This is a genomic window from Streptomyces pseudovenezuelae (genome assembly GCF_029892565.1).
Lineage (GTDB): Bacteria > Actinomycetota > Actinomycetes > Streptomycetales > Streptomycetaceae > Streptomyces > Streptomyces pseudovenezuelae_A.
In genome coordinates this window covers 114351-170264 of record NZ_JARXVH010000017.1, presented here as the reverse complement: position 1 = coordinate 170264, position 55914 = coordinate 114351, and the positions used below count along the sequence as shown (strand labels likewise).

56 protein-coding genes (1 of these 56 cut by a window edge) are annotated in these 55914 nt (G+C 71.4%); 28 read left to right on the top strand and 28 right to left on the bottom strand.

The features are described 5' to 3' along the window. Together M2283_RS39740 and M2283_RS39735 are read left to right on the top strand one after the other, a co-directional pair. Positions 1–1383 carry the 3' portion of an LCP family protein gene (locus M2283_RS39740; RefSeq protein WP_280881430.1) on the top strand. It extends 162 nt beyond the left edge of the window, so only the last 1383 of its 1545 coding nucleotides appear in the window; its start codon lies beyond the left edge, outside the window; its stop codon occupies positions 1381–1383. A 25-nt stretch (positions 1384–1408) separates the two neighbouring features. Then, positions 1409–2347, top strand: a complete 939-nt coding sequence (locus M2283_RS39735; protein WP_280881394.1) for a squalene/phytoene synthase family protein — start codon at positions 1409–1411, stop codon at positions 2345–2347. A 140-nt stretch (positions 2348–2487) separates the two neighbouring features. On the opposite strand, the gene M2283_RS39730 is transcribed toward M2283_RS39735, so the two are convergent. Further along, positions 2488–3531: a glycosyltransferase family 2 protein gene (locus M2283_RS39730; protein WP_280881393.1), complete on the bottom strand. Its 1044-nt coding sequence runs from the start codon at positions 3529–3531 to the stop codon at positions 2488–2490. Positions 3532–3779: 248 nt separating this feature from the next. Between M2283_RS39730 and M2283_RS39725 the strand changes: the two genes are divergently transcribed. Continuing rightward, positions 3780–5141, top strand: coding sequence for an LCP family protein (locus tag M2283_RS39725; RefSeq protein WP_280881429.1), 1362 nt, complete (start codon positions 3780–3782; stop codon positions 5139–5141). A gap of 13 nt (positions 5142–5154) precedes the next feature. Here the strand turns inward: M2283_RS39725 and M2283_RS39720 are convergent, their stop codons facing one another. Continuing rightward, entirely contained in the window at positions 5155–5787 is a 633-nt protein-coding gene (locus tag M2283_RS39720) for an HAD family hydrolase (protein WP_280881392.1), read from the bottom strand. Beyond that, entirely contained in the window at positions 5780–7093 is a 1314-nt protein-coding gene (locus M2283_RS39715) for an LCP family protein (RefSeq protein ID WP_280881391.1), read from the bottom strand. The genes M2283_RS39720 and M2283_RS39715 overlap by 8 nt, the downstream gene beginning before the upstream one ends. A 119-nt stretch (positions 7094–7212) precedes the next feature. Between M2283_RS39715 and M2283_RS39710 the strand changes: the two genes are divergently transcribed. Further along, on the top strand, positions 7213–7788 hold the full coding sequence (locus tag M2283_RS39710) for an acyl-CoA thioesterase (RefSeq protein ID WP_280881390.1): 576 nt from the start codon (positions 7213–7215) through the stop codon (positions 7786–7788). 92 nt (positions 7789–7880) lie between these two features. Here the strand turns inward: M2283_RS39710 and M2283_RS39705 are convergent, their stop codons facing one another. Beyond that, entirely contained in the window at positions 7881–9038 is a 1158-nt protein-coding gene (locus M2283_RS39705) for an acyl-CoA dehydrogenase family protein (protein WP_280881389.1), read from the bottom strand. A gap of 201 nt (positions 9039–9239) precedes the next feature. Between M2283_RS39705 and M2283_RS39700 the strand changes: the two genes are divergently transcribed. Then, complete coding sequence (locus M2283_RS39700) at positions 9240–10583, top strand: UDP-glucose dehydrogenase family protein (protein ID WP_280881388.1); 1344 nt, start codon at positions 9240–9242, stop codon at positions 10581–10583. Positions 10584–10742: 159 nt separating this feature from the next. Here the strand turns inward: M2283_RS39700 and M2283_RS39695 are convergent, their stop codons facing one another. Then, the gene (locus M2283_RS39695; protein WP_280881387.1) at positions 10743–11246 is read right to left on the bottom strand and encodes a CGNR zinc finger domain-containing protein; all 504 of its coding nucleotides are present in this window, start codon (positions 11244–11246) and stop codon (positions 10743–10745) included. A gap of 83 nt (positions 11247–11329) precedes the next feature. Here M2283_RS39695 and M2283_RS39690 point away from each other — a divergent pair, with 83 nt between their 5' ends. Both M2283_RS39690 and M2283_RS39685 read left to right on the top strand, forming a co-directional pair. After that, positions 11330–11689 (top strand): VOC family protein, encoded by a 360-nt coding sequence (locus M2283_RS39690; RefSeq protein WP_280881386.1) that lies wholly within the window; start codon positions 11330–11332, stop codon positions 11687–11689. Positions 11690–11736: 47 nt separating this feature from the next. Then, positions 11737–12144 (top strand): VOC family protein, encoded by a 408-nt coding sequence (locus M2283_RS39685; protein WP_280881385.1) that lies wholly within the window; start codon positions 11737–11739, stop codon positions 12142–12144. On the opposite strand, the gene M2283_RS39680 is transcribed toward M2283_RS39685, so the two are convergent. From M2283_RS39680 to M2283_RS39670, 3 genes are all read right to left on the bottom strand, one after another. Further along, positions 12141–13259, bottom strand: coding sequence for a dipeptidase (locus M2283_RS39680; RefSeq protein WP_280881384.1), 1119 nt, complete (start codon positions 13257–13259; stop codon positions 12141–12143). The genes M2283_RS39685 and M2283_RS39680 overlap by 4 nt on opposite strands. 102 nt (positions 13260–13361) lie before the next feature. Then, positions 13362–13640: a MerR family transcriptional regulator gene (locus M2283_RS39675; RefSeq protein WP_280881383.1), complete on the bottom strand. Its 279-nt coding sequence runs from the start codon at positions 13638–13640 to the stop codon at positions 13362–13364. After that, positions 13627–13881, bottom strand: coding sequence for a hypothetical protein (locus tag M2283_RS39670; RefSeq protein ID WP_280881382.1), 255 nt, complete (start codon positions 13879–13881; stop codon positions 13627–13629). The genes M2283_RS39675 and M2283_RS39670 overlap by 14 nt, the downstream gene beginning before the upstream one ends. A gap of 23 nt (positions 13882–13904) precedes the next feature. On the opposite strand from M2283_RS39670, the gene M2283_RS39665 reads away from it, so the two are divergent. Continuing rightward, positions 13905–14810 (top strand): NAD-dependent epimerase/dehydratase family protein, encoded by a 906-nt coding sequence (locus M2283_RS39665; protein WP_280881381.1) that lies wholly within the window; start codon positions 13905–13907, stop codon positions 14808–14810. Between the two features lie 67 nt (positions 14811–14877). On the opposite strand, the gene M2283_RS39660 is transcribed toward M2283_RS39665, so the two are convergent. The 3 genes from M2283_RS39660 to M2283_RS39650 are packed head-to-tail and all read right to left on the bottom strand — an operon-like array spanning position 14878 to position 17758. Next, positions 14878–16056: a dipeptidase gene (locus M2283_RS39660; protein WP_280881380.1), complete on the bottom strand. Its 1179-nt coding sequence runs from the start codon at positions 16054–16056 to the stop codon at positions 14878–14880. A 5-nt stretch (positions 16057–16061) separates the two neighbouring features. After that, positions 16062–16601 carry a 5-(carboxyamino)imidazole ribonucleotide mutase gene (gene purE / locus M2283_RS39655; protein ID WP_280881379.1) on the bottom strand — a complete coding sequence of 180 codons (540 nt, stop codon included), beginning with the start codon at positions 16599–16601 and terminating at the stop codon, positions 16062–16064. After that, entirely contained in the window at positions 16598–17758 is a 1161-nt protein-coding gene (locus M2283_RS39650; protein WP_432423189.1) for a 5-(carboxyamino)imidazole ribonucleotide synthase, read from the bottom strand. The genes purE and M2283_RS39650 overlap by 4 nt, the downstream gene beginning before the upstream one ends. A 208-nt stretch (positions 17759–17966) precedes the next feature. On the opposite strand from M2283_RS39650, the gene M2283_RS39645 reads away from it, so the two are divergent. Continuing rightward, positions 17967–18476 (top strand): GtrA family protein, encoded by a 510-nt coding sequence (locus M2283_RS39645; protein ID WP_280881377.1) that lies wholly within the window; start codon positions 17967–17969, stop codon positions 18474–18476. Between the two features lie 43 nt (positions 18477–18519). Here M2283_RS39645 and M2283_RS39640 read toward each other — a convergent pair whose 3' ends face one another. Together M2283_RS39640 and M2283_RS39635 are read right to left on the bottom strand one after the other, a co-directional pair. Next, the gene (locus M2283_RS39640) at positions 18520–19797 is read right to left on the bottom strand and encodes an ATP-binding protein (protein ID WP_280881376.1); all 1278 of its coding nucleotides are present in this window, start codon (positions 19795–19797) and stop codon (positions 18520–18522) included. Between the two features lie 138 nt (positions 19798–19935). After that, entirely contained in the window at positions 19936–20613 is a 678-nt protein-coding gene (locus M2283_RS39635; protein ID WP_280881375.1) for a response regulator transcription factor, read from the bottom strand. 330 nt (positions 20614–20943) lie between these two features. On the opposite strand from M2283_RS39635, the gene M2283_RS39630 reads away from it, so the two are divergent. Further along, a complete protein-coding gene (locus M2283_RS39630) occupies positions 20944–22440 on the top strand; it encodes an oligopeptide:H+ symporter (protein WP_280881374.1) in 1497 nt (498 codons plus the stop codon). A 68-nt stretch (positions 22441–22508) separates the two neighbouring features. Here the strand turns inward: M2283_RS39630 and M2283_RS39625 are convergent, their stop codons facing one another. The 6 genes from M2283_RS39625 to M2283_RS39600 all read right to left on the bottom strand — a co-directional run bounded on the left by M2283_RS39625 (position 22509) and on the right by M2283_RS39600 (position 27785). Beyond that, the gene (locus M2283_RS39625; RefSeq protein WP_280881373.1) at positions 22509–23726 is read right to left on the bottom strand and encodes a hypothetical protein; all 1218 of its coding nucleotides are present in this window, start codon (positions 23724–23726) and stop codon (positions 22509–22511) included. An 86-nt stretch (positions 23727–23812) separates the two neighbouring features. Then, positions 23813–24934: a hypothetical protein gene (locus M2283_RS39620; protein ID WP_280881372.1), complete on the bottom strand. Its 1122-nt coding sequence runs from the start codon at positions 24932–24934 to the stop codon at positions 23813–23815. Then, positions 24931–25749 (bottom strand): hypothetical protein, encoded by an 819-nt coding sequence (locus tag M2283_RS39615; RefSeq protein ID WP_280881371.1) that lies wholly within the window; start codon positions 25747–25749, stop codon positions 24931–24933. Before M2283_RS39615 ends, M2283_RS39620 begins: the two co-directional genes overlap by 4 nt. Positions 25750–25782: 33 nt before the next feature. Continuing rightward, positions 25783–26484 (bottom strand): LPXTG cell wall anchor domain-containing protein, encoded by a 702-nt coding sequence (locus tag M2283_RS39610; protein ID WP_280881370.1) that lies wholly within the window; start codon positions 26482–26484, stop codon positions 25783–25785. Between the two features lie 151 nt (positions 26485–26635). After that, a complete protein-coding gene (locus M2283_RS39605; protein WP_280881369.1) occupies positions 26636–27190 on the bottom strand; it encodes an ATP-binding protein in 555 nt (184 codons plus the stop codon). A 217-nt stretch (positions 27191–27407) separates the two neighbouring features. After that, on the bottom strand, positions 27408–27785 hold the full coding sequence (locus M2283_RS39600) for an STAS domain-containing protein (protein WP_280881368.1): 378 nt from the start codon (positions 27783–27785) through the stop codon (positions 27408–27410). Positions 27786–28020: 235 nt separating this feature from the next. Here M2283_RS39600 and M2283_RS39595 point away from each other — a divergent pair, with 235 nt between their 5' ends. Continuing rightward, positions 28021–28938: an RNA polymerase sigma factor SigF gene (locus tag M2283_RS39595; protein WP_280881367.1), complete on the top strand. Its 918-nt coding sequence runs from the start codon at positions 28021–28023 to the stop codon at positions 28936–28938. Positions 28939–29180: 242 nt separating this feature from the next. Beyond that, positions 29181–30668, top strand: coding sequence for an RICIN domain-containing protein (locus M2283_RS39590; RefSeq protein ID WP_280881428.1), 1488 nt, complete (start codon positions 29181–29183; stop codon positions 30666–30668). A 42-nt stretch (positions 30669–30710) separates the two neighbouring features. Here the strand turns inward: M2283_RS39590 and hutI are convergent, their stop codons facing one another. From hutI to hutU, 4 genes are all read right to left on the bottom strand, one after another. Then, on the bottom strand, positions 30711–31898 hold the full coding sequence (hutI, locus tag M2283_RS39585) for an imidazolonepropionase (protein WP_280881366.1): 1188 nt from the start codon (positions 31896–31898) through the stop codon (positions 30711–30713). A 50-nt stretch (positions 31899–31948) separates the two neighbouring features. Next, a complete protein-coding gene (locus tag M2283_RS39580) occupies positions 31949–33304 on the bottom strand; it encodes a formimidoylglutamate deiminase (RefSeq protein WP_280881365.1) in 1356 nt (451 codons plus the stop codon). After that, positions 33301–34503 carry an allantoate amidohydrolase gene (locus M2283_RS39575; protein ID WP_280881427.1) on the bottom strand — a complete coding sequence of 401 codons (1203 nt, stop codon included), beginning with the start codon at positions 34501–34503 and terminating at the stop codon, positions 33301–33303. The genes M2283_RS39580 and M2283_RS39575 overlap by 4 nt, the downstream gene beginning before the upstream one ends. Before the next feature lie 107 nt (positions 34504–34610). Continuing rightward, entirely contained in the window at positions 34611–36275 is a 1665-nt protein-coding gene (gene hutU, locus M2283_RS39570) for a urocanate hydratase (protein WP_280881364.1), read from the bottom strand. Positions 36276–36404: 129 nt separating this feature from the next. Between hutU and M2283_RS39565 the strand changes: the two genes are divergently transcribed. The 5 genes from M2283_RS39565 to M2283_RS39545 all read left to right on the top strand — a co-directional run bounded on the left by M2283_RS39565 (position 36405) and on the right by M2283_RS39545 (position 40201). Then, positions 36405–37874 (top strand): diaminopimelate decarboxylase, encoded by a 1470-nt coding sequence (locus M2283_RS39565; RefSeq protein ID WP_280881363.1) that lies wholly within the window; start codon positions 36405–36407, stop codon positions 37872–37874. 169 nt (positions 37875–38043) lie between these two features. Beyond that, the gene (locus M2283_RS39560) at positions 38044–38451 is read left to right on the top strand and encodes a hypothetical protein (RefSeq protein ID WP_280881362.1); all 408 of its coding nucleotides are present in this window, start codon (positions 38044–38046) and stop codon (positions 38449–38451) included. Further along, entirely contained in the window at positions 38448–39290 is an 843-nt protein-coding gene (locus M2283_RS39555) for a transcriptional regulator (RefSeq protein ID WP_280881361.1), read from the top strand. The genes M2283_RS39560 and M2283_RS39555 overlap by 4 nt, the downstream gene beginning before the upstream one ends. A gap of 13 nt (positions 39291–39303) precedes the next feature. Continuing rightward, the gene (locus tag M2283_RS39550) at positions 39304–39804 is read left to right on the top strand and encodes a roadblock/LC7 domain-containing protein (protein ID WP_280881360.1); all 501 of its coding nucleotides are present in this window, start codon (positions 39304–39306) and stop codon (positions 39802–39804) included. Positions 39805–39826: 22 nt separating this feature from the next. Continuing rightward, on the top strand, positions 39827–40201 hold the full coding sequence (locus M2283_RS39545; protein WP_280881359.1) for a hypothetical protein: 375 nt from the start codon (positions 39827–39829) through the stop codon (positions 40199–40201). A gap of 39 nt (positions 40202–40240) precedes the next feature. Here M2283_RS39545 and M2283_RS39540 read toward each other — a convergent pair whose 3' ends face one another. The 3 genes from M2283_RS39540 to M2283_RS39530 all read right to left on the bottom strand — a co-directional run bounded on the left by M2283_RS39540 (position 40241) and on the right by M2283_RS39530 (position 43382). Then, entirely contained in the window at positions 40241–40834 is a 594-nt protein-coding gene (locus M2283_RS39540) for a hypothetical protein (protein WP_280881358.1), read from the bottom strand. A 104-nt stretch (positions 40835–40938) separates the two neighbouring features. Beyond that, positions 40939–41802 carry a MurR/RpiR family transcriptional regulator gene (locus M2283_RS39535; RefSeq protein ID WP_280881357.1) on the bottom strand — a complete coding sequence of 288 codons (864 nt, stop codon included), beginning with the start codon at positions 41800–41802 and terminating at the stop codon, positions 40939–40941. Then, on the bottom strand, positions 41799–43382 hold the full coding sequence (locus tag M2283_RS39530; RefSeq protein ID WP_280881356.1) for an aromatic amino acid ammonia-lyase: 1584 nt from the start codon (positions 43380–43382) through the stop codon (positions 41799–41801). Before M2283_RS39530 ends, M2283_RS39535 begins: the two co-directional genes overlap by 4 nt. 141 nt (positions 43383–43523) lie before the next feature. Between M2283_RS39530 and M2283_RS39525 the strand changes: the two genes are divergently transcribed. From M2283_RS39525 to M2283_RS39495, 7 genes are all read left to right on the top strand, one after another. Further along, complete coding sequence (locus tag M2283_RS39525; RefSeq protein WP_280881355.1) at positions 43524–44597, top strand: ABC transporter ATP-binding protein; 1074 nt, start codon at positions 43524–43526, stop codon at positions 44595–44597. Next, complete coding sequence (locus tag M2283_RS39520; protein WP_280881354.1) at positions 44594–45235, top strand: ABC transporter permease; 642 nt, start codon at positions 44594–44596, stop codon at positions 45233–45235. Before M2283_RS39525 ends, M2283_RS39520 begins: the two co-directional genes overlap by 4 nt. Then, on the top strand, positions 45235–45897 hold the full coding sequence (locus M2283_RS39515; RefSeq protein WP_280881353.1) for an ABC transporter permease: 663 nt from the start codon (positions 45235–45237) through the stop codon (positions 45895–45897). The genes M2283_RS39520 and M2283_RS39515 overlap by 1 nt, the downstream gene beginning before the upstream one ends. Before the next feature lie 13 nt (positions 45898–45910). Next, positions 45911–46846, top strand: a complete 936-nt coding sequence (locus tag M2283_RS39510) for an ABC transporter substrate-binding protein (RefSeq protein ID WP_280881352.1) — start codon at positions 45911–45913, stop codon at positions 46844–46846. Between the two features lie 116 nt (positions 46847–46962). Continuing rightward, on the top strand, positions 46963–47625 hold the full coding sequence (locus M2283_RS39505; protein ID WP_280881351.1) for a carbonic anhydrase: 663 nt from the start codon (positions 46963–46965) through the stop codon (positions 47623–47625). Positions 47626–47660: 35 nt separating this feature from the next. Further along, positions 47661–49262 carry a SulP family inorganic anion transporter gene (locus M2283_RS39500; protein WP_280881350.1) on the top strand — a complete coding sequence of 534 codons (1602 nt, stop codon included), beginning with the start codon at positions 47661–47663 and terminating at the stop codon, positions 49260–49262. A gap of 32 nt (positions 49263–49294) precedes the next feature. Further along, positions 49295–49720 (top strand): hypothetical protein, encoded by a 426-nt coding sequence (locus M2283_RS39495; RefSeq protein WP_280881426.1) that lies wholly within the window; start codon positions 49295–49297, stop codon positions 49718–49720. Between the two features lie 486 nt (positions 49721–50206). Here the strand turns inward: M2283_RS39495 and M2283_RS39490 are convergent, their stop codons facing one another. After that, a complete protein-coding gene (locus M2283_RS39490; protein ID WP_280881349.1) occupies positions 50207–51595 on the bottom strand; it encodes a cystathionine beta-synthase in 1389 nt (462 codons plus the stop codon). A gap of 161 nt (positions 51596–51756) precedes the next feature. Between M2283_RS39490 and M2283_RS39485 the strand changes: the two genes are divergently transcribed. From M2283_RS39485 to M2283_RS39475, 3 genes are all read left to right on the top strand, one after another. Next, positions 51757–52797, top strand: a complete 1041-nt coding sequence (locus M2283_RS39485; protein WP_280881348.1) for an SGNH/GDSL hydrolase family protein — start codon at positions 51757–51759, stop codon at positions 52795–52797. A 135-nt stretch (positions 52798–52932) separates the two neighbouring features. Beyond that, the gene (locus M2283_RS39480; RefSeq protein WP_280881347.1) at positions 52933–54153 is read left to right on the top strand and encodes an acetyl-CoA C-acetyltransferase; all 1221 of its coding nucleotides are present in this window, start codon (positions 52933–52935) and stop codon (positions 54151–54153) included. Positions 54154–54433: 280 nt separating this feature from the next. After that, on the top strand, positions 54434–55237 hold the full coding sequence (locus M2283_RS39475) for a hypothetical protein (RefSeq protein ID WP_280881425.1): 804 nt from the start codon (positions 54434–54436) through the stop codon (positions 55235–55237). Positions 55238–55251: 14 nt separating this feature from the next. On the opposite strand, the gene M2283_RS39470 is transcribed toward M2283_RS39475, so the two are convergent. Continuing rightward, entirely contained in the window at positions 55252–55563 is a 312-nt protein-coding gene (locus M2283_RS39470) for a hypothetical protein (protein WP_280881346.1), read from the bottom strand. 101 nt (positions 55564–55664) lie between these two features. Between M2283_RS39470 and M2283_RS39465 the strand changes: the two genes are divergently transcribed. Continuing rightward, positions 55665–55895 carry a DUF4287 domain-containing protein gene (locus M2283_RS39465; protein WP_280881345.1) on the top strand — a complete coding sequence of 77 codons (231 nt, stop codon included), beginning with the start codon at positions 55665–55667 and terminating at the stop codon, positions 55893–55895. Positions 55896–55914: the final 19 nt, after the last annotated feature.

Genomic DNA, 55914 nt, shown 5'->3' with positions numbered 1-55914 from the left:
AACATCGAGAAGGACGCCCTCAACATCGGCGACTCCAAGGACCGGGCGGCCGAGTCGAAGGCGAACGCGGCCGGGCAGACGCCGCTGAACATCCTGCTGATCGGCTCGGACGCGCGGGACTCGGCGGAGAACCAGAAGCTCGGCGGCGCCAAGGACACGTACAACACCGCCCCGCGCGCGGACGTCCAGATGCTGCTGCACGTCTCCGCCGACCGCACGAACATGTCGGTCGTCAGCATGCCCCGCGACACCCTGGTCGACATCCCCGAGTGCACGGACCCCGACACCGGCAAGGTGTACCCGGCGAGCACCTCGGCGATGACCAACACCACCCTGGAACGCGGTGGCCCGGGCTGCGCGGTGGCCACCTGGGAGAAGCTGACCGACATCCACATCGACCACTTCATGATGGTCGACTTCTCCGGCGTGGTCTCCATGGCGGACGCCATCGGCGGCGTCCCGGTCTGCGTCGACGCCAACATCTACTCCCACACCTCCTCGGGCCACGGCTCGGGCCTGAAGCTGGAGAAGGGGACCACGTCCATCAAGGGCGAGCAGGCCCTCCAATGGCTGCGTACGCGCTACGGGTTCGAGGACGGCAGCGACATCGCGCGCACCAAGGCCCAGCACATGTACATGAACTCGATGGTCCGCCGGCTGCGCGCCAACACCACCCTGAGCAACCCCGGCAAGCTGCGCAAGCTGGCCGAGACGGCCACGAAGGCGCTGACGGTGGACGACGGGCTCGGCACGGTGGCGAAGCTCTACGACGTGTCCACGGAGCTGAAGAAGGTGCCCACCGCGCGCATCACGATGACGACGATGCCGTGGGTGTACTCCGCCGACGGCAACCGGGTGCTGCCCAAGGCCACCGACGCGGAGAAGCTGTGGCGGCTGGTCCGCGAGGACATCGCGCTGGACGGCAAGGACAAGAAGAAGACCAGCACGGCGACCAGGACGACCGACAAGGCAGCGGCAGACGACGAGATCGCTGTGACGGTGCAGAACGGGACCAGGTCCGACGGGGAGTCGGCGGTGACCGGGCGGGCCGGCGCGGTCGCCCAACTCCTCGTCGGCAAGGGCTTCGACAAGGCGGTCGCGGACTCCTCGGCACTGCTCAGCCAGGCCGAGACGGTCGTCCGCTACCCGTCGGCCGATCTCCAGGCCGACGCCCAGCGGGTCGCCAAGTCGCTCGGGATTCCGGTGAGTTCGGTGAAGAGGTCCACGGCCGTTTCCGGTGTCACACTGGTGGTCGGCGTGGACTGGCGCTCGGGGGCGAAGTACACCGCCGAGGACGACACCACACCGGCCTCGGCGAGCGCTCTCAACGGCGCGGACAGCAAGGCCTGTATGCATGTCGACCCGGACTACACCTGGTCCTAATCAAACGCAGCTCGACGGGAGAGTCGTGATCCGTTGGTCCACCGCCCTGACTCAGGCGGGAATCACCGATCCGCGTCTGCGCAGAACCTACGACGCCCAGCGCACGCTGGTCCGCCGGTTCGCGCTGCACGAGTACGTCGCGACCCGGCTCCTGCTGCCGGCGCGCCTTCATCCGCCGGTGGTCGCCGCGGTGTCCTACATGCACGCGACCGACGAGCTGATCGACACCGGTGCCGTGCGCGACCGCCATACGGCCCTGCGCGCCTGGGAGGCCGAGACCACAGCGGCCCTCGACGGCGACGAACTACCCGAGAACGGCACCTTCTTGGCGCTCCGGGACGCCGTCCACCATCACCCGTACCTGGCCGCGCGGGTGCGGGCCTTCCTCGACGGCGCGCCCGTGGAGGCCAGTTGGACCGGCTTCGAGACGGAGGCCGACTTCCAGGCGTACGTGGACAGTTACGCGCTGCCCGCCCTGATGCTCACCGCGTCGCTGATCGCGCCCGATCCCGACGTCGGGGCGGACGAGCCGTTCGTCGCCGGGTGCCGGGCCCTGATCGAAGGAATGCAGCGCACCGATTTCCTGGCCGACCTCTCCGAGGACGCGGGCTGCGGCCGGATCGGCATACCCCGGGACGAACTGGCCCTGCACGGGCTGAAGTTCGGGGATCTGCTGAGCAAGTCGCAGGAGTGCGTGCCCGCGTTGGACGGCCTGATCCAGGCGCAGGCCGACCGTGCCGAGGCCGCGCTCGCGGAGGGCCGGGGGCTGCCCGAGCTCGTCGCGCCCGAGTACCGCCCGTTCCTCGACGCCCTGATCGCCGTCCAGGACCTCCGCCTCGCCGCCGTACGCCGCGCGGGAGGCGAGCTGCTGCACCGCGCGGCGGGACCGTCGCCGACCGCCTCGCTGCGGGTGCTGTCCCGGCAGTACCGCCGCGCACGGGCCGAACGGCGCGCGCGGCGATAGCGGCCGACGCGGCGGTAGCTCACCACCGGGCGGCTGACACGGCGCCGGCCCCACGGCAGGCAGCCGACACGGCGGCGGCCCACCGACAAGCAACCGGTCCGCGGTGACAGCGTGCCGGGTCGATCGCTGCCCGGCACCGCTCAGCTCGCGGTGAGCACCGCCGGGCGGCGGGACGCGATGACCTTCCTGGCCAGTGACTTGGGGCTGGTCAGGAAGCCCCAGCCCCAGCACATGTGCATGGTGGCGAGGGCGACGGGGATCTGCAGGCGTGCCTTCAGCGGCAGGCCCTTGCCCGCCGGGAGCGAGCCCAGCGCGATCGCCGCGAGATAGCCGGCGGGGACCACGAGGCCCCAGGGCGTCAGGGCCGCGCCGACCACGATGCCGGCCGCGATGGCGAGCAGGGCCGTCGGCGGGGCGAGGTAGCGCAGGTTGATGGAGCCCTCGTGGAAGCGGGCGACGACGTGCCGCCAGCGGCCGTAGTCCTTGTACTGCTTGGCCAGCGCCCTCACGGTCGGCCTCGGGCGGTACGACACCTTCAGCTCCGGCGAGAACCAGATCAGGCCCCCCGCCTCGCGGATGCGGAAGTTCAGCTCCCAGTCCTGGGCGCGGATGAACTCCTCGTTGTAGCCGCCCTGTTGCTCCAGCGCCTCGCGCCGGAACACCCCGAGGTAGACCGTCTCGGCCTCCCCGGCGGCGCCGCCCGTGTGGAAGACGGCGTTGCCCACGCCGATCTTCGACGTCATCGCGGCGGCGACGGCGTGCTCCCAGTCGTTCTCGCCCTCGGCGTGCATGATGCCGCCGACGTTCTGCGCGCCGGTCTCCTCCAGGAGCCGTACGGCGGTGGCGATGTAGTTCGGCGAGAGCATGCCGTGGCCGTCGACGCGGACGACGATCGGATGGCGGGAGGCCTTGATCGCGGCGTTGAGGGCCGCGGGGGTGCGGCCGGTCGGGTTCGGGACGGTGTGTACGCGCTTGTTTGCGGAGGACGCGGTCTCTGCCACGAGCTCGGCCGCGATCTCGTCCGTACGGTCCGACGAGGGACCGATGGCGATCACGACCTCCATCTCGCCGTCGTACTCCTGCGCGAGGATCGCTTGGACGGCTCCGCGCAGATGCCGCTCCTCGTCGAGGACGGGCATGATCACAGATACGGCGGGGAGTCGCACGTCGGAATTGGCGTTCATCGGTGCTCACGTTACCGCGAACGGGGGACACGTTCGCGCCCCACCGGGGCGGCGGACCGGGCCACAGATCGTATGGACCTACGGTGCTCACGGATCCCACGTACGGCCGTCGCCCGGAGGTGTCCCCCTTGCCCACGCCGCCACGGTCCGCCGCCCCCGCCCGCCCCAAGCGCCGCCCCCAGCCGCCCCGAGCGCCACAGGGGCGCTCGCCCAGGCCCCCCGTACGGCGCAAGAAGCCGCGCTGGGCCATGCGGGCGGTGACGACACTGTCCGTCGTCGTCCTCGCCTCGGCCGGCATCGGGCACGCGGTGGTCACCAGCCTGGACGCGGACATCGCCCGCGTCGACCCCTTCAAGGACATGAAGAACCGCCCGCGCGCGGGCCACGGCATGAACGTCCTGCTGGTCGGCACGGACGGCCGCGACAAGATCAGCGAGAAGGAGCGGCGCCGCTACCGCCTGGGCGGCGCGCCCTGCCACTGCACCGACACGATCATGATCGTGCACATCTCCGAGGACCGGGAGCGGGCCAGCGTGGTCAGCCTGCCGCGCGACTCGTACGCCATGACGCCCCCGCACGTCGACGAGACCACCGGACACCACCACAGGGGCCACCCCATCAAGCTCAACGCGGCCTACGCGGAGGGCGGCCCGAACCTCACCGTGCGCACCGTCGAGGACATGACCCATGTGAAGGTCGACCACTATCTGGAGGTCGACTTCACCAGCTTCATGAAGACGGTGGACGTGCTCGGCGGGGTGAAGGTCTGCACGGCCGCCCCCCTCAAGGACACCTACACCGGCCTGAACCTCCCGGCCGGCAGCCACACCCTGATGGGCGGCCAGGCCCTCCAGTACGTCCGCGCCCGGCACGTCGACGGCGCCTCCGACCTCAGCCGGATGAAGCGTCAGCAGCGCTTCCTGGCGGCTCTCATCGACCGGGCCACGTCCTCCGGGATCCTGCTCAACCCGATGAAGTTCCGCGACGTGACCCGGGCCGTGCTCGGCTCGGTCCGCGCGGACAAGGGCTTCGGCACCGACGAACTGCTCGACCTCGGCCGGGCGATGCGCGACTTCTCCCCCTCCTCCTCGGAGTTCACGACGGTCCCCATCGGCCGGATGGGATACGCCGTCAAGGGCGTCGGCTCGACCCTGAAGTGGGACACCGCCAAGGCGGGCCGCCTCTTCCGCGCCCTGAACGACGACAAGCCGCTCACCGCGCACCGGCCGGTCAGCAAGGCGGTCCGGGTGGATGTGGCCCCGCAGCAGATCCGGGTCCAGGTCGAGAACGGGACGCCCACGGCGGGCCTCGGCAAGCGCGTGGACTCGGCGCTGGCCGGCACGGGCTTCCGTACCACCCGGGCGCCGGCGAACGCGGCCGACCGGACCGTGAAGCGCACGGTGGTGGCCTACGACCCCCGCTGGGACCGCTCGGCGAAGTCGCTGGCCGCCGCGCTGCCGGGCAGCGAGCTACGGCCGGTCAAGGGCCTGGGGCCGACGCTGAAGGTGATCGCGGGCGCGGACTTCCGTCAGGTGCGCAAGGTGCGCGCGGACGATCCGTACCAGGGCGAGTCCGGGGTGGTGACGGGCGACCAGGTGGTGTGCCCGTGACCGGCCCCGGTGATCACCTGAACAGGGGCTCCAACGCCCGCTCCAGGTCCGCCGGTTCGCGGAAGTGGACGGTGTGCATGCCGAGGGCGGCGGCCGCGGTCACGTTCTCCTCGCCGTCGTCGACGAAGAGACAGCGGTCGGGGCCGACGCCGGCCAGGTCGGCGGCGAGACGGTAGATGCGCGGGTCGGGCTTGGCCAGGCCCACCCGCGCGCTGTTGACGACGTGGTCGGCGAGGTCGCTCAGGCCCATCGAGTCCAGGTCGGACTCCAGCTCCAGGGCCGCGTTGGAGACCAGGACCAGCGGGACCCGGACGCGGGCCCGGCGCAGCAGGCCCACCACCTCGTCGTCCGCGTGGAAGGGCGACTCGAGCAGGGCGCGGGCCAGGTCGAACGCCGTGTGCGGCTCGGGCACCAGATCGGCGAGGTCCGCCGCGATCGCCTCCGCCCACTCCTGCGAGGTGATCTCACCCAGCAGCAACGGCAGATACGCGTCCAGCGCGAACGCCACCTTCTTGGTGGTGCCCTCGGCGATCCCGGCCACCCGCTCCAGCGCCTCCAGGCGCCCGGAGTCGAAGGACCGGATCACGTTGTCCACATCGCACAGAACCGCCCCGAAGGGCGGTCTGCCGTTGCCGGTGTCAGTCACTCGACACCGTGACCTTCTGGTCGTTGTTCAACTCGTTCACCAGCGTCTTGACCTTCGCCTTGTCCCAGAGGAGGTTGCCGCCGCTGGAACCCGAGATCGGCATGTTCATGGAAGTGCCGTCGCCGCCGCTGACGCCCTTCATCGCGAAGAACATGGACGCCAGGTCCCACAGGCTCATGTCCTTGTCGACGCTCAGCGAGTCAAGGCCCGCGCCGAGGGTCGGGTAGAGCTTGAAGGGGTTGAGGATCGTCGACGGGGTCGCCACCTGGTGGGCCAGGGCGGACAGGAACTTCTGCTGGTTCTTGGTGCGCTGCAGGTCCGAGGCGGCGAAGGCGTGCCGGGTACGGACGAAGGCCAGGGCCTGCTCGCCGTTCAGCTTCTGCTTGCCGGCCTTGAAGTCGGCGCCCGAGTACTTGTCCTTGAAGGCCTGGTCGATGTCGATGGTCACGCCGCCGACCGAGTCCACGATGTTCGCGAAACCGGCGAAGCCGATCTCGACGTAGTGGTCGATGTGCAGACCCATGTTGAACTCGACGGCGCGTACCAGCAGGGTCGGGCCGTCCTCGGCGTAGGCCGCGTTCAGCTTGGTGTGCCGACCGGTGGCCGCGTAGGTCTTGCCGGAGGTCGAGCCCTTGTACGACGGGATCTCGACGTCCGAGTCGCGCGGCAGCGAGATCAGGGTGTCGCCGCTGTCGCCGACGTGCAGGATCATCATCGAGTCGGTGCGCTTGCCCTCGGCCGAGCCGGTGTGCAGGTCCTTCTTCTGCGCGTCGGACAGGCCGGCGCGGCTGTCGGAGCCGACGATCAGGTAGTTCGTGCCGTCGCCCGCCTCGGGACGGTCGATGACCTTGGACAGGTCGACGTCACGGTTGAGCTTGGAGTCGGCCCAGAAGTAGGTCGCGACCGACGTCACCACCAGCACGGTGACCAGCGTGATCGCCATCCACTTGATGCGGCGCCGCCAGTTCGGCCGGGGTCGCCCCTCGCCCTGGTAGCCGTCGCCGCCGTGGCCCCCGCCGCCCGGCGAACCGTAGACCTGGCCGGTGTTGTAGCCGTCACCGGCCGCGCCCTGGCCGTAGCCGGCGTACCCCTGGCCGTCGTCGTACCCCTGACCGCCGTATCCCTGCTGCTGCGGAACTCCGTTGCCGTAGGGCGGTGCGGACGGGCCGGAGCCCCCGTACGCGCCCGAGGCGGGCCGACGAACCTGCCGCATGACGCGTGCAGGGTCGGGCTGTGCGCTGCCGCTGCCTCGTCCGTACCCGCCGCCGCGGTTGTTGTCGGACCATTCCTCGGGCCAATCGTTCATGGGGCCCAGTGTGCAGGGCGCGGCCATGTCCTTTACAAGGGTCGTCGGAAAATCAGGGCACTGCTGTTGCCAACCCGACACAAAGTCCCCGGATGTCACCGCGGCATAAGGTGGAGGCCATGACAGATCAGGCCCTCGCAGCGGAGTCGGACAGCCGGGACACCCCGGATACCCCGGACATCCCCGGCAAGCCCACGTCGGCGTCCCGGACCACGCTGAGCCACATCATGACCAACAGCGACACCAACCTGTTGGGCACCGTGCACGGCGGCGTGATCATGAAGCTGGTCGACGACGCGGCGGGCGCCGTGGCCGGCCGGCACAGCGGCGGGCCCGCGGTCACCGCGTCCATGGACGAGATGGCGTTCCTGGAGCCGGTCCGCGTCGGCGACCTGGTCCATGTGAAGGCGCAGGTCAACTGGACCGGCCGGACCTCCATGGAGGTCGGCGTGCGGGTCCTGGCCGAGCGCTGGAACGAGTCGACCCCGGCCACCCAGGTCGGCTCGGCCTACCTGGTCTTCGCGGCCGTGGACGCGGACGGCAAGCCGCGTCCGGTGCCGCAGGTGATCCCGGAGACCGAGCGCGACGAGCGGCGCAACCAGGAGGCCCAGATCCGCCGCACGCACCGCCTGGCACGCCGGCGGGCGATCATGGAGCTGCGGGAGAAGCGGGCGGCGGAGGGCCTGGCCGACTGACGACTGCCCACCGGCCCCCGAAGCGACTTCGGGGGCCGGTGGGTCTGTTACAGAACGGTCAGTTACGGACTTTTCTGTTACAGAAAGGGCTGTTACGGAAGGTTCCGCGCCATGACGATGCGCTGGACCTGGTTGGTGCCCTCGTAGATCTGCGTGATCTTCGCGTCGCGCATCATGCGCTCCACCGGGTAGTCCCGCGTGTACCCGTACCCGCCGAGCAGCTGGACCGCGTCCGTCGTGACCTCCATCGCCGCGTCCGACGCGAAGCACTTCGCGGCGGCGCCCAGGTAGGTCAGGTCGGCGTCACCGCGCTGCGAGGCGGCGGCGGCCTGGTAGGTGAGGGCGCGGGCGGCCGAGATCTTCATCGCCATGTCGGCGAGCATGAACTGGATGCCCTGGAAGTCGGCGATCGCCTTGCCGAACTGCTTGCGCTCCTGGACATAGCCCTTGGCGTAGTCGAGGGCACCCTGGGCGATGCCGAGGGCCTGGGCCGCGATGGTGATGCGGGTGTGGTCCAGGGTCTTCATCGCCGTCGCGAAGCCCGTGCCCTCCTCGCCGATCATGCGGTCGGCGGGGATGCGGACGTTGTCGAGGTAGACCTCGCGGGTCGGGGAGCCCTTGATGCCGAGCTTCTTCTCGGGGGCGCCGAAGGAGACGCCCTCGTCGGACTTCTCCACGACGAAGGCCGAGATGCCCTTCGAGCGCTTCTCGGGGTCCGTCACGGCCATCACCGTGTAGTACTCGCTGACGCCCGCGTTGGTGATCCAGCGCTTGACGCCGTTGAGGACGTAGTGGTCGCCGTCGCGGACCGCCTTCGTCTTCATGCCGGCCGCGTCGGAACCGGCGTCCGGCTCGGACAGGGCGTAGGAGAACATGCCGTCGCCCTTGGCGAGCGGGGTCATGTACTTCTTCTTCAGGTCCTCGGAGCCGGAGAGGATCACCGGCAGCGAGCCGAGCTTGTTCACCGCGGGGATCAGCGAGGAGGACGCGCAGACGCGGGCCACCTCCTCGATCACGATGACCGTGGCGAGCGCGTCGGCTCCCCCGCCGCCGTACTCCTCGGGGACGTGCACCGCGTGCAGGTCGTTCGCCACGAGGGCGTCGTGCGCCTCCTGCGGGAAGCGGGCCTCCTCGTCCACCGCGGCGGCGTACGGCGCGATCTTCGCCTCGGCCAGTGAACGGATCGCGTCGCGGAGCATGTCGTGCTCCTCGGACGGGCGGTACAGGTCGAAATCAGCCGATCCGGCCAAGGTCTCTCACGCTCCAAGGACGCTTCTGACGCACTGTGGTGACGGCGCTAATTACCGTTAAGTAACTCAAATTTTAGGGGCCCGCCCACGGGAGTGATACGTGAGCTTGGCGACAGAGGGAAAGGTGCCCGTGGAAGGCCCTTTCCACGCCCCGGTTATGCTCGGGCACCGCAGCAGCAGCCGTACCCCTCGGGAGCCCCCATGAGCCTCAAGATCACCGTGATCGGCACCGGCTATCTCGGCGCCACACACGCCGCGGCCATGGCCGAGCTCGGTTTCGAGGTGCTGGGGCTGGACGTCGTGCCCGAGAAGATCGAGATGCTCAAGCGGGGCGAGGTCCCGATGTACGAGCCGGGTCTCGAAGAGCTGCTGCGCAAGCACGTCGCCGGCATCGAGGGATCCAGCGGGCGGCTGCGCTTCACCATGGACTTCGCGGAGGTGGCGGCCTTCGGTGACGTGCACTTCGTGTGCGTGAACACCCCGCAGCGGCACGGCGAGTACGCCGCCGACATGTCGTACGTCGATGCCGCGATCGCCTCTCTCGCCCCGCACCTCACAGGACCCGCCCTGGTCGTCGGCAAGTCGACCGTGCCCGTCGGCTCGGCCGACCGGCTCGCCGCCTACCTCGCCGCGAACGCACCGGCGGGCGCGGACGCCGAGCTGGCCTGGAACCCCGAGTTCCTGCGCGAGGGATACGCCGTCCAGGACACCCTGCACCCCGACCGGATCGTGGTCGGCGTGCGCAGCGAGCGGGCGGAGAAGCTGCTGCGCGAGGTGTACGCGACGCCGGTCTCCGACGCGACGCCGTTCGTGGTCACCGACTTCCCCACCGCCGAGCTGGTGAAGACCTCCGCGAACTCCTTCCTCGCCACCAAGATCTCCTTCATCAACGCGATGGCGGAGGTCTGCGAGGCCGCCGACGGCGATGTCGCCAAGCTCGCCGAGGCGATCGGCTACGACGACCGGATCGGGAAGAAGTTCCTGCGGGCCGGCATCGGCTTCGGCGGCGGCTGTCTGCCCAAGGACATCCGGGCGTTCATGGCCCGGGCCGGCGAGCTGGGCGCGGACCAGGCGCTGACCTTCCTGCGCGAGATCGACTCGATCAACATGCGCCAGCGCGGCCGCATGGTGGAGCTGACCCGGGAGGCGCTCGGGGGCGGTTCCTTCCTCGGCAAGCGGGTCGCGGTCCTCGGCGCCGCCTTCAAGCCCGACTCGGACGACGTCCGGGACTCCCCCGCACTGAACGTCGCCGGCCAGATCCACCTCCAGGGCGGCCAGGTCACGGTGTACGACCCCAAGGGCATGAACAACGCCCGCCGGCTCTTCCCGACCCTGGGCTACGCCGACACGGCCCTGGACGCCGTCCGCGGCGCCGATGTCGTACTCCACCTGACCGAGTGGCAGGAGTTCCGCGACCTGGACCCGGCCGCACTCGGCGCGGTCGCCTCGCACCGGCTGGTCCTCGACGGCCGCAACGCCCTCGACTCGGAGCTGTGGCGCAAGGCGGGCTGGACGTACCGGGCGATGGGCCGCCCGACGGCGTAACACCGCACCGCGGCACCTCGCCCGACGGCTGGACAGGCGACGCCGGTTCGGCCGAGGCTCAGTCGGCCGAACCGGCGTCTGGCTGCATTCTGCACCACCGGACCGGCCCACAGCCGGGGAACCGGTCGGCCCGGCACCCCGACATCCTGGCGCCGGGACCTACTTGGCCCGGTACCGGCGCATCTTCGCCCGCGCCCCGCACACCTGCATCGAGCACCAGCGCCCGCGTCCCGCCGGGCTGCGGTCGTAGTACGCCCAGTGGCAGGTCGGGGCCTCGCAGGCCTTGAGGCGGGGCCAGGTGCCCTCCACGAGGGAACCGGCGATCGCCGCCGCCACCCGGGAGAGCAGGGGCCGCGCCGCGCCGGCCGGAGCGAGGCCGGCCGAGCCGTCTGCCGTGTCGACCGTCACCCGCAACGGCGCCGACGCCAGCAGGTCGTCGAGGGGCGTGACGGACGCGTGCGGCGAGTGACCGGCGTGGGCCAGCAGCGCGGCCCGCAGGGATTCGCGCAGCTCGCGCGCCCCGGCGACCTCGTCCTCCGTGAGCCCGAAGCGGTCGCGGCCGTCCGCGGTGTCGAGGGCGTCGGCCCCCGACTCGATGTCCAGCGTGTTCACCAGGGACTCGACCAGAGCCAACTCCCCCGGTGCGGCCGATCTCTCACTCATGCTTGCGACGTTACCTCTTGTACGAGAGCATGCAGTAACCGTTACCGATTGCACCTCGCTACAGGTAACTAGGAGGAGTCATCATGGCCATCGCCAAGCTGGGCGCCGTCGTCCTGGACTGTCCCGACCCCCGCGCGCTCGCCGGTTTCTACGCCGAGATCCTGGGCGGCACCGTCGAGGGCGAGGGGGACTGGGTGGACCTCAAGGTGCCCGACGGGCAGTCGCTGTCGTTCCAGGAGGCCCCGGGCCACGTACCGCCGAAGTGGCCCGCGCCCGACCACTCCCAGCAGTTCCACCTCGACCTCACCGTCGAGGACCTGGACGCGGCCGAGGCGGGCATCCTGGCGCTCGGCGCGAAGACGCTGGACGCCGACGACCGCTCGCGGACGTTCCGTGTGTACGCGGATCCGGCGGGGCACCCGTTCTGCCTCTGCGCAGGCTGAACCAAGGCCGCTGAACCGGCCGTCCGTCGAACCAGGAGGAGCCCGTCATGCCCGTGGCCCGTTTCCGTTCCGTCGTGCTCGACTGCCCCGACCCGCGCGCGCTCGCCGAGTTCTACTCGGCGATCCTGGGCGGCACGCCCCGCGTGGAGGACGAGGACTGGGTCGTCCTGGAGGCACCCGGCGTGCCGCGCCTCGCCTTCAGCCAGGACCTCGGTCACCAACCGCCGACCTGGCCGCGCAAGGGCGACAACGGCCAGCAGTTCCACCTCGATCTCGACGCCGGATCGACGTGGGCGGAGTTCGACGCGGCGCACGAGCGGGTGCTCGCGCTGGGTGCCCGGCCGCTGGACCTGGAGGACCGCGCGGAGAAGGACTTCCAGGTCTACGCCGATCCGGCCGGGCACCCGTTCTGCCTCTGCCGGATCGAGCACCCGCGACCCGCCGAGACGCTCTAGCCGTCCAGCTCGGCGATCTTCGCCGTCGACGGCTCCCGGCGCTGCTGGGCCGCGCGGGCGGTGAAGTCGGCGCCGCGCAGGACGCGTTGGACGTTGCCCCAGGTGAGCAGGGCGATGTCGGACTCGGACCAGCCGCGGTGCAGGAGTTCGGCGATGAGGTACGGGTAGCAGGAGGCGTCGCCGAGATCCTGCGGGTGCGCGGTGCCGGCGTCGTAGGTGCCGGACAGGGCGACGCACTCCGGCCCCGCGACCTCGCGCACGTGGTCGAGGTGGTCGGCCACGTCACGGACGGACGGTCCGGTCTGCTCGGCGGTGAGCGGCACCATGCAGAGGCCCTTGGCGGCGCCCAGCGCGGCGAGCAGGCCGTCGGGGAGGTTGGACGGGTGCGGGCGCAGGGCGCGGGCGGCGGAGCGGGTGCACAGGACCGGCGCCTTGGAGACGGCGAAGGCGCGGCGGGCGGTCTCCTCGGAGGCGCCGGAGACGTCGGCGAGCACACCGAGCCGGTTCATCTCCCGCACCACCTCCTCGCCGAACCGGGTCAGCCCCGCCTCGCTGGCCCAGGACGCGCCGGAGAGGGTGAGGACGCGCAGGCCGAGGGCGTGCAGGGCGCGCAGGATGCCGAGGGAGTCACCGAGGGCCGAGGCACCGGCGGGCCCGAGCAGCACGGCGACGCGACCGCAGTGCCGGGCGTCGACGGTCTCCCCGGCGGTGCCGGCCAGGCGCAGGCCCTCGGGGTGACCGTGCACGACGGTCTTCACCAGGTCCAGCTGCTCCAGGGTGGCGCCGACCGCCCGGTCCCCGGCCAGGCCCTCGGGCAGGTGCAGGGACCAGAACAGCGCGCCGACGTGTCCCTCGCGCAGCCGTGGCACGTCCGTGTCGACGGCGCTCTCGCCGAGCTCCAGGTCGAACCAGGGCAGGTGCCGCAGCGCCCACGGCAGTCCGCTGTAGCCGTCGGCGACGGGGTGGGCGGCGAGGATCGCGCGGGCGCGCTCCAGGGGCGCGGTGTCCGGATCGGAGACGGGGGTGTACGGCTCGCCGGGCTCGAAGGGGTCCGGGAGGTCGTCGAGCGCGCCCACCTCGGTGGTGGGGTGCAGTTCGTCCTGGAGGTCTGCCATGGCGGGCTCCGTACGTCGTGAAAGTCCCGGTGGGGGTACGGTCACCGTCGCACGGGGGCCGGAAGCCTTCCTGGTGGGTGGGGCGTTCGGGGGTCGGCCGGTTCAGCGACCCCGGGCCGCGTCGATGACCTCGTCCGGCGTCTCCCGGGAACGCCGCAGGTCGGCGACGGTCCGGTCGCTGCGCTCGCGCTCCGCGGCGAGGTGGGCGACCAGCATCGGCGTGGCCGCCGCCGACGGCCCGCCGTCCGCGTCCCGCATACAGGGCGGCACCTGCCCGACACGGCCGCTGTGCAGCCCGGCCGCGACCAGCCCCTGAGCCTCGTAGCACCGCAACGACCGCTCACTCACGCCGGTCCGCCGCGCCGGCTCACCGATCCGCATCGGTGCCTCCGCCGGCGAGCCTGGCCAGGGTTTCGGCGATGCCCGGCAGGAGGTCGGCCGGGATGTGGTCGAGGACCCGGCGCCGGACGCTGGCGAGGTGGGCGGGCTGAGCCGCGTGCATGGCTCGCAGTCCGGCATCGGTGAGGACGGCTTCGCTGCCACGTGCGTCCAGGCCATGGCGCTCCTTGCGCACCAGGTCGTGGCGGGACAGGCCTTCGATGATGCGCGTGATGCGCGGCACGACACAGCACACGGAGCACTCTCATGCAGATCCTCGTCATCGGCGCCACCGGCTACGCGGGCCGCCGTGTCTCGGCCGCCCTCGCCCGCGCCGGACACACCGTCCTGGGCCTGGCCCGCGACACCTCCGCCCCCGCGGCCCACGCGCTCACCGCGGACGAAGTCACCGCCGTCGAGGGCGACTTCACCAAGCCGGACACCTGGCGCGACCACCTCGACGGCACCGACGCGGTCGTCCACCTGCTGATGGACATGAGCGACCCCGTCGGCGGCGACCAACGCCTCTTCGCCGAACTGCTCGCCGCCCAGGAGCGCGACGGCCGCCACCGCCACCTGGTCTTCACCACCGGCATCTCCTCCTACGGCCGCACCGGTCTGCCCCTCATGGACGAGAACACCCCCGGCAACCCCGAGAGCCCGATCGGCTTCCGCTTCGCGCTGGAGAAGGAGCTGGCCGCCTCCGGCCTCGCCCACACCCTGGTCCGCCCCGGGTTCATGTACGGCGGCCCCGCGAGCACCTCCATGACCGGCCAGTGGTTCGCCGCCGCCGAGGCGGGCAGCCCCGTCTTCTACGGCGACACCGCCAAGCGCTGGAGCTGGATCCACGTCGACGACCTCGCCGACGCCTACGCCCGCATCCTCGACAACCCGGCCGCCGTGGACGGAGAGACCTTCGTCGTCGCCGACGACCAGCGGCTGACCGCCCTGGACATGCAGCGCACCGCCGTACGGGCCGCCGGCCACACCGGCGAGATAGCCCTGGAGAGCGCGGAGGCGGGCGGCATGCTGCAACTGGCCGCCGACCAGGACGAGTTGGTCACCAGCGCCAAGGCCCACCGCCTCCTGGGCTGGACCCCCCGCCACACCTCGTTCACCGACGACCCGACCCGCCACTACCGCGCTTGGAAGGCCGCCCAGCCCGCGGCATGAAACGCCGCCGAGTGCGGGGAACCCGTTCGGCGCCCCGCACTCCGGTACCGGCCGCCACCGCGTCCGCTCAGCCGTCGAGCGACTCGATCGTGGCGTTGGACGGGGCGCGCGTCGCCCGGAGGTCGCGGGACACGTCCTCGGCGGCGCCCAGCACCCGTACGGCGTTCTGCCAGGTCACCTTGGCCAGATCGGGCTTCGACCAGCCGCGGTCGAGGAGTTCGGCGATGAGGTTGGGGTAGCCGGAGACGTCGTTCAGACCGTCGGGGGTGAAGGCGGTGCCGTCGTAGTCGCCGCCGATGCCGAGGTGGTCGACGCCCGCGACCTCGCGCATGTGGTCGAGGTGGTCGGCGACCGTCGAGACCGTGGCGACCGGGCGGGGGGTGCGCTCCTCGAAGGCGCGGTGGAGCTTCATCGCCTCGGGGCTGGTGTCGAGGTGGTGCAGTCCGTGGGCGCGCAGGTTCTCGTCGGCGGCGGCCGTCCAGTCCACGGCCGCCTGGAGCACGAACTTCGGCACGAACGTCACCATCGCCACGCCACCGTTCGCGGGCAGCCGCTCGAGGACGTCGTCCGGGATGTTGCGCGGGTGGTCGCAGACGGCCCGCGAGGAGGAGTGGGAGAAGATCACCGGCGCCGTCGACGTGTCGAGCGCGTCCCGCATCGTCGTCGCCGCCACGTGCGAGAGGTCGACGAGCATGCCCTCGCGGTTCATCTCCCGCACGACCTCACGGCCGAACTCCGACAGCCCGTCGACACCGGGCTCGTCGGTCGCCGAGTCCGCCCACGGCACGTTGCCGTTGTGGGTGAGCGTCATGTAGCGCACACCGAGGGCGTACAACCCCCGCAGCGTGCCGAGGGAGTTGGCGATGGAATGCCCGCCCTCCGCACCCATCAACGAGGCGATACGACCCTCCCCGCGCGCCGCCTCCATGTCCGCCGCGGTCAGCGCGGGCGCCAGGTCGGCCGGGTAGCGGGCCAGCAACTGCCGTACGCAGTCGATCTGTTCCAGCGTCGCCGCGACCGGCTCGGGCTGGTCGGAGGGGACGTACACCGACCAGTACTGCGCCCCGACCCCGCCCTCGCGCAGCCGCGGCAGGTCGGTGTGCAGATGGGCGTTCTGGTGCGCGGCGATGTCACGGGAGTTCAGGTCGTAACCGACCTGCTTGCGCAGCGCCCAGGGCAGGTCGTTGTGCCCGTCGACGACCGGGAACTCGGCGAGCAGGGCCCGGGCTTCATCGAGCGATGTCATGGCCGTCACTTCCCGAAACCGAAGCCGCCGTTGCCGCCGCCGTCGACCTTGGCGCGCAGGCGTTTGCCCTTCTCGGTGGCCTGGTCGTTCAGTTCCTGCTGGAAGTCCCGCATGCGGGTGAGGAGTTCCTCGTCGTGGGTGGCGAGGATGCGGGCGGCGAGGAGGCCGGCGTTGCGGGCGCCGGCGACCGAGACGGTGGCGACGGGGACGCCGGCCGGCATCTGCACGATGGAGAGCAGGGAGTCCATGCCGTCCAGGTACTTCAGGGGGACGGGGACGCCGATCACCGGCAGGGGGGTGACGGAGGCGAGCATGCCGGGCAGGTGGGCGGCGCCGCCCGCGCCCGCGATGATCACCTTGAGGCCGCGGCCGTCGGCCCGCTCGCCGTACGTGATCATCTCGCGCGGCATGCGGTGCGCGGAGAGGACGTCGACCTCGTACCCGATCTCGAACTCGTCGAGGGCCTTGGCGGCGGCCTCCATGACGGGCCAGTCGGAGTCCGACCCCATGACGATTCCCACGACAGGACCTGCGACGGAACTCATTCGGTGATCGTGCCTTTCAGATAACCGGCGGCGTGACGGGCGCGCTCCAGCACCTCGTCCAGGTCGTCGCCGTAGGTGTTGACGTGACCGACCTTGCGGCCGGGCTTCACGTCCTTGCCGTACATGTGGATCTTGAGCTTGGGATCGCGGGCCATGCAGTGCAGGTACGCGGAGTACATGTCCGGGTAGTCGCCGCCGAGGACGTTGACCATGACGGTCCACCTCGCGCGCGGGCGCGGGTCGCCGAGGGGGAGGTCGAGGACCGCGCGGACGTGGTTGGCGAACTGGCTGGTGATCGCGCCGTCCTGGGTCCAGTGGCCCGAGTTGTGCGGGCGCATGGCCAGTTCGTTGACGAGGATGCGGCCGTCGTGGGTCTGGAACAGCTCGACGGCGAGGTGGCCGACGACATCCAGTTCCTTGGCGATGCGCAGGGCCAGTTCCTCGGCCTTCAGGGCGAGGGACTCGTCGAGGTCGGGGGCGGGCGCGATGACCGTGTCGCAGACGCCGTCCACCTGCTGGGACTCGACGACCGGGTAGGCGACGGCCTGGCCGTGCGGAGAGCGGACGACGTTGGCGGCGAGCTCGCGGACGTAGTCGACCTTCTCCTCGGCGAGGACGGGCACGCCCGCGCGGAACGGGGCCTCGGCCTCCGTCACGGAGTCGACGACCCAGACGCCCTTGCCGTCGTAGCCGCCGCGGACGGTCTTGAGGACGACCGGGAAACCGTCGCCCTCCGCGCCCTCGGGCACGCCTTCCGCCGCGAACGCGGCCACGTCCGCCGGGTCGCGCACGATCCGGTGCCGCGGGCACGGCACCCCGATCGCGTCGAGCCGCGCCCGCATCACGCCCTTGTCCTGGGCGTGCATGAGCGCGTCGGGGCCGGGGCGCACGGGGATGCCGTCCGCCTCCAGGGCCCGTAGATGCTCGACGGGTACGTGTTCGTGATCGAAGGTGATCACATCGCAGCCCCGCGCGAAGTCACGCAGCGTGTCGAGGTCGCGATGGTCGCCGATGACGACATCGCTGACGACCTGCGCCGCGGAATCCTGAGGGGTGTCACTGAGGAGCTTGAACCTGATGCCGAGCGGGATGCCTGCCTCGTGTGTCATACGAGCGAGCTGGCCCCCGCCGACCATGCCGACTACCGGGAACGTCACACCCCCAGGGTATCGGCCGGACCGGCGCCGCCGATTTCCGGCCGTTCTCTCCGGCTCCACATCGGCTCTTACCCGGCTTTTCCCCCGCTTTTCCGCAGTTCTTCCCGAGCTGTTCCCCAGCTGTGAGCTCGTACACAGGAGATTACGAACGGGTGGTGGTTAGCATGGCTGAGTTGACGAAACCGACCGGACGGGGGCCTGCACGACCATGGGACGTGGTTCCTCCGGGCTGCGAAGGCTCGTACACGAGGCCGCCAAGTTCGGCGCGGTGGGCGGCGCGGGGCTTCTCGTCAACCTCGGCGTGTTCAACCTCATGCGGCACTCCACCGATCTCCAGGTGGTCCGCGCGAGCGTCATAGCGACGGTCGTGGCGATCGTCTTCAACTACATCGGCTTCCGCTATTTCACCTACCGCGACCGCGACAAGGGCGGGCGGACGAAGGAACTGACGCTGTTCCTGCTGTTCAGCGCGGTCGGCCTGGTGATCGAGAACGGCGTGCTGTACGCGGCGACGTACGGCTTCGGCTGGGACAGCCCGCTGCAGAGCAACATCTTCAAGTTCCTCGGCATCGGCATCGCGACCCTGTTCCGTTTCTGGTCCTACCGCTCCTGGGTGTTCCGCGCACTGCCGGCCCGCGAGGCCGTAGCGAGCGCGGAATCGTTCCTGGAGGAGGCCGAGACCACGGTACGGCCACCGGTCCAGCAGCGCGCCAGCTGAGACGCCCTCTCCGGCCAGAGCCCAGCCCCTGCGCCCGCCCCGGTCAGCGAACCGTCGGTTCGTCCTCGTCCGGCTCCAGCGAGCGCTTGAGCGGGTTGCGGGAGAGGAAGAGGCCGAATACCGGGGGCTTGGTCTGGAGCATCTCCAGACGGCCCCCGTCGGCCTCCGCGAGGTCGCGGGCGACCGCGAGGCCGATGCCCGTGGAGTTGCGGCCGCTGATGGTCCGCTCGAAGATCCGCGCCCCCAGATCGGCGGGCACCCCCGGCCCCTCGTCCGTCACCTCGACGACGGCCTGGTTGCCGACCACGCGGGTGCGCAGCGCGACCGTGCCGCCGCCGTGCATGAGCGAGTTCTCGATCAGCGCCGCCAGCACCTGCGCCACCGCGCCCGGCGTGCCCACCGCCTGCAGATGCCGCTTGCCGGAGCTGACGATCGCGCGGCCCGAGCTGCGGTAGGCGGGGCGCCACTCGGCGAGCTGCTGCTGGATGACCTCGTCGAGGTCGAAGGAGACGGCGTTGCCGGTGCGCGGGTCGCGGGAGTTGGTCAGCAGCCGCTCCACCACGTCCGTGAGCCGCTCGACCTGGGTGAGGGCGACGTTGGCCTCCTCCTTCACCGTGTCCGGGTCGTCGGTGAGGGTGATCTCCTCCAGCCGCATCGACAGCGCCGTCAGCGGCGTACGCAACTGGTGCGAGGCGTCGGCGGCCAGCCTGCGCTCGGCGGTGAGCATGCGGGCGATGCGCTCGGCGGAGGCGTCGAGGACGTCGGCGACCCGGTCCAGCTCGGGCACGCTGTAGCGCTTGTGGCGGGGACGCGGGTCGCCGGAGCCGAGACGTTCGGCGGTCTCGGCGAGGTCGGTGAGCGGGGAGGCGAGCCGGTTGGCCTGGCGGATCGCCAGCAGTACGGCGGCGATCACCGCGAGCAGCGCGACCAGGCCGATGATCAGCAGCGTCCGGCCGACCTCCCGGGTGACGGTCGAGCGGGGCTCCTCGACGACGACCGTCTCGCCCTCCTCACCCTTGGCATGCCCGCGGATGACCTCACCCTCGGGCCGGGTGCCGACCTCGATGACCTGCTCACCGGGGATCCGGATCACGGCGTACCGCTCCTGCGTCACCTGGCTCCGCAGCACCTCGGCGTTCACGGTCCCGGCCCCGATGAGCCGGCTGTCCACGATGCTGGCCAGCCGCTGCGCCTCGGAACTGACCCGCTCCTGCGCGCTGTTGCTGATGGTCCGGGTCTCGACGATGACGAGAGACACCCCGAACACGGCGATCACCACCAGCACGACGGCCAGGGTGGACTGGATAAGGCGACGGCGCACGAACTTCCTCCGACGGGCTGTGCCACACGGGGCCGGTTACGCGAACGCCCTCGTTCTTAGGGGCGCGGGGAACTGCGCGACCAGCCACGACGAACCCGCACTCGCCGCGCTGCACCAGCCCCTACGGCGAGAGCGCACTCAACTCTTCTCGAACCGGAATCCCACACCACGCACCGTGGCGATGTACCGAGGATTCGCCGCATCGTCGCCCAGCTTCTTCCGCAACCAGGAGATGTGCATGTCGAGCGTCTTGGTCGACGACCACCAGGTCGTGTCCCAGACCTCCCGCATCAACTGGTCCCGGGTCACCACCCGCCCGGCGTCGCGCACGAGCACCCGAAGGAGGTCGAACTCCTTGGCGGTGAGCTGGAGTTCCTCGTCCCCCATCCACGCCCGATGCGACTCGACGTCGATGCGCACGCCGTGCGTGGCAGGCGGCTGCGCCGGCTCCGCCGCACCGCGCCGCAGCAGCGCCCGGACACGGGCGAGCAGTTCGGCGAGCCGGAAGGGCTTGGTGACGTAGTCGTCGGCGCCCGCGTCGAGGCCGACGACGGTGTCCACCTCGTCGGCGCGCGCAGTCAGGATGAGGATGGGCACGGCGTGCCCCTCGGCGCGCAGGCGGCGGGCGACCTCCAGGCCGTCCATGCCGGGCAGCCCAAGGTCGAGCACGACCAGGTCGACGCCGCCCTGGATCCCGGCGTCGAGCGCAGTGGGGCCGTCCTCACGCACCTCGACCTCGTAGCCTTCCCGGCGCAGGGCGCGGGCCAGCGGCTCCGAGATGGACGCGTCGTCCTCGGCGAGCAGTACACGGGTCATGAGGTGATGGTAGACCGCTCTTTACCTGAGCTGGGGTGTGATCGGCCTCCATGATTCTTACCTTGGGGCGTTCTGGTGCGAACCTCTGTCTGTGGGATGCGATCGTGGGATGAGCCTTGGAAACAGGCTTCCGGTTCCATCGACACCTGTGATCCGTGTCTCAAGTCCTTCCATATCCAGCAGTATCCTGCCGTATGGTGATCGGACGCCTGTAGCACCGTGGGGACCTTTGGCGAGGGATTGACGCTGAAGGTCTCTTTTGTGTGCCGGGCCGGCCCCACGCCGGCCCTGAGAGAAACGCATGCGTGACCCCAGCAGCAAGGATCGACCATGGCGTCCAGCCTGACGAAGGACTCGGTGACTCCGGGCACCCCCGGATCCGAGAAGACCTTCTTCGGCCACCCCCGCGGACTGGCCACTCTCTTCATGACCGAGATGTGGGAGCGCTTCTCCTACTACGGCATGAAGGCCCTCCTCCCGCTGTACCTGGTCGCCCCGGGTGGCCTGCACCTGAGCGCGGCCACCGCTACCGCGATCTACTCGGTGTACCTGTCCCTCGTGTACCTGCTCGCCCTACCGGGCGGCTGGTTCGCGGACCGGGTCCTGGGCCCCCGCAAGACCGTCGCCGTCGCCGGCGTGATCATCATGCTCGGCCACCTCACCCTGGCCCTGCCGAGCGCCGGCACCTTCTACGGTGGTCTCGGCCTGGTCGCGATCGGCTCGGGTCTGCTGAAGGCCAACATCTCCACGATGGTCGGCCACCTCTACGACGGCCCGGACGACCCGCGCCGCGACGGTGGCTTCACCGTCTTCTACATCGGCATCAACGTGGGCGCGTTCGCCGCGCCGCTGGCCATCGGCACCGTCGGCGAGAACGTCAACTGGCACCTGGGCTTCGCGCTCGCCGCGCTCGGTATGGCGCTGGGTCTGGCCCAGTTCCTGCTCGGCACCCGGCACCTGAGCTCGCGCTCGGACCTCGTCCCCACGCCGATGTCCGCCGAGGAGAAGGCGGCCACGCTGCGCAAGGCGGGCCTCTGGGCGGCCGTCGCGATCGTCTTCTACGCGGTCGTCGGCCTCTCCGGCCACTACACGCTGAACTGGCTGCTGGTCCCGATCACCGTGGCCGGTCTGATCATCCCGGTGCTGGTCATCGCCCGGATCAAGCGGGACAAGGACCTCGACCGCGCCGAGCAGTCGAAGATGTCCGCGTACATCTGGTTCTTCGTGGCCGCGGCCGTGTTCTGGATGATCTACGACCAGGGCGGCTCGACCGTGTCCCTGTTCGCGGACTCCTCCGCCGACAACACGATCTTCGGCTGGGAGTTCCCGGTCTCCTGGTACCAGTCGGTCAACCCGGTCATGATCATGGCGCTCGCGCCGGTCTTCGCCTGGGCCTGGCTGGCGCTCGCGCGGCGCGGCAAGGAGCCGAGCACTGCGACGAAGTTCGCGATGGGTCTGGTGCTGGTCGGGGCGTCGTTCTTCCTCTTCCTCGCCCCGCTGGGGATCGCCGACGGCGGTCACAAGGCGGCCGCGCTGTGGCTGGTCGGCATCTACTTCGTGCAGACCGTCGGCGAACTGACGCTCTCCCCGGTCGGCCTCTCGGTCACCACGAAGATGGCACCGGCGAAGTACGCCTCGCAGATGATGGGCGTCTGGTTCCTGGCGGTCACCGCCGGTGACGCGACCACGGGTCTGCTCTCCATCGCGGGGGTCGACCTCAACAAGACGGGGATCGTGGCGCTGGAGGCGGTGCTCGCGGTGATCGCGGGTGCGGCGGTGTGCATGTACCGCAAGAGGGTCCGCGAGCTGATGGGCGACGTCCACTGACGTAAGCCGCGGTCAGGGTTCCACGGAGGGCCACCGCATCCTTGCCCGGATGAGGTGGCCCTTCTCCGTTACCTGGTCCGCCTCCTGCCCGGCATGAACGTGAACACCGCTCCTCCGAGCAGCACCGCCGTCCCTGCCACCAACCCCAGCGCCTTCAGCGCCCCGTGGTCATCCGCACCCGTCGCCGCCAACCCGCCGCTCGTCGACGACGTACCGGATGACGTGCCGCCGCCCGAAGTCGACGAACCGCCGGACGTTCCGCTCGCCTGTTCCGTCGTGTCCAGGGTCAGGGAGACCTCGGTCTTGTCCGGTGTGCAGGTCGTGGTCGTGCCGAGGGCCTCGATGGTGAGGACGCCCGGGGAGAGGGTGGAGGAGCCGCTCGCGCCGGGCTTGTAGGTGCCGGTGAGGTCGGGGATCGCGATGGGGTCGCCGGTCTTGATGGCGTCGGCGTTCAGGGGGCCCTCCACGTGCACGGAGCCCGAGTCGGCGCCGCCCACGACCACGTCCATCGACGGCTTGACCGAGCCCGCCGGGATGTCGGCCGGGCTGTCCATCACCGACTTCTTGAACTGGACCGTGAGATCGAAGTCCCCGCCGTCCTTCTTGGCGTCGATCTGGATCGGCGAGGTCGCCTTCTTCTCGCCTAGAGGCGACTGGCAGGTGTAGGGGATGTCGACCTCCTTGCCGGTGAAGTCGGTCTGCCCGCCGGTGCCGTCGCTCTCGCTGGGGGTGGTGGTGGGCGTGGGCGTGTCCGAAGCGGTCGGTGTGTCGGTGGGTGTCGCGGTCGGGGTGTCCGTCGGCGTCGGGGTACCCGTGCCGCCGCCCGCCGTCACCGTGATCGTCGCCGCCGGCTGCACCGTCTGGGTCGGCGCACACTGGGTGTTCGTGCCCAGGGCGTTGACCGTGTAGGCGTCCGGGGTCAGGGTCACCGACCCGGCCGTCGTCAGCTTCAGCGAGCCCTTCATGTCGGACAGCACCATGGCGGCGCCCTTGGGGATGGCCGGGTTCTCGCGCGGCCCCTGCATCGCGACGGCCGCGGTCTGCGCGCCGGTCGCCTTGAGCGTGCCGGAGGGCTGCACCGAGTTGGCGGGCAGGTCGATGATGTCGGGGTTCTTGGACGCGGCCTGCGTGAACTTCCAGACGATGTCGACGGTGTCGCCGACCTTCGCGGTGGCCGGCGCGGTGATCTCGACCTTCGTGGTGCCGTCGACGGGGTCGATGCCGGCGGGCGGTACGCAGTGAGTGGCGTACGACACCTCGGCGGCCTGCGCGGGCGCGGCGGCCATGCCCAGTAGGACGCCGGCCGAACACAGGGCCAGGGCGGCGCCCGCCGCCCCCGCTCTCCGGGCCGGTGTGACTCTCCTCGGCTTTCTCACGTGGATCCCTTCCTGGTGGGAGTCGTCGGACTCGTGGGAGTCGTAGGACTCGTCGGACTGTCGTCGTGCGGTGCGGAGAGCCGACCGGCCGTGCCCGGATCGGAGTCCGGGGTGAACCACGGCAGGGTCGTAGCGCTGGGGGGCTCCTCGGCGGGCGCCCGGGTGGTGAACCTCGGGCGGCGGCGCGGGAGTTCGGGCAGGTGCAGGCCGCGGTGGCGCAGGCCGCCGGCGCGGCGCGGGCGGACCCGGTCGACCACGGCCATCCCGATACGGAACAGCGCGGCCGGCACCACCAGGCAGACCAGGATCCAGAACAGGGTCACGCCCCACGGCCGGCCCACGCCCCAGGGCTGTTCGGCGAGCACCTTCCCGCTGTACTTGAGGTAGACGCTGTAGTCGCCGTGCGCGCCCGCGGCCAGGTCGACGGGGAGTTTGATCCGCGCCTTCCCGCCGGGCCCGATCGTGCCGCGCCACTCCTGTTCCTCCCACTGCGGGGCGAACACGCCGTGGGAGGTGCCGACTTGGAAGACGGGGTTCTTGACGGCGGAGGTGCCGACGTTGCCGACGGTGAAGTCGAGGGTGCGCGAGGGCGGGGCGCCGAACCAGGTGAGCAGCCCGCTTGAGCCGTCGAGGCGGGTGTCGGTGAGGACCGTGAGCCGGCCGCCGGACGTCTCGGCGGGCAGCGGTTCGACCGCGTGGCCCGCCACTTGGAGGACCGCGTCCGCCTGCGCCTTCGCGCCGGTCACGGTCGCGACGTGCACCACGCACGGGCACGGCACGGGCGGTTCGGCGACCGGAAGTTTCTTGCCGAAGGAGCCCTTGGCGTCGGTGGTGACGGCCCGACCGTCGCTGTTGGCGCAGGAGTTGGTGCCGCCGACTACACCCCGGGCGGGCGTGGCCTGTCCGCAGATCAGCACCATCAGCAGCGCGTGCGCCCGCCATCCGCTGCCGCTGACGGTGATCGAACCGCCGGTCCCGGCCTGGGACTTGGACAGCTTCACGACCGGCCCGTCCGCCGCCGCGGCCGTGCCCGCCAAGGGCAGCAGGAGCAGCGCGAGCACCGCCACCAGCGCGGGTATCCGAACCTTCGGCGCAGGTATCCGAACCTTGCCGCTCACGTCACCGCTCCCGTCAACTCGACTTCCGTACGCGAGGGTTGAGCCACGCCGTCGTCCGCGCGCGCCCGCCGCCCTCGACGTCGTACGACCATCAGCGCGCCCCCGGCGGCGACCGTGCCCGCGACGCCCGCCACCGCGCCCCAGGGCACGAACCGTGCCGAGGTGTGTGCGCTGTCGTGGGCTCCGCCCGCCGCCGTCGCCGTGAGCCGGACGTCGACCGCGTCCAGGGCGGGGTGGTGGGGCCAGGGCTCGGTGAGGTCGAGGCGTTGGCCGGGGTCGAGGTGGACGGGCAGGGTGCGCGGGGCGCGGTCCAGGACCTGGCCGAGGATGCCGTCCGCGTGCACGGCCAGGCGCGGCACGAGCACGGTCGTACCGCGGTTGACCAGCTCGTACGCGATGTGGTCGGCGTGCACGGTGACGTGTTCGACGGTCAGCGCGGACAGCGCCGGGGTGCCCGCGCGCAGGCGGAGCGGGACCGTGGCGCGTCGGCCGTCCTGGTCGCGGGCGGCGATCTCGCCGGTGCGGTCGCCGGTGGCGGTCACCGTGAAGGGGATGTCGGCACGGGTGCGGGCGGGCACCCGTACCCGGGTCTGGGCGAAGGCGATCCGGACGCCGGTGGCGGTCAGCCGTACGGTGATGGCCCGCTCGCCGCGGTTGGTCACGGAGACCGTGTCCCGCAGGGGCGTGCCGGGCTCGCCCTCGGCGTAGAAGGCCGGGCGGGAACCGCCCGCGGGCGTGAGGGACCAGCCCTCGGCGGCGGTCGCCGTCGGGGCGGCGGCCAGCAGCAGCAAAGCGGACAGGAACAGGACACGCATCCGGCGGCTCCAGCGGTCGTACGGACGGTGTCGTCAGCGGCGTACCGCCTGGCCCCGCCTGGTCAGCCACAGCGCGCCCGCCGCGCCCGCGAGCAGCACCGTGCCGCCGAGGGTGCCGAGGGCGATCGCGGAGTCGTCCGGGCCGGTCTGCGGGAGCGAGGAGCCGCCCGAGTCGGTGCCGCTCTGGGAGGTGCCGCCGGTGGACGAGCCGCCGGAGGAGCCGCCCGCGGCGGTCACGTCGAGGGTCAGCGCGGTGCCCGGGGTGTTGGACGGGGTGCACGTGGTGGTGGTGCCGAGCGCCTTGATGGTGAGGACGCCCGGGGTGAAGGTGACCTTGCCGGTGGCCTTCGGGGTGTACGTGCCCGTCAAGTCGTTGATCTTTATGGGGGTGTTGGCCGGGATGGCGGCCTGGTTGGCGGGGCCGGTGACGTTCATCGTCCCGCTGTCGGCGCCGCCCAGTTTGATGGTGGCGCTCGGGTTCATCGCACCCTTGCCCAGCTCGACCGGGCTGGAGGAGACGCCCTTCTGCCAGGACATGGTGATCTTGTAGCCGCTGCCGCTCTTGACGCCCTTGATGTCGATGGGCGAGACGGCACTCTTGTCACCGATCGGCGTCTTGCACTGGTAGTTGACGTCCACGACCTCGGCGTTGGCTGCGGGGGCGGTCATCAGCACCGCCGAGCCGGCCAGGGCCGCGACGGACGCGAGCGCTGCGGTTCGTTTGTGGTACGACACGATCCCCTCATTCCTGACGGCACATCAGATCGGCCGTCAAGGTACGCCCGGGGTCGTGAGGAAGGAAGACACGATGCGCGCCGGAGTTGTGGGGATCCGGCGCGCACGCAAGGGGGTTCGAGTGGAGAGAGTGCCTCCGGGTGAGGGAGCGTCAGGCCGGAGCGCCCAGCTCCGCCCACACCTTCTTGCCGGCCACCCCGGGGGTCCGTACGACTCCCCAGTCCAGGCACAGCCGCTGCACGATGAACATGCCGTGGCCGCCGGGGCGGCCCGCGCGGTGCGGGGTGCGGGGGGCCGGCTCGCCCGTGCCGCGGTCGGAGACCTCGACCCGGATCACCTTGCTGTCGCAGGAGATCCAGAGCTCGTCGGGGCCCTCCGCGTGCAGGCAGGCGTTGGTGACCAGCTCGGAGACCACGAGCAGCACGTCCTCCGCGGTGGCCCGCCGGTCGGCCGACTCGGCGGGCAGCCAGCCCCACGCGTACAGCGCCTGGCGGGCGAAGTCACGGGCCAGCGGTACGACCCCGCTCGCGCCGTCGAAGTCCAACGTGCGGACCTGCGGGCCCACCGGGGCCGCCGCAGCCGCCGCCGGCACGGCCGCATCCCCATCTCCCCCGGTCGCCGCCGCCACGCCCCCGTCGGACGCCCCGGAAGCGCCACCGGGCTCCGGGCCGCGGTCGCCCGGCGGGTAAGGCCGGGTGGTGCTCATCAGCGCTTCACCTCACCGATTCACCAGTTCACGATTCAGAAGTCAGTACGTACATCGACGGCCGATCCGTCACTGTGCCCACAGACCATGTTCAGGATGTCTCCTGCCCGACGGAACCGGCGGAACACCCCCCGATGCGACGCAGTATGCGTAACGCCCGGAAAGTCCCCTGCGGACAGGGGCGACCGCGGCAGGCGACCGGCATCCCGCACCCGCCTCAGCCCGCCTCGCCGGCCAGGGCCGCTTCGAGGGTGTCGTGGACGGTGAAGACCGCGTCCGCCCCGGTGATCTCGAAGACGCGCGCCACCACCGGCAGCATCGCGGCGAGGTGCACCCCGCCCCCGGCGGCCTCGGCCTTCAGCCGTGCGCCGAGCAGCACGTTGAGACCGGTGGAGTCACAGAACTCCAGTCGTGAACAGTCCACGACGAGCCGGTTGAATCCCTTGTCGAGGCACTCGTCCAGCGGCTCGCGCAACAGATCGGCGGTGTGGTGATCCAACTCACCCGCCGGAGTCACGACGGCACTGGGGCCCTCTTCCCGCACCTCGACCAGTAGCCGACCAGACTGTGCGCTGCCGACCGTCCCGCGGTCCATGCCGTCTTCTCTCCCGACGTGGTGGCTGCTGACTGATGCCCTCGAACACTACGCCTTCCTCACACTCTCCGACACCCGAACAACCCCCAGAAAACGGGCATACCTGCATAGAAAGCACTTGCGGCGGGCGTGGGAAACCGGATAGGGCTAGAGGTACGTAACCGACACGGTCGGCTTTGGAGGCGCCGCACACCGCAGTGCACGCACTGGCTTCGGCAGCCATATGCCGAGAACGATGGAGGACATCATGTCACCCCGGCTCGACGCTCCGCACACCCCACAGGCGACGTCGACACCCCTTCCGGAACAGGAACATCTGGATCCCATCGAGAGCACCGACACGGATGTACTCGCCGGGCTTCCGGAGATCCCCCCGTTCGACGAGGTGGGGCCGGTCGACGCACGAGCGCTCTCCAAGACGCTCTTCGCGCGCCTCGAGTCCCTCGAAGAGGGCACCCACGACTACTCCTACGTCCGCAACACCCTCGTCGAGCTCAACCTCGCGCTGGTCAAGTTCGCCGCCTCCCGCTTCCGCTCCCGCAGCGAGCCGATGGAGGACATCATCCAGGTCGGCACCATCGGCCTGATCAAGGCGATCGACCGCTTCGAGCTCTCCAGGGGCGTCGAGTTCCCGACCTTCGCCATGCCGACCATCGTCGGCGAGATCAAGCGTTTCTTCCGTGACACCTCGTGGTCCGTGCGCGTACCGCGCAGGCTGCAGGAACTCCGGCTCGACCTGGCCAAGGCCGGCGACGAGCTGGCCCAGAAGCTCGACCGGTCCCCCACGGTCGGCGAACTCGCGGATCGGCTCGGCCTCTCCAAGGACGAGGTCGTCGAGGGCATGGCCGCGTCGAACGCGTACACCGCCTCCTCGCTGGACGCCCAGCCCGAGGAGGACGACGCCGAGGGCGCCCTCTCGGACCGCATCGGCTACGAGGACCACGGCATCGAGGGCATCGAGTACGTCGAGTCGCTCAAGCCGCTGATCGCCTCGCTCCCGTCCCGGGACCGGCAGATCCTCTCGCTGCGCTTCGTGGCGGGCATGACCCAGTCCGAGATCGGCGACGAGCTCGGCATCTCGCAGATGCACGTGTCGCGGCTGCTGTCGCGGACGCTGGTGCGCCTGCGCAAGGGGCTGACGGTCGAGGAGTGACCTCCCGGCCCTGAGCCTGAGGACACCGTGGGGCGGTGAGCTTCCGAGTGCGGTGTGCCCGTCGGGCGCACCGCACTCGGCATGTCCGGACCCGTCTCCCGGGCGCTGCCAGGCGGTTCTCCGGTTACCCACAGAAACGCCTTCTCCCACCGGTCCTCTTCCATCACTATGGTCACCCGCAGACCGGCCGGTACGTCAGGAGTCCGGTGGGAAAAGAGGTTTCCGTGGAGACCGGGGTGCACATGGGCGCGTCCGACGCCCGCCTGACCGAGCTGCTGCGCACCAGCACCGCCACCGCCTACCCGGCCCTGCGGGAACTCCGCGCCCGCCACCGGCAACCGGTTCTCGCCTACGCCCGTCTGTGCGCCACCGGCGACGCCTCCGCCCGCCAACTCGCCGCCCAGGCCTTCACCTCGGCGGCCCGCGAGACGGCCCGCGGCATCGAACCGGGCGGCCCCTGGCGCCACCACCTCCTCCTGCTGACCGCCCGCGTGGCCGCGTCCTGGGCCACGGACGAGCGGTCCGCGGGCCTGGACGCCGGACTGCTCCTGGTCCTCAACACGACGGGCCCCGGCGGCCTCGTACCCCCGATGACCGCCGCCTTCCAAACACTCCCGTCCCGGGCCCAGGGCCTGATCTGGTACGGCCTGGTGGACCGCCAACCCGCCGCCACGACAGCCCTGTTCCTCGGCATCACACCCGAAGACGTGGCGTACGAGACCGACTCGGCGCTCCAACTCCTCGCCCAGGCCTGTCTACGCACCCGGCTCGCCGCCTCCGACGATCCGCAGTGCGGCGACTTCCGCCGGCTCATCGAGCAGTCGGTACGGCCCGACCACCCCCGCGACAGCGCCGACCTGCACGCCCACATGGCGCACTGCCCGCACTGCACGGCCGCCTACGAGGAGTTGTGCGCCCTGCGCGACACCCCGCGCACCGCGCTCGCCGAGGGCCTGCTGCCGTGGGCGGGCACGGCGTACGTCGACAGCGAGCCGCCGCAGCGCCCCAAGGCCCTCGTGAAGCCGTCCTCCTGGCCGCCGTCCAAGCGCTTCGTGCTGACCTCGGCGGCCCTCGGGGTGGCCCTGGCACCGCTGTTGGTCCTCCTGCTCACACAGGGCGGCACAGCACCTTCCTCGGAGTCCGGGCGGGCGGCGGGCGCGGCCGGTGAGCCGAGCGGCGCGCCGCAGGTCACGGTGACGGCGACGGTGTCGGCCAAGCCGTCGCCCTCGGCCACCGGCAGCCCGTCGAACTCGCCGTCCGCGACGCCGAGTTCGACCCCGTCCAAGTCGACGGCCCCCTCCCCCACGGCCCCTGCCGCGCACGCCCCGAACGGCACATACGCGCAGGTCGTGAACGTCTCCTCGGGTCGCTGCCTGGACATCCGCGACGGCGAGTTGTCCAAGGGCACGGACGTGATCACGGCGCCCTGCTCCGGGTCCCGCACCCAGCGCTGGCGGGTCGACGCCGGGCGCGGGGTCGTGCAGTCGTCCGCCGATCCGGACCTCTGCCTCGACAACCGCGGTGACGTGGACAAGGGCGTGGGCATCTGGGAGTGCGACTCGGTCGACGGCGACAACGGCGACAACCTGACGTTCACCGTCGACTCCGACGGCGTGATCCGCCCGGCGATCGCCATCCTGACCGCGGTGACGCCGGAGGGCGGCGACGGGGTGGGGATGGAGCCGCTCAGCGGGGGCGCGGAGCAGCGGTGGCGGGCGGGCGCGGCCTGAACCGGGCCCGGGGCGGCCGCGGTTGGCCTCGGCGGCTCCTGCTCAGACCTGCCGGGCGCCTCGGCGCCAGACGCCGGTGACGAGGGGGACGCCCGGGCGGTAGGCCAGGTGGACGTGGCTCGGGGCGTCGAGGAGCGTGAGGTCGGCGTAGGCGCCCGGGGTGAGGCGGCCGACGTCCTCGCGGCGCAGGGCCCGTGCGCCGCCCGCCGTGGCGGACCAGACGGCCTCGTCGGGGGTCATGCCCATGTCCCGTACCGCGAGCGCGATACAGAACGGCACGGACGAGGTGAAGGACGAGCCCGGGTTGCAGTCCGTGGACAGGGCGACGGTCACGCCGGCGTCCAACAGCCGCCGGGCGTCCGGCCATTGGGCGCGCGTCGAGAACTCGGCGCCGGGCAGCAGCGTGGCCACCGTGTCGCCGCTCGCGAGGGCGTCCACGTCCGCGTCGGTGAGGTGGGTGCAGTGGTCGGCGCTGGCGGCGTCGAGTTCGACGGCGAGCTGGACTCCGGGGCCGTAGGAGAGCTGGTTGGCGTGGATGCGCGGGTGCAGGCCCCTGGCCTTGCCGGCGGTCAGGATCGCGCGGGCCTGGTCGCCGTCGAAGGCGCCCTTCTCGCAGAACACGTCGATCCAACGGGCGTACGGCGCACAGGCGTCGAGCATCTCGCCGGTGACGAGGGCGACATAGCCGGCCGGGTCGTCGGCGTAGTCGGGCGACACGATGTGCGCGCCGAGATACGTCACCTCGTCCGTGTGGGCGGCGGCGATGCGCAGGGCGCGGGCCTCGTCGGCGACGGTCAGGCCGTAGCCGGACTTGGTCTCGAAGGTCGTGGTGCCCTGCCGCAGTGCCTCGGCGAGGTAGCGGGTGAGGTTCGCTTCCAGCGCCTCGTCGCTCGCGGCACGGGTGGCCGCGACCGTCGTGCGGATGCCGCCCGCGGTGTAGGAGCGGCCGGACATCCGGGCGTTGAACTCCTGCGTCCGGTCGCCCGCGAACACGAGGTGCGAGTGGGAGTCGACGAAGCCGGGCAGCACCGCCCGCCCACCGGCCTCGAACCGATTGTCAGTGGCGGGTGCTTTGCTGGATTCACCGGTCCACACGACCCGGTCGCCGTCGATGACGAGCGCCGCGTCCTGGACCAGTCCGAGGGGGGAGTCGTCACCGAGGGAGGGGTCGTTGGTGACCAGCATGGCGATGTTGGTGATGACGGTGCTGGTGCCGGTGCTGCTGCTCATCGTGTCCTCGTCGAGGGGGGCGTCGGTGAAGGTCGGACGGGTCGGGCGCGTCAGGTGCGCAGGGCCTCCACGGCGGCCCTCAGCGCCTGCGGCACATCCGGTACGAGCGTGTGCGCCCCGTCGCGTACGACGTGGCGTCCGCCCACGATCGTGTGCCGTACGTCCGCTGCCGTCGCCGCGAATACGGCGGTCTCGGCGCCGAGCCTGGGCAGCGGCCCGGCCGTCCTGACCGAGTCGAGGGCGATCGTCGTGAGGTCGGCGAGCGCGCCGGCCTCGATGGTGCCCGCCTCGTCCCAGCCGAGCGCCGCGTGGCCGTCGGCGGAGGCGGCGCGCAGCAGAGCGGCGGCGGTCCAGTGACCCCGGGTCCGGGTGCGCAGGCGCTCGTTCAGCTCCATCGCGCGGGCCTCTTCGAGCAGGTCGATGACGGCGTGGCTGTCGGAGCCGAGAGAGAGCGGGGAGCCGGCGCGCTGGAGGGCGACGGCGGGTCCGATGCCGTCGGCGAGGTCCCGCTCGGTGGTCGGGCACATGCAGGTGCCGGTGCCGCTGCCGCCGATGAGGGCGATGTCTTCGTCGGTGAGGTGGGTGTTGTGGACGCCGGTGGTGCGCGGTCCGAGGACGCCGTGGTCGGCCAGGAGTCGCGTCGGTGTGCACCCGTGCGCGGCTCGGCAGGCGTCGTTCTCGGCGGTCTGCTCGGACAGGTGCACATGGAGCGGGGCCCGCCGCTCCTGAGCCCACCGGGCCACGGTCGCGAGCTGCCCGGCGGGCACGGCCCGTACGGAGTGGACGGCCGCTCCGATCCGCGCGTGATCCCGTTCCTTGAGAAGTGAACAGCGTTCGGCCCAGGCCTCCGCGCTGCCGTCGGAGAAGCGCAGCTGGTGGGCGTTGGGCGGCTCACCGCGGTGCTCGTTCACGATGCCCGCGGCGAGGTAGGCGGTGTCGAGGAGGGTGATGCGGATGCCGGCGTCGGCGGCGGCCTCGACGAGGGCCTCGCCCATGGCGTTGGGGTCGGCGTAGGGGGTGCCGCCTCGCTGGTGGTGGACGTAGTGGAACTCACCCACCGCCGTGATCCCGGCCAGGGCCATCTCGGCGTACACCGCGCGGGCGAGGGCGTGGTAGGTCTCCGGGGTGAGCTGGTCGGCCACGGAGTACATGACCTCGCGCCAGGTCCAGAAGGTGCCGGAGCCGACCTGGACGGTGCCGCGCAGGGCGCGGTGGAAGGCGTGCGAGTGGGCGTTCGCCAGGCCGGGGAGGGTCAGGCCGCGCAGGATCTCGGCGCCGGGCGGCGGTGCGGTCACGTCGGTGCGGACGGCCGTGATCCTGCCGTCCGTGATGTCGACGGCGACGCCCGGCTCGACGTGGGTGTCGAGCCAGGCGTGCTCCAGCCAGTACGTGCGGGTCCCGGTCACCTGCAGGCCAGTCCTTCCAGTACGTCGGCGAGCGCGCTCACCCCGGCCACGCAGTCGTCCTCGGCGGCGAACTCGGCCGGGGAGTGCGAGACGCCCGTGGGGTTGCGCACGAACAGCATGGCGGTCGGGATGCTCCCGGAGAGGATCCCGGCGTCGTGTCCGGCGCCGGTTCCCAGGACGGGGACGGTCAGTTCCGATCCGGTGCCCAGAATGCGGGCGAGTTCGTCGCGCAGGGCGTGGTCGAACTCGACGACGGGCGTGAAGGACTCCCGGACGACGTCGAGGTCGATGCCGTGCGCGTCCGCGTACGCGTGAGCCGCCTTCTCGATCCCACCGACCACTGTGTCCAGGGTCGCCTGGTCCTCAGCACGGGAGTCGAGCCAACCGCGCACCAGGGACGGGATGGCGTTGACGCCGTTCGGCTCGACGGCGATCTTCCCGAAGGTGGCGACGGCACCGGCGAGTTCGGCCTCGCAGCGGGCGGCGAGCACGGTCTCGGCGTACGACAGCATCGGGTCCCGCCGGTCCACGAGGCGGGTGGTGCCGGCGTGGTTGGCCTCACCCCGGAAGTCGAACCGCCACCGCCCGTGCGGCCAGATGGCACTGGCGATACCGACCCGATCGCCGGACAGGTCAAGAGCGCGACCCTGCTCGACATGCAGCTCGACGAAGGCACCGATGCGGGCCAGCCGCTCAGGATCTGCCCCGATCCCTTCGGGGTCGTACCCGGCGGCCTCCATGGCCCGCGGCAAGGTGATGCCATCCCCGTCGGTCAGCCGATGGGCCTGCTCGACGGTGAGCTGCCCAGCGGCCAGCCGGGACCCGACGCAGGCGAGCCCGAACCGGGCCCCCTCCTCGTCCCCGAAGTTGACGATGGCGAGGGGCTTCCCGAACTGCACTCCCCTGCGACGCAGTTCATCGAGAGCGGCAAAGGAGGACACCACCCCGAGGGGCCCGTCGAAGGCACCACCATCGGGCACGGAGTCGAGATGAGACCCGGTGACGATGGCGTCCCCGGCCTCCGGGTCTCCGACCCAGGCCCACTGGTTGCCGTTGCGGTCGAGCTCGTAGGTGAGCCCCCGGGCCTCGGCCTGCCCCTTGAACCAGTCCCGGCACTCGGCATCGGCACCGGTCCAGGCATAGCGACGGTAGCCACGGGAGTCGGGGTGCCGCCCGACGGGGAGCAACTCGCGCCACATCTCCTGGAAGGAAGGCGTGTGGAGGAGGGTGGGCGCAGCCGGACCCGCGCTCGGCGACGAGGCGTCCACTCCCACCGGAGAGGTGCCGTGCTCGACGTCGCGCCGGCTCACTCGCCCCCACCCTCACGCATCGGCACCCGCACGCCCCGCTCGTCGGCAACCCGCTCCGCGATGTCGTAGCCGGCGTCCACGTGCCGGATGACCCCCATGCCAGGGTCGTTCGTCAGGACACGTCGGATCTTCTCGCCGGCGAGCTTCGTGCCGTCGGCCACGGAGACCTGACCCGCGTGGATGGACCGCCCCATGCCGACCCCACCGCCGTGGTGGATGGAGACCCAGGACGCACCGGAGGCCACGTTGACCATCGCGTTCAGCAGGGGCCAGTCGGCGATCGCGTCGGAGCCGTCGAGCATGGCCTCGGTCTCGCGGTATGGAGAGGCCACGGACCCGCAGTCGAGGTGGTCGCGGCCGATGGCGAGCGGCGCCGCCAACTCGCCGCTCGCGACCATGTCGTTGAACCGCTCGCCGGCCTTGTCGCGCTCGCCGTAGCCGAGCCAGCAGATGCGGGCCGGGAGGCCCTGGAAGTGGACGCGCTCCCCCGCCAGCTTGATCCAGCGGTGGAGGGACTCGTTCTCCGGGAAGAGGTCGAGGATCGCCCTGTCGGTCTTGTGGATGTCGGACGCCTCGCCGGACAGCGCGGCCCAGCGGAAGGGGCCCTTGCCCTCGGAGAAGAGGGGGCGGATGTAGGCGGGGACGAAGCCGGGGAAGGCGAACGCCCGCTCGTACCCGGCGAGTTGGGCCTCGCCGCGGATCGAGTTGCCGTAGTCGAAGACCTCGGCGCCGGCGTCCATGAAGCCGACCATGGCCTCGACGTGCGTGGCCATGGACTCCCGGGCGCGGACGGTGAAGCCCGCCGGGTCCTTGGCGGCGGCGTCGGCCATGTCCTCGAAGGCGATGCCCACCGGCAGATAGGCCAGCGGGTCGTGGGCCGAGGTCTGGTCGGTCACGATGTCGATGGGGGCGCCCTCGGCGAGCATCTGCGGCAGCAGCTCCGCCGCGTTGCCGAGCAGGCCGATGGAGAGCGGGCGGCGGGCGTCACGGGCCTCGACGGCGAGCTGGAGGGCGTGTGCGAGGGAGTCGGCCTTCACGTCGAGGTAGCGGTGCTCGATGCGGCGCTCGATGGCGCGCGGGTCGACGTCGATACAGATCGCGACACCGTCGTTCATGGTGACCGCAAGGGGCTGGGCGCCGCCCATGCCGCCGAGCCCGGCGGTGAGGGTGATCGTCCCGGCGAGGGTGCCGCCGAACTTCTTCGCGGCGACGGCGGCGAAGGTCTCGTAGGTGCCCTGGAGGATGCCCTGGGTGCCGATGTAGATCCAGGAACCGGCGGTCATCTGGCCGTACATGGTCAGGCCGAGGGCCTCCAGGCGGCGGAACTCCTCCCAGTTGGCCCAGTCGCCGACGAGGTTGGAGTTGGCGATGAGGACGCGCGGGGCCCACTCGTGGGTCTGCATCACGCCGACCGGGCGGCCGGACTGGACGAGCATCGTCTCGTCCTGCTTCAGGGTGCGCAGCGTGCGCACCATGGCGTCGAAGGAGCGCCAGTCACGGGCCGCCTTGCCCGTGCCGCCGTAGACGACGAGCTTGTCGGGGTGCTCGGCGACCTCGGGGTCGAGGTTGTTCTGCAGCATCCGCAGAGCGGCTTCCTGCTGCCACCCCAGGGCGCTCAGTTCCGTACCGCGCGGCGCTCGTACGGGGCGGGGTCCTGACATGGTCTGCCTCCTAGCGGATTGCTCCCGGTGGACTTTTACAGCGGTTATTCACATCCTGACGTCCTGAATAGAACTAGTCAACACCTCCCGGCGTCTCTACCGGTGCACTGTGGATGTTTGGCTGGATGCATGGACGCAGGTGAAGACAACAGGACGGGGGATGTTGTGGACAGGGCGACAGGCGGGGCGACGGGCAGGGAAGCCGACGAGGAGCCGACCATCCGGATCGACGGCCGGACCGACGGTCACGGCGGTCGGGCCGCGCGTCGGGACGAGGCCGTGCGGGCCGCCGTGGAGCAGGGGTTGCTGGGACCGGACACCCCCATCGTGGGCCTGCTGGACGTCGCCGGCATCCGGGAGTCGGCGGCGGCCCTGCGGGCGGCGTTCGACGCGGTCACGGCGCCCGGCACGCCCGTGCTGCACGCCTTCGCGGTGAAGGCGACCCCGCTGGTGCCGGTGCTGCGGCTGCTGCGCGAGGAGGGCATCGGCGCCGAGGTGGCGAGCCCGGGCGAGCTGGCGCTGGCGCGCGCGGCGGGGGTACCGCCGAGCCGTACGGTGCTGGACTCGCCCGCGAAGACGCCGGCCGAGCTGCGCGAGGCGCTGGCGCTGGGGATCGCCGTCAACGCGGACAACCCGCAGGAGCTGGACCGCATCGACGGCCTGATGCGGTCGGCGACCAGCCGCTCCCCGCTCGGGATCCGGGTCAATCCGCAGGTCGGCGGCGGGTCGATCGGGGCGACCTCGACCGCGACGGCGACCTCGAAGTTCGGGGTGGCGCTGCGCGACGAGGGGGCGCGCGAGTGGGTGGTGCGGGCGTACGCGGAGCGCCCGTGGCTGACCCGGCTGCACGCGCACACCGGCTCCCAGGGCATCCCGCTCTCGCTGCTGGCGCAGGGTGTGGCGGAGACGTACGCGCTGGCCGAGGAGATCAACCGGCGCATCGGGCGCCCGCAGATCGACACGCTCGACATCGGCGGCGGACTGCCGGTGAACTTCGGCTCGGACACGGAGACGCCGACCTACGCGCAGTACGCGCGGCTGCTGGGCGAGGCGGTGCCGGGGCTGTTCTCCGGGCGGTACGGGCTGGTGACGGAGTTCGGGCGGTCGCTGCTGGCCAAGCACGGGACCGTGGTGGCGCGGGTGGAGTACGCCAAGAGCGCGGGCGGGCGGCCGGTCGCGGTCACGCACGCGGGCGTGCAGGTGGCGACCCGGACGGTGTACGCACCGGGGTCGTGGCCGCTCAGGATCGCCGCGTACGACGGGAAGGGGCGGCCCAGGACGGGGGCGCCGGTGGTGCAGGACGTCGCCGGGCCGGCCTGTTTCGCGGGCGACCTGCTCGCCGAGGGGCGCGCACTGCCGCTCCTCGAACAGGGGGACTACGCGGCGGCGCTGGACACGGGCGCGTACTACTTCGCGCACCACTACGCCTACAACTCCCTGGCCCGGCCCGGGATTTACGGCTTCACGCAGGACGGGGCCGGCGAGGGCGTCTCCTTCGCGACGGTGCGCGGGACGCAGAGCCTCGACGAGATCGTGGCCGAATCCGGAGGGGCGCACGCGGACGCGCTCACCACCCGGCGCGCACCCGGGCGCGGTTGACGTGTCCCGGGGGACATGATGTTCAACTGGGGAGAAAACAGGCACAGTTGACCCACCCTAAACCCCTGCCGCATGTTCCGCTGGAAAATGCCAGATCCCTCACCCCTCACGCACACGGTGCGTAGTTTCGGCGTCACTCAGCCGAAACCAAGGCAGGAGGGGAGCCACGGTGCCCGGAATCGACGAGTGTCTGCTGGAAGCCATGCGACTGCCCGGTGCTCGGGGCGCCGCACTGGTCGACTGGACCAGTGGGCTCGCCCTGGGCACCGTGGGCGAGTCGCCCGGCGGCGACCACGAGGTCGCCGCCGTGGAGGCCGCCGAGTTCGCCCGGCTCGCCGCCGAGCAGCACGCCTTCGCACCCGACGACGACCCCGAGGCCGGTCCGGCGGCCGACGCGGACCCGCCGGTCGAGGATCTGATCGTCAGCAACCGGGACAGCTACCACGTGCTCAGGTTCGTGGGCGCGTCCTTCGACGGCAGCGTGTTCCTGCACCTGTGGCTGGCCCGCGCCGAGGGCAATCTGGCGCTGGCCCGCATCCGGCTCGCCGAGATGGCGGAACGGCTGGTGCTGGCATGACCGCCGTCCGCACGACCGAGCCACCGCGCCTGCCGGTGCGGGACAAGGCGGCGGCGAGCGAGCGCGGTTGGGGCGGCGTCTCACCGATGCTGAACCGGCTCGCCGCCGAGCGGGCCACCGGCGTCCTGGTGCGCGAGCGCGGTTCGCTCTACCTCGCCGAGGGCCTGGTGGTGCACGCCGAGAGCGCGTCGGCACCCGGCCTGGACGTCCTGCTCACGGCGCACGGGACGCTCAGCCCCGAGGCCTGGCGGCAGGCGCTGACCGAGGCCGGCGACCGGTACCACGTGGGCCGCCGACTGGTCGACAGCGGTCAACTCGCCGCCGGCGCACTGGAGTTGTGCCATCTGGCGGCGGTGTACGACGCGGCGTACTTCACGCTGGGGCCGAGCAGCGCCCCGGGCCGGTTCCGCTACGGCTCCGCGCACGAGCTGAGCCCCGTCCATCCGGTGCCGGTGGCCGACCTGGAGCGCGAGACGCTGCGCCGGCGCGACCTGCTGCACCGGCTCTGGCCGGACCCGGGCACGGACGAGGCCCCGCTGACCCGCGCCGCGGGCACCGAGATGCCCGCGCTCACCCGCCGCCAGCGTTCGGTGCTGGCGCAGGTGGACGGCGTCCGCACGGCGACGGACATCGCCCGCGCGCTGGGCCGGCTGGCCTTCCACACGCTGGTGGACGTACGGCGGCTGACGGCGGCCGGCGCGGTCGGCACCCGCCGGCCGGGCCGTGGGCCCGAACCCGCCGAGCCGGACGCCGACGAGGAACCAGCCGCCGGACAGCTTCCACTCGATCCCCACGTCACGCTGCTGAAGAGGCTCAGGGATGCGCTGGAGGCCCTTTGAGAGGAGACACCGGATGGCCGCCGAGCCCGAAATCCTGGACGAGCTGCGCCGGTTGAGGGCCCGCGTCCCCCAGCTCACCGGCGCCCTCGCGATCGGCGTCGAGGGGGCCGTCCTCGCCCAGGACACCCCGGGCGTCGACCCGGAGAGCATGGCCGCGCTCGCCGCGACCGCGCACACGGCCGCCGCGCAGCTGGCGGACGCGACCGGCCAGGGCGAGGTCCGCGAAGTGCTCGTACGCGGTGTGTACGGCTATGTGGCGACGTACGCGGCGGGCGGCGCGGCCGTGCTGACGCTGCTCGCCCAGGACCGGGTGAACGTCGGACGGCTGCTGCTGGAGGGCCGCCGGGCCGGTGCCCGCGTCGGTGACCTCGTCGACGCCCGGGCCGCCGCGCTCGCCAAGGCGGTCCCCAAGCCCACGAAGCCGGCGCTCAAGCCGGCGACCCCCGCACGGACCAGAACCGCGCGCGCTCCACGCACCACGAACACCAGCGCGCGCACCACCACGGAAAGTTGACAGGAACCCAAGGAGCAGAGTCATGGCGAACACCGAAACCTCGCTGAAAGAGGCACTGGCCTCCATCGAGGGCGCGACCGGGGTCGCGCTCGTCGACTACACCAGCGGTATGGCGCTCGGCACGTTGGGCGGCAGCAAGAGCTTCGACCTGGGCGTGGCCGCCGCCGGCAACACGGACGTCGTACGCGCCAAGATGCGCACGATGGAGCACCTCGGGCTCAAGGGCCAGATCGAGGACATCCTGATCACGCTGTCCGACCAGTACCACCTGCTGCGCCTGATGAGCGGGCGCGGCGGCAACGGTCTCTTCCTCTACCTGGTGCTGGACGCCAAGAGGTCCAACCTGGCGATGGCCCGCCACCAGTTGAAGAAGATCGAGGAGGACCTGGAGATCTGACGGACGGCGGCCCGGCCACGCCCGCGGTCGAGGCCGCCGCTAGACGAGCGCCGCGGTGCGGCGGCGGGTCCCGCCCGGGGCCGCGTCGCCCGCCGCGATGCCCGTGCTGCGGTAGGCCTTGACGGCCTTGCCGACGGGGCTGCCGCCGTTGCCGGCGAGCCAGTCGACGCGGACCCACAGCAGGGCGTCCTCGGCCCGTTCGCGCCGGCCCAGCCAGGCGGCCTTCAGGCGCAGCCCGGCGCCGGTGCCGGCCAGCAGCATGCCGGCCGCCGAGGGCACCGCGAAGGAGGCGCCCAGCGCGACGAGGAACGCGAGCAGCAGCCACCAGCGATGCCCGCGTCGCCAGTTGCGCACACCGACCGCGCGGTCCTGGAGCACGTCGTGCTTGCCCGCGCGGACGGCCGAGCGGGCCAGTGCCACGTACCGTTTGCGACGGCTGTACGACACCGCCGCCGCGGCGATGATGAAGAGGGCGGCGCCGGCCATGACGCCGATCCGGCGTCCGGTCACTCCGGGCACCAGCACCCCGACCCCCGCCGCGAACACCCCGGCCCACCACAGTGGTGCGGCCCCGGCGCGTACGACGACGGCCACCCGGACCAGTCCCTGTGCCCTGCGTTCTCCGCGTGCCACCTTCCGCCTCCCGTCTCGGTCTGTGCGGCTCCGTGGGACGGGAGGCTAGCGAGCCAACGTGAGACGAGTCTGAAAATCGCGCGGGCGTCTCACCACTGCACTCGCTACTCCACGAACAGCCCGCGCGCCGCCGCCCCCGCGTCGAACTCCTCCAGGCGGGCCTGGGCGTCCGGCAGGTCGTCGCACATCGCCTCAAGGAGGACCCGGCCGAGCAGCATCGGGGCGCAGGCCGTGTCGAAGGCCAGGCCGGTGCCGACGGCGGCGGGCAGCAGGAGGTCGGAGGCCTTGGCGACCGGCGCGAACGCGGAGTCGGCGACGGTCACCACGGTCAGGCCCGCGCCCTTGGCGAAGGTCAGCGTGTCCACGACCTCGCGGGGATGCCGGGGCAGCGCGAAGCACAGCAGCGCGGTCGCCCCGGCGCGCACCGCGGCCTCGATGCGGTCGTGGATCATCGTGCCGCCCTCGTTCAGCAGCCGTACGTCCGGATGGACCTTGGCGGCGAAGTAGGCGAAGCCGTAGGCCTGGGAGGCGGCGGCGCGCAAGCCCAGGACGGGCAGGGGACGGGAGCCCGCGAGCAGGCGGCCCGCCTTCTGCAACGGGCGCGGGTCCGCGAGCAGTTCGGCGAGGTGCTTGAGGTTCTCGATCTCGGCCTCGACAGCCTGCTGGTACTCGTTGTACGAGCCCGCGTCCGCCGACTGCTCGGCCGGCGCCACCTCGCGCAGGTGCTTGCGCAGCGCCGGATAACCGTCGAAGCCGAGGGCGACGGCGAAGCGGGTCACGGAGGGCTGGCTGACGCCCGCGAGTTCGGCCAGCTCCACGCTGGACAGGAACGGCACATCGGCGGCGCGCCGCACCATGCTGTGCGCGATGCGCCGCTGCGTCGGTGTCAGCCGGTGCCCCTCGAAGAGCGTCTGCAGCCGCCCCGCCGCTGTGTCCGCCACGGTCGTGCCCCTCTCCGCGTTCGTCACGCGTTCCCCCTCCAGATGTCCGTGAACCGGTCCAGCAGCGCGGCCGCCGCCGTCACGTCGTCCGTGAGCGGCCGGTCGGCCTGGTCCTGCGCCAGCACCGACTCGGCGAGCTCCAGCGCACGGCCCACCGGAAGCTCCGGCTCGGGCCGCAGTCCGCGCTGGCGCAGCGCCCGTACCGCGGCGACGAGTTCGCAGCCGACGACGAGACGGTACGCACGACAGGCGCGCAGCGTCTGGCGTGCGGCGAGCGAGGCGAAGCTGGCCTGTTCCTCGACGCCCCGGGAGAGTACAGCGTGCCCGAGCGAGGCGGGAGCGGAGAAGGCCCGCAGGTCGCCGAGGGCGGCCGCGGCGGCGTACTCCAGGATCATCACGCCCGAGGAGGCGGGTTCCTGGTCGGCGAGGAAGGGCTTGAGGCGGGTGAACACGGGCTCGTTGAGCGACGAGAGCCGTGAGGTGGACAGCCGGGCCACCTGGGTGAGCGCGAGCCTGAAGTGGTCCAGGGCCAGGGCGAGTTGGGCCTGGTAGAAGCCGCCGTGGTGGTAGGCGGCCATGTCCTCGGGGGAGATGAGCGGGTTCTCGGCCGCCGCGTTGATCTCGATCGCCAGCACCGCCTCCAGGGCGTCGGCCGCGTCGTGCGCCGGTCCGTGGATCTGCGGCAGACAGCGGAAGCCGTACGGGTCCTGGATCCGGCCGAGCGGCGGGGTGGGCCGGTCGGCGGCACCGATCAACTCCCGCATCCGCCGGGCGACTTCGCTGCTCCCCCGGTGCGGCCGTGCGGCGTGCACGGGAGCGGCGTACGGCTCGTGCGACCCGTCCACGGCCAGCATCGACAGGGCGCCGACCACCTGGGTGGCCTCCACCAGACCGCGCAGTTCGTGCAGGGCGAGGGCGGACTGGCCGAGCGTGAGGGCGTTGCTGCTGATGATGGCGAGCGCGTCGTTGTTGTCGAGCGGCTGCGCCTCGGGAACTCCGATGACGGCACCCTGCGCACCGCCGGTTCCGTTCCCACCCGCCCCGCCGCCGGAAGACCCGCCCCGCCACGGATGCTCCCCCGCCAGCGCCAGCCCCATCTGCGCGAGGGCCGCGATGTCCCCGGTGCCCACCGAGCCGAACTCGTTGACGAGCGGGTACACCCCGTTCTCCAGCGCCTCGCACAGCGCGCTGACGACGGTGGGCCGCAGTCCCGCGCCGCCCGCGAGGATCTGGTTGGCCCGGACGGCGAGCATCGCCCGCACCTGGCGCGCGGGCAGCTCGTCGCCGATGGCCCCGGCGTGGCTGCGCAGCAGCCGCAGCCCGTGCTCGGCGGCGGCCTCGGTGGGCACGTCCTCGTTCCGGTTGGCGCCGACGCCGGTCGAGCGGCCGTAGACGCGTCCGGTGGCCGCGATCTGCCGGGCGGCGTCCCAGGACTCCCCCGCCCGCTTCATCGCGTCGGTCCCGGGCACCGGCCGGGCGGCTCCGTCGGCGAGGCGGACGACGTCCTCAATCCCGAGCCCGACGCCGTCGAGGACCACCAAGCCCGTGTGGCCGGCCGATGTGCCGACCGAAGCACCCATCGGCGTGTCCACGATCCGAGACGACATAAAGATGAAACTCCCCTCAATCAGGACATCTGATCTTGCCTTTCGGTCATCCGTTACCTCGGATTAACACCAACCCGTTGACAACCTATTCAGACACCAAGAACTCTGCATGACGTTATACAGCCGGGCAAGGGACAACTCATGATCCAGTTCGATGCGATCCACAAGCGCTTCCCCAACGGCACGACAGCAGTCCACGATCTCTCCCTGGAGATCCCGGAAGGCGGCGTGACCGTCCTCGTCGGATCCTCCGGTTGCGGCAAGACGACCACCCTGCGGATGGTCAACCGGATGGTAGAGCCGACCTCGGGCACGATCCGGGTCGGGGGCAAGGACGTCACCCGACAGGACGCGGCCGAACTGCGCCGTTCCATCGGGTACGTCATCCAGCAGGCCGGCCTCTTCCCGCACCGCACGGTGCTGGACAACATCGCCACCGTGCCGCTGCTGCTCGGCCACGGCCGCCGCAGGGCCCGGGCCCGCGCCGCCGAACTGCTGGAGACCGTCGGCCTCACCGCCGAGTCCGGCCGGCGCTACCCGCACCAGCTCTCCGGCGGCCAGCAGCAGCGCGTCGGCGTCGCCCGCGCCCTGGCCGCCGACCCGCCGGTGCTCCTGATGGACGAGCCCTTCGGCGCCGTCGACCCGGTGGTCCGCACCCAGCTCCAGGACGAACTCCTGCGCCTGCAGAAGGAGTTGAACAAGACCATCGTCTTCGTCACGCACGACGTCGACGAGGCCGTGCGGCTCGGCGACCGCATCGCGATCTTCCGCACCGGCGGCCACCTCGTGCAGTGCGCGGCCCCCGCCGAACTCCTCGCCCGCCCGGCCGACGACTTCGTGGCCGACTTCCTCGGCGCCGAGCGCGGCCTGAAGCTGCTCTCGCTGAAGACCCTCGCCGACGTCCCGCAGGGCCCGGCACCGGAGGGCGGCGCCTGGACCCTCGTACTCGACGAGGCACGCAAGCCGCTGCACTGGGCGCCGAAGGACACGAAGGACGCGGAGATCCCCCTGCGACCGCTGGCGGACGGCGACTCGCTGCTCGCCGCGCTCGACGAGTCGATCGCCTCCCCCACCGGCCTGATAGCCCGGGTCGACGCGGACGGCGTCCTCACCGGCGTCTCCTCCCGCGACGACATCCACGAGCACGCGGGCCGGGCGCACACGGCGGCCCGGACCCGCACCGGGACCGAGCCCGAGACGGAGACCGCCGCATGACCATCGACTGGTCGTGGATAGGCGACCACACCGACGACCTGACCAGCCTCACGGTCTCCCACCTCCAGGCCGCACTGTCCGCGGTCTTCTTCGGCCTGCTGATCTCGCTCCCGCTGGCCGTCGTGGCCCACCGGGTCCGCCCCCTGCGCGGCTTCCTGCTCGGCCTGTCGAACGTGCTGTTCACGATCCCGTCGATCGCGATCTTCGTGCTCCTGCTCCCGATCAGCGGCCTGACCCGCACCACGACCGTGATCGGCCTGACGGTCTACACGCTGGTCGTGCTGCTGCGGAACACCGTCGAGGGCCTCGACTCGGTCCCCACGAAGACCAAGGAGGCGGCGAAGGCGATGGGCACGCGCCCCCTGCGCACGCTCCTGACCGTCGAACTCCCCCTGGCGCTCCCGGTGATCATGGCGGGCGTCCGCATAGCCACCGTCATGTCGATCTCCCTCGTCTCCGTCGCGACCTACATCGGCGACGGCGGTCTCGGCCAGCTCTTCACCGACGGCTTCCAGCGCGACTTCCCGACGCCGGTCATCGTCGGTGTCGTCCTGACCCTGCTCCTGGCCGTGGTGGCGGACGCCCTGCTCGTCGGCCTCCAGTACGTCCTGACCCCGTGGAAGAGGCGGCGAGCCTGATGTTCGAACTCTTCAAGAACCTCGGCAAGTGGCTGACCAGCGGCGCCCAGTGGGCCGGTTCGGACGGCATCGCCCACCGCCTCACCGAGCACCTCCAGTACTCGCTCATCGCGACCCTCGTCGCGGCCGCGATCGGCCTCCCGCTGGGCCTGCTCATCGGCCACACCGGCAGGGGCGCGTTCCTCGCGATCAACCTCGCGTCCTTCGGCCGCGCGCTGCCGACCGTGGGCCTGGTCGTCCTCGTCTTCCTGGCCAGCGGCCTGTCCATGTGGCCGGTGTACATCGCGCTGGTCGCCCTCGCGGTCCCGTCGATCGTCACGAACACCTACGCCGGCATGACCGCCGTGGACCCGGACATCAAGGACGCGGCCCGCGGCCAGGGCATGCGGGGCCACCAGGTGCTGTTCCAGGTCGAGTTGCCCCTCGCGCTCCCCCTGATCATGACGGGCCTGCGCCTCGCGCTCATCCAGGTGGTGGCCACCGCCACGATCGCCGCGTACGTCTCCTTCGGCGGCCTCGGCCGGTACGTCTTCGACGGGCTCGCCCAGCGCGACCTCGTGCAGGTGCTCGGCGGTGCGGTGCTCGTCGCCGTGGTCGCCATCGTCCTGGACCTCGGCCTGGCCACCCTCCAGCGCTTCCTCTTCCGCCACCGCACCGCCTAGGGATACCCACGCCATGAACCGTCGCACCCTCCTCGGCGCCCTCGCCGGAACGGCCGTCGCCGTCCCCGTCCTGTCCGCCTGCTCCAGCGGTGTCACCTCGCTCGACGGCGGGGGCTCCGCCGGCGGTGGCAACGCCTCCAGCAAGAACGGCGTCACCATCGGCACCGCCAACTTCACCGAGAACCAGGTCCTCGGCTACCTCTACGCCGCCGCCCTCGAAGCGGCCGGCGTGAAGACCAAGGTCCGCCCCAACCTCGGCACCCGCGAGATCGTCTTCCCCGCCCTCAAGAGCGGCGACATCGACCTGCTGCCCGAGTACCAGGGCGCCCTGCTCACCTACCTCGAACCCAAGTCCAAGGTCTCCGAGGAGGGCGCGATGCAGAACGCCCTCACCCTCGCCCTCCCCGCCGGCCTCCAGGTCCTGCCGTACGGCACGGCCGAGGACTCCGACACCTTCGCCGTCACCCGCGAGACCGCCAGGAAGTACGGCCTGACCTCCCTGGCCGACCTGAAGAAGCAGAACGGCAGGCTGACCATCGGCGCCGCCGCCGAGGTGAAGACGCGTCAGGTGGGCGTCGTAGGGCTGAAGGACGTGTACGGCGTGGAGTTCAAGGAGTTCAAGTCCCTTGATTCCGACGGCCCGTTGGTGAAGGGCGCCCTGAAGAAGGGCGATGTGGACGTGGCGAACCTGTTCACCACCGACACCGACATCAAGGCCAACGACTGGGTCGTGCTGACCGACCCCCTGAACCTGATCCCCAGCCAGCACATCGTCCCGCTCATAGCCGACCGCGTGGCCGACCCCACGGTCCGCAAGGCGCTGGCCCGCCTGGGCAACCTCCTCACCACGGCCCAGCTCACCGAGCTCAACCGCCAGGTGGACAAGGACAAGAAGGACCCGGAGGACGTGGCGAACGCGTACGCGAAGCAGCACGGCCTGACGAAGTAATGACCGGTTGATGATCTGACGACGAATCACCCAAGTGTCCTTGAATGGGCACTCTGGGTAACTGATTACATGCGTAGGGTGATTGTGCGCCACAAGCACACCACCTGAGGAAACGCATGGCCTCGAACCGCAGGGCCTTTCTGACAGCCACGGCCGTCGGGGCGCTGGCCCCGACGACCGCCACCGCCGCCGTCGGCCCACGGCCCCGCCCGACCACCGCCCCCGCGGCGCTCGCCGAACTCCTGGACGGCAACCGCCGCTACGCCTGCGGCCACTCCCGCCACCCGGACGAGAGCCGCCCGCTGCGCCACCAACTGGCCACCGCACAGCACCCGTTCGCGGTGATCGTCGGCTGCATCGACTCCCGGGTACCGCCGGAGCTGGTCTTCGACCAGGGCCTCGGCGACCTGCTGTGCATAAGGACGGCCGGCGAGGTCCTGGACGAGGCGGTGCTCGCGTCCATCCAGTACGGCGTCGAGGAACTGCGCATCCCCCTGGTGCTGGTGCTCGGCCACGAGCGCTGCGGCGCGGTGGCGGCGACGCTCGACCACCTGGAGACCGGCGCCCCGGTCCCCGGCCATCTCGCCCTCCTGGTCGACGAGATCACCCCGGCCGCCCGCCGCACCCGCGCGCTGCCCGGCGACTGGGCCGAGCACACGATGACGTCCCACACGGCCTGGGTCAGGGACGCCATCCGCGCCGACCCCGCGTTCACCTCGGCGCACGTCGTAGCGGCGCGCTTCGACCTCGACACGGGTGCCGTATCCCTGCTGCCGTAACCCCCCTCCCCCACGCAACTCACGCGAAGAAGCTCATGACCATGAACGGCGTGCTCTCCGTCCTGCCCACCCCCGCCGACTTCCGCACCATGACCCGCGCCCCACGCCGCGACCTCCTGTGCGGGCTGACTGTCGCCGTCGTAGCGCTCCCCCTGGCCCTCGGTTTCGGGGTCACGTCCGGTCTCGGTGCCGCGTCCGGCCTGATCACCGCGATCGTCGCGGGCTCGCTCGCCGCCCTGTTCGGCGGCTCCGCGCGCCAGGTCAGCGGCCCGACCGGCGCGATGACGGTGGTCCTCGTCCCGATCGTCCACGAGTACGGCGCGAACGGCGTCCTGACGGTCGGTCTGATCTCCGGCGTCATGCTCCTGGTGCTCGCCTTCGCCCGCGCGGGAGCGGCGATGGCGTACGTCCCCGCACCCGTGATCGCCGGTTTCACCATCGGCATCGCGTGCGTGATCGGACTCCAGCAGGTGCCGTCGGCGCTGGGGGTGCCGACCCCGAGCGGCGACCAGGTGGCGATGGTCGCGGCCCGCGCGGCGGAGGAGTTCGACGCGACCCCGCACTGGGCCGCCCTGTTCCTGGCCCTGGGCTCGGCGGCGCTGATGCTGGCCGGGGCACGCTGGAAGCCGACGGTCCCGTTCTCGCTGGCGGCGGTCGCCGTCACCACGGTCATCGCCGAGGCCCTGCGCCTCCCGGTCACCCGCCTCGGCACGCTCCCGTCCTCTCTCCCCGCCCCCTCCCTCGCCTTCCTGGACGTCTCCCGGGTCCCGACCCTCCTCCTCCCCGCGGCTGCGGTGGCGGCCCTCGCGGCCCTCGAATCGCTCCTCTCGGCCTCGGTCGCGGACGCGATGCGCCCCGGCGAGCGCCACGACCCCGGCAAGGAACTCTTCGGCCAGGGCATCGCCAACCTCGCGGCCCCGCTCTTCGGCGGCGTCCCGGCGACGGGCGCCATCGCGCGGACGGCGGTCAACGTCCGCACCGGCGCCACCTCCCGCCTGGCCGCGCTCGCGCACGCCGTGATCCTCGCCGGGATCGTCGCGGTCGCGGCGCCGCTGGTGGGCCGTATCCCGCTGGCGGCACTGGCGGGCGTGCTGCTCGCGACGGCCGTACGGATGGTGGAGACGGACGCGGTACGGGCCATGGCCCGCGCCACCCGTGGGGACGCGCTGGTGATGGCCCTCACCGCCGCCTCGACGCTCGCCCTGGACCTGGTCCGGGCGGTGCTGATCGGCCTCGGGGTCTCGGTGCTGCTGGCCCTGCGCGCGGCGGTCCGCGGCACCCGCCTCACCCCCGCCGCGTCCGACGAACTCCCCGGCACCGGCTCCGGCACGGTGACGTACCGCTTCGACGGCCCGCTGCTGTTCGCCGCCGCGCACCGCTTCCGCCGCAGCCTCGCCGACGTGGACGGTGTCAACGCCGTCGACCTGCGGCTGTCCGGGCTCACGGCGGTGGACGCGACCGGCGCGCTGGCGCTCAAGGACGCGGTGGGTGATCTGCGGGGGCGGGGGATCGAGGTGCGCATCACGGGCGTCGAGCACGGTCACCGCAAGGTGCTGGAGTCCCTGGGGGTGCTCGCTGCGAACCCGAATTCCAACAGGGGGGCTATCCCCAGTGCGGCGAGCGCCCCGGCTCCTTAACGTGGTTTCCCATGACGGGAATGGAGACCATGATGGACGCGCGGGACGCCGAGCTCAAAAAGGAACTCAACGCCACTCTGCAGGCCCGCCGGGAGCTGGGCGAGGACTACGAGTCCGCGTTGGTCGACTCCTTCCTTGAGAAGGTCGACCAGCGCATCGACGGTGCGGTGGAGCGCCGGGTGCGCCGGCAGCTCGCCGAGCAGCAGATGGTGGTCGCCCGGGGCTCCCGGGGCTCGAAGTCGACGGACTCCTTCGGCGAGCGCTTCGGCTTCGGCATCGTCTCCCTGGTCCTCGCGATTCCCCTCTCGGGGATCGGCGGCGGAGTGGCCCACCTCCCCGGCCTCCTCGTCACCTGGGCCGGCATCGTGGGCGTCAACGCCTTCCAGGCCCTCCGCATGAACCCGGACCTGTTCGGCCGCAGGAGCCGCCGGAAGAACGCGGACGACTGGGAGGACTGAGGATCGTTCCTGCTGGGCGCCGGTCAGTGAAACTCAGCCCGTCCGGCGTTTGAGGACGAGGCCGTCCAGGCCGAAGCGGGGGTCTGGGGGCGCAGCCCCCAGCACCAACGCCGGGTGAGCGACAAGCGAGGGCCACGACACCCCGCCGAAAAGATTGTCGCGGGGACCGCCGCACCCCCGTTGCCGGGGGGCGGGACGACGGCGGTCCCCGCGAGGGATGTGGACCGGGTCAGGCCCGGGGCCACATCCAGCGTCCATGGAGGTCCGGGAGCCGCTCCGGAGGTCCTTGGACGTTTTGGTGTCGGCCGAGGCGGGGAGCCGCTCCCGCCCTGCCGACACCCACTAATGTGCCGGACCCGTGTTAAGCGTGTGCTGCGTGGACGTGACGCCCTCGTACCACTTCCGCGAAGTCCGCCCCGAAGACCACCCCGGGGCCGGGCGACCGCAAGTTCGCCGCCGCCGTGCCCCGTTCACCGGAGGTTTCCGCTACTTCCCGCCCTTGGCGAGGAAGGCCAGCAGATCCTGCCGGCTGATCACCCCGGTCGGCCGCCCGTCGAAGAGGACCATCGCCGCGTCGGCGCTGCCGAGCACGGACATCAGGTCACCGACCGGCTCACCGGAACCGACCTGCGGCAGCGGAGCGGACATGTGCTTCTCCAGCGGGTCCTCAAGCGAGGCCCGCTTGCTGAACAGCGCGTCCAGCAGCTCCCGTTCGACCACGGACCCCACGACCTCGGCGGCCATGACGTCGGGGTGACCGGCGCCCGGCTTCACGACCGGCATCTGCGAGACGCCGTACTCCCGCAGCACCTCGATGGCCTGGCCGACGGTCTCCTCGGGGTGCATGTGCACGAGGGACGGGATCGCGCCGTGCTCCTTGTCGCTGAGGACGTCGGCGACGCGCGCGCTGGGGCCCTCGTCCTCAAGGAAGCCGTAGTCGGCCATCCACTCGTCGTTGAAGATCTTGCTCAGGTACCCGCGACCGCTGTCGGGCAGCAGGACGACCACGACGTCGTCGGGCCCGAGCCGCTCCGCGACCCGCAGTGCCGCCACCACGGCCATCCCGCAGGAGCCACCGACCAGCAGCCCCTCCTCCTTGGCGAGGCGGCGGGTCATCTGGAAGGAGTCCTTGTCGGACACGGCGACGATCTCGTCGGCGACCGTGCGGTCGTACGCGGTGGGCCAGAAGTCCTCGCCCACGCCCTCTACGAGGTACGGCCGACCGGAACCGCCGGAGTACACGGACCCCTCCGGGTCGGCGCCGATGACCTGCACCCGGCCCTCGCTGGCGTCCTTGAGATAGCGCCCGGTGCCGGAGATGGTGCCGCCGGTGCCGACGCCGGCGACGAAGTGGGTGATCCGCCCGTCCGTCTGCTCCCACAGCTCAGGGCCGGTCGAGTGGTAGTGGGAGAGCGGGTTGTTGGGGTTGGAGTACTGGTCCGGCTTCCACGCGCCCGGTGTCTCGCGGACCAGCCGGTCGGAGACGTTGTAGTAGGAGTCGGGGTGCTCGGGGTCCACGGCCGTGGGGCAGACGACGACCTCGGCGCCGTACGCGCGCAGCACGTTGATCTTGTCGGTGCTCACCTTGTCGGGGCACACGAAGATGCAGTGGTACCCCTTCTGCTGGGCCACGATGGCGAGTCCGACGCCCGTGTTGCCGCTGGTGGGTTCGACGATGGTGCCGCCGGGCTGCAGTTCTCCGCTCTTCTCCGCGGCCTCGATCATGCGCAGGGCGATGCGGTCCTTCACGGAGCCGCCCGGGTTGAAGTACTCGACCTTGGCCAGAACGGTCGCCTGGATGCCCGTGGTCACGCTGTTGAGCCTCAGCAGCGGGGTGTTGCCGACGAGGCTGATCATCGAGTCGTGGAAATGCACCGTTGTCTCCGGTTGCTTGCAAAAGAAGTGGTCGTCATTGGTTCCGCCAGAGTAAGGCCCGTGGCTCACGACGTGCGGGCGTTCACTCCCCGTTGAGATTGGCGGACGGTCGGTACGGGGCAAGGAGTGGGTGTACGACCAAGAGGAGGTGGCGGCGACGCATGACGAGAATGTCGAGGGCCCGGGTGGCCCGGCGGATCGCGGCCGGCGCGGCCTACGGCGGTGGCGGGATCGGGCTGGCCGGCGCGGCGGCCGTCGGTCTGCTGCTGGCCGAGGTGCAGATGGCCAAGCGGCAGGTGGGCAACGGCACGAGCGGGCGCGTCCCGGTGGCGGACGGCCGGTACGGGACGGCGTACACCGTCCCCGACGAACCGCCGCTCAGGCTGACGATGCTCGGTGACTCCACGGCCGCGGGCCAGGGCGTGCACCGGGCCGGGCAGACCCCGGGCGCGCTGCTGGCCTCGGGCCTGGCGGCGGTGGCCGAACGCCAGGTGACCCTGCACAACGTGGCCCTGCCCGGCGCCACCTCCGACGACCTGGACCGCCAGGTGGCGCTGGTCCTGGCGGACCCGACCCGGGTGCCGGACGTCTGCGTGATCATGATCGGCGCGAACGACGTCACGCACCACATGCCGGCCACCCGCTCGGTCCGCCATCTCTCGTCCGCCGTCCGCCGCCTGCGCACGGCCGGTGCGGAGGTGGTCGTCGGCACCTGTCCCGACCTCGGGACGGTGGAGCAGGTCCAGCAGCCCCTGCGCTGGCTGGCCCGCCGCGCCTCCCGCCAGCTGGCGGCCGCCCAGACCATCGGCACGGTCGAGCAGGGCGGCCGCACGGTGTCGCTGGGCGACCTGCTGGGCCCCGAGTTCGAGGCGAACCCCCGCGAGCTCTTCGGGCCCGACCACTACCACCCCTCCGCCGAGGGCTACGCCACCGCCGCGATGGCCGTCCTCCCGACGGTCTGCGCGACCCTGGGCCTGTGGCCGGCCGACGAGGAACGCCCGGACATCTCCCGCCGCGAGGGCTTCCTGCCGGTCGCCCGAGCAGCGGCGGAGGCCGCGTCGGAGGCCGGTACGGAGGTCACGGCAGCGATGCCGACGGGCCCGCGCGGGCCATGGGCACTGCTCAAGCGGCGCAAGCGGCGGCGGGTGCATGAGCCGGCAACGGAGGCGACGTCTGCGCCTTCGACACAGCCGACTCCCTGAGCGCACGGCTCGATCAAAAAGCAAGCGCTTAGAAAGTGCGGTCAGGGTCACACCGCGACACCCGTGACCCTGACCATACGTACGGGTAACTTCACCAGAAGCCGTGCCCGCATCCCGTACGTCAATGGAGCCGTGATGCCCGAAGCAGTCATCGTCTCGACCGCCCGATCCCCCATCGGCCGCGCTTTCAAGGGCTCCCTCAAGGACCTGCGCCCCGACGACCTCACCGCCACGATCATCCAGGCCGCCCTCGCCAAGGTCCCCGAGCTGGACCCGAAGGACGTCGAGGACCTGATGCTGGGCTGCGGCCTCCCCGGTGGCGAGCAGGGCTTCAACCTCGGTCGGATCGTCGCCGTACAGATGGGCATGGACCACCTGCCGGGCTGCACGATCACCCGCTACTGTTCCTCGTCGCTGCAGACCAGCCGCATGGCCCTGCACGCCATCAAGGCCGGCGAGGGCGACGTCTTCATCTCGGCCGGCGTCGAGATGGTCTCCCGCTTCGTCAAGGGCAACTCCGACAGCCTCCCGGACACGCGCAACCCGCTGTTCGCCGAGGCCGAGGCCCGCACCGCCGACGTCGCCGAGCACGGCGCCGAGAGCTGGCACGACCCGCGCGAGGACGATCTGGTCCCCGACCCGTACATCGCGATGGGCCAGACCGCCGAGAACCTCGCCCGTCTCAAGGGCGTCACGCGCCAGGACATGGACGAGTTCGGGGTCCGTTCGCAGAACCTCGCCGAGGAAGCCATCAAGAACGGCTTCTGGGAGCGCGAGATCACCCCGGTCACGACCCCCGACGGCACGGTCGTCAGCAAGGACGACGGCCCGCGCGCCGGCGTCACCCTGGAGGGCGTGACGGGCCTGAAGCCGGTCTTCCGCCCCGACGGCTTCGTCACCGCCGGCAACTGCTGCCCGCTCAACGACGGCGCCGCCGCGGTCGTCATCATGAGCGACACCAAGGCCCGCGAGCTCGGCCTGACCCCGCTCGCCCGCATCGTCTCCACCGGCGTCTCGGGCCTGTCCCCCGAGATCATGGGCCTCGGTCCGGTCGACGCGTCCAACCAGGCGCTGCGCCGCGCCGGTCTCACCATCGACGACATCGACCTGGTCGAGATCAACGAGGCGTTCGCCGCCCAGGTGATCCCCTCCTACCGCGACCTGAACATCCCGCTGGAGAAGCTGAACGTGAACGGCGGCGCCATCGCCGTCGGCCACCCCTTCGGCATGACCGGCGCCCGCATCACCGGCACGCTGATCAACTCCCTCCAGTTCCACGACAAGCAGTTCGGTCTGGAGACGATGTGCGTCGGCGGTGGCCAGGGCATGGCGATGGTCATCGAGCGCCTGAGCTGATCCGCTCCGTAACCGCCGAGGCACCAACAGTGAGCCTCTGGCCCGGAGTCCGGGGATCTGCCGGACTCCGGGCCGTTTTGTGATCCAATCTCCCCCAGGATGTGACCTATCTCCCAAGTGGAGGGTTTTCCGCAGGTCAGAGCCGTTACAGCACCAAACCCCAGGTCCAAAGTCCTGTCCGTTTCGTGACGTTACGCACTGACAGCTGGTTAGTCCACCCTTCAAGCTGATGTAGGAAGTCGGGGGTCGACTTTGAACCGGGAGTACGTCAGTGAGCGCTATGCCGATCGCCTTGCTGCTCACCACGGTCGCCACCGGCGCCGTGGGCGTCGCCGTGCTGCGCACCCTCTTGGTGCTGCGCCGTGAGGTCGCGGTCCTGCACACCCAGCTCGCGGAGCACAGCACCGCGCGCGGGTTCGTGCCGTCCGCCCGCCTCTCGGCCGAGGCCGACGAGATACGCGCCGCCGTCGCGGAGGCGCTCGCCGAGGAACGCGAGCGTGAACTGGCCGAGGCGCGTGCCTTCTGGGCCGCCCAGGAGGCCCGTGACGGCGACGCGCCGACCCTGTTGGGGCTGCCGGACAGCGAGCTGTTCCTGCCCCGCCAGAGCGACTTCGTGGGCCTTGAGCCCCTGGAGGCGGTGACCGAGGCCGGCGTCGACGCGGACGAGTTCGCGGGCGGCACCTCGCTGGACGGCACGTTCGCGGGCGACTCCCCCGAACTGGCCGCGGCCCGGCGCCGCCACCCCTCCCACCCGGACTTCGTGCCGGTCCAGTCACCGGTCGTGAACGACCACGAACGCACGGTCGCCACGCTCGAAGAACTGGCCGCGTCCCAGATCGAACTGGCCGACGTCCGCCCGGGCCCGCTCGGCACCCTCGACGTCTACGTCTTCGCCGACGGCACCACCCTCTGCATGACCCCGGGCCACCGCGAGACGGCGGAACGCCTCTCCGCGGCCCTCCGCACCGGCGAAACGCCGATCCTGCTGGGCGGTTCGGGAGTCTCGGGCGCGTACACCCTGACGTTCGCGTGCGGCGAGGAGAACGTCTACATCCTGGCGGACAGGGTCATAGCGTCGCTGTAAAAGGCCGACGAACCTCAGACCCCCGCGCGCTTCTGCGCCTCCTCGACCAGCCGCACCGCTTCCTCCACCTGGCCCTCGTCCGAAAGCACGAGGGCCAAGTCATGCACGGCGACGGTGATTTGATCGGCGGCGGCGAACATCCCCGCGTCAGGCATCTCCCGAGGAACGCAAGAGGGATCCTCGATCCGCTGGGCACGCAGTGCCAACTCCCTGGCCAGCGCCAGCGCCTCCGCGGCACCGCTTCGCTGCAAACGACTCTGCGGCGCCGCCCGCAGACGGTCGGCGAAGTGATCCACGGCTCGCGTCAAAGGCGTTGTATCAACCACAGACCGAGCGTACGCGCCACCGCACTGTTGCCAACACGCCAACGCTCAGGCACGGTGACGTGAAGGACCGGCTTACATCCCCTTTGCGTCCGGAGGCGCCGATGTCCCAAGTCTTCTCCCAGGAGACCCATCGCAACCTGCTCGCCCGCATCCCCCACTGCACCGGTCGTGAAGTGTCCGACTGGCTCCGCACCGTCGACGAAGGCCCCGCCCTCTTCCGCTTCGAGGAAAAGGTCAGCTGGCTCCGCCACGAACACAACCTCGCGTACGGCCACGCGAAGGCGCTCATCCACGAGTACGACCTGAGGAGGGCGGCGCGCAAACTCCTCTAGGCGCGCACCTGGACCACGC

What these genes read in the sequence shown, in the direction of transcription:
- M2283_RS39550 (WP_280881360.1), top strand. Translation starts at nt 39,304, where the DNA reads ATGGCCGCCGAGCCCGAAATCCTGGACGAGCTGCGCCGGTTGAGGGCC.
- M2283_RS39465 (WP_280881345.1), top strand. Translation starts at nt 55,665, where the DNA reads ATGTCCCAAGTCTTCTCCCAGGAGACCCATCGCAACCTGCTCGCCCGC.
- M2283_RS39510 (WP_280881352.1), top strand. Translation starts at nt 45,911, where the DNA reads ATGAACCGTCGCACCCTCCTCGGCGCCCTCGCCGGAACGGCCGTCGCC.
- M2283_RS39505 (WP_280881351.1), top strand. Translation starts at nt 46,963, where the DNA reads ATGGCCTCGAACCGCAGGGCCTTTCTGACAGCCACGGCCGTCGGGGCG.
- M2283_RS39495 (WP_280881426.1), top strand. Translation starts at nt 49,295, where the DNA reads ATGGACGCGCGGGACGCCGAGCTCAAAAAGGAACTCAACGCCACTCTG.
- M2283_RS39630 (WP_280881374.1), top strand. Translation starts at nt 20,944, where the DNA reads ATGGCGTCCAGCCTGACGAAGGACTCGGTGACTCCGGGCACCCCCGGA.
- M2283_RS39685 (WP_280881385.1), top strand. Translation starts at nt 11,737, where the DNA reads ATGCCCGTGGCCCGTTTCCGTTCCGTCGTGCTCGACTGCCCCGACCCG.
- M2283_RS39545 (WP_280881359.1), top strand. Translation starts at nt 39,827, where the DNA reads ATGGCGAACACCGAAACCTCGCTGAAAGAGGCACTGGCCTCCATCGAG.
- M2283_RS39715 (WP_280881391.1), bottom strand. Translation starts at nt 7,093, where the DNA reads ATGAACGATTGGCCCGAGGAATGGTCCGACAACAACCGCGGCGGCGGG.
- M2283_RS39660 (WP_280881380.1), bottom strand. Translation starts at nt 16,056, where the DNA reads ATGACATCGCTCGATGAAGCCCGGGCCCTGCTCGCCGAGTTCCCGGTC.
- M2283_RS39645 (WP_280881377.1), top strand. Translation starts at nt 17,967, where the DNA reads ATGGGACGTGGTTCCTCCGGGCTGCGAAGGCTCGTACACGAGGCCGCC.
- M2283_RS39665 (WP_280881381.1), top strand. Translation starts at nt 13,905, where the DNA reads ATGCAGATCCTCGTCATCGGCGCCACCGGCTACGCGGGCCGCCGTGTC.
- M2283_RS39575 (WP_280881427.1), bottom strand. Translation starts at nt 34,503, where the DNA reads ATGTGGCGCGAGTTGCTCCCCGTCGGGCGGCACCCCGACTCCCGTGGC.
- M2283_RS39615 (WP_280881371.1), bottom strand. Translation starts at nt 25,749, where the DNA reads ATGCGTGTCCTGTTCCTGTCCGCTTTGCTGCTGCTGGCCGCCGCCCCG.
- M2283_RS39590 (WP_280881428.1), top strand. Translation starts at nt 29,181, where the DNA reads ATGGGCGCGTCCGACGCCCGCCTGACCGAGCTGCTGCGCACCAGCACC.
- purE (WP_280881379.1), bottom strand. Translation starts at nt 16,601, where the DNA reads ATGAGTTCCGTCGCAGGTCCTGTCGTGGGAATCGTCATGGGGTCGGAC.
- M2283_RS39475 (WP_280881425.1), top strand. Translation starts at nt 54,434, where the DNA reads ATGCCGATCGCCTTGCTGCTCACCACGGTCGCCACCGGCGCCGTGGGC.
- M2283_RS39680 (WP_280881384.1), bottom strand. Translation starts at nt 13,259, where the DNA reads ATGGCAGACCTCCAGGACGAACTGCACCCCACCACCGAGGTGGGCGCG.
- M2283_RS39525 (WP_280881355.1), top strand. Translation starts at nt 43,524, where the DNA reads ATGATCCAGTTCGATGCGATCCACAAGCGCTTCCCCAACGGCACGACA.
- M2283_RS39730 (WP_280881393.1), bottom strand. Translation starts at nt 3,531, where the DNA reads ATGAACGCCAATTCCGACGTGCGACTCCCCGCCGTATCTGTGATCATG.
- M2283_RS39605 (WP_280881369.1), bottom strand. Translation starts at nt 27,190, where the DNA reads ATGAGCACCACCCGGCCTTACCCGCCGGGCGACCGCGGCCCGGAGCCC.
- M2283_RS39635 (WP_280881375.1), bottom strand. Translation starts at nt 20,613, where the DNA reads ATGACCCGTGTACTGCTCGCCGAGGACGACGCGTCCATCTCGGAGCCG.
- M2283_RS39600 (WP_280881368.1), bottom strand. Translation starts at nt 27,785, where the DNA reads ATGGACCGCGGGACGGTCGGCAGCGCACAGTCTGGTCGGCTACTGGTC.
- M2283_RS39480 (WP_280881347.1), top strand. Translation starts at nt 52,933, where the DNA reads ATGCCCGAAGCAGTCATCGTCTCGACCGCCCGATCCCCCATCGGCCGC.
- M2283_RS39555 (WP_280881361.1), top strand. Translation starts at nt 38,448, where the DNA reads ATGACCGCCGTCCGCACGACCGAGCCACCGCGCCTGCCGGTGCGGGAC.
- hutU (WP_280881364.1), bottom strand. Translation starts at nt 36,275, where the DNA reads ATGTCAGGACCCCGCCCCGTACGAGCGCCGCGCGGTACGGAACTGAGC.
- M2283_RS39710 (WP_280881390.1), top strand. Translation starts at nt 7,213, where the DNA reads ATGACAGATCAGGCCCTCGCAGCGGAGTCGGACAGCCGGGACACCCCG.
- M2283_RS39530 (WP_280881356.1), bottom strand. Translation starts at nt 43,382, where the DNA reads ATGTCGTCTCGGATCGTGGACACGCCGATGGGTGCTTCGGTCGGCACA.
- M2283_RS39725 (WP_280881429.1), top strand. Translation starts at nt 3,780, where the DNA reads ATGCGGGCGGTGACGACACTGTCCGTCGTCGTCCTCGCCTCGGCCGGC.
- M2283_RS39690 (WP_280881386.1), top strand. Translation starts at nt 11,330, where the DNA reads ATGGCCATCGCCAAGCTGGGCGCCGTCGTCCTGGACTGTCCCGACCCC.
- M2283_RS39500 (WP_280881350.1), top strand. Translation starts at nt 47,661, where the DNA reads ATGACCATGAACGGCGTGCTCTCCGTCCTGCCCACCCCCGCCGACTTC.
- M2283_RS39625 (WP_280881373.1), bottom strand. Translation starts at nt 23,726, where the DNA reads ATGGCCGCCGCGCCCGCGCAGGCCGCCGAGGTGTCGTACGCCACTCAC.
- M2283_RS39565 (WP_280881363.1), top strand. Translation starts at nt 36,405, where the DNA reads ATGGACGCAGGTGAAGACAACAGGACGGGGGATGTTGTGGACAGGGCG.
- hutI (WP_280881366.1), bottom strand. Translation starts at nt 31,898, where the DNA reads ATGAGCAGCAGCACCGGCACCAGCACCGTCATCACCAACATCGCCATG.
- M2283_RS39595 (WP_280881367.1), top strand. Translation starts at nt 28,021, where the DNA reads ATGGAGGACATCATGTCACCCCGGCTCGACGCTCCGCACACCCCACAG.
- M2283_RS39675 (WP_280881383.1), bottom strand. Translation starts at nt 13,640, where the DNA reads ATGCGGATCGGTGAGCCGGCGCGGCGGACCGGCGTGAGTGAGCGGTCG.
- M2283_RS39485 (WP_280881348.1), top strand. Translation starts at nt 51,757, where the DNA reads ATGACGAGAATGTCGAGGGCCCGGGTGGCCCGGCGGATCGCGGCCGGC.
- M2283_RS39520 (WP_280881354.1), top strand. Translation starts at nt 44,594, where the DNA reads ATGACCATCGACTGGTCGTGGATAGGCGACCACACCGACGACCTGACC.
- M2283_RS39700 (WP_280881388.1), top strand. Translation starts at nt 9,240, where the DNA reads ATGAGCCTCAAGATCACCGTGATCGGCACCGGCTATCTCGGCGCCACA.
- M2283_RS39515 (WP_280881353.1), top strand. Translation starts at nt 45,235, where the DNA reads ATGTTCGAACTCTTCAAGAACCTCGGCAAGTGGCTGACCAGCGGCGCC.
- M2283_RS39695 (WP_280881387.1), bottom strand. Translation starts at nt 11,246, where the DNA reads ATGAGTGAGAGATCGGCCGCACCGGGGGAGTTGGCTCTGGTCGAGTCC.